Source organism: Psychroserpens burtonensis DSM 12212 (assembly GCF_000425305.1).
GTDB lineage: Bacteria > Bacteroidota > Bacteroidia > Flavobacteriales > Flavobacteriaceae > Psychroserpens > Psychroserpens burtonensis.
Genome location: NZ_KE384346.1, coordinates 11,193 through 60,737, shown reverse-complemented (window position 1 = coordinate 60,737; position 49,545 = coordinate 11,193). Strand labels below are relative to the sequence as shown.

The following is a 49,545-nucleotide window of genomic DNA, read 5'->3' as shown; positions in this document are numbered from 1 at the left end:
CCTTCGCCATTGTTGGTGTTTTCCACCAACAATTCATCTAAAACCAAAAAATCATCCTCTCCTACGTTCCAATAATACCATCATCATAAATCCTAAAACGATACGCTCGTCATCCTCATGATCTATAGGCTTCAATTTTGAAAGTTTAAATTTTCTTCCGAAGAAAGACGCTTCTTTTTTTAACTGACAAATAGCTTGATCATTTAAATCGGTTACGGTATAACTAGGATTAAATAAGTATCCTGTTAATCCACCAATTATAGGAAGTTGCCCTAATACAGAATCCAATACCTTTACCCAAGCATTATCTTCTCTAATATGATATTGTAGTTTTTGATGTTGATCAATAAGTTCATAATGTGCTTTCCAAACAGAAGCCCAACCCTTTCTCGCAATTTTCCCAATCTCTTTACCTTGCGCATCTTTAAAACTATAAGCAGCAGAAAAATCTATCCATTTATCGGCACGAATATTATGAGTAAGACGAGTCCTATTCTCATTATCATAGATATTAATATCTTCTTTAAGCTTAAACATTTTTTGCCTAACATAGGCTACGGTTCTACCATTCGCATCTTTAGCTGAAAAATCGTTGGATAATGTAGTAACATGAAATGTAAAACTTATCGGAAAATTTAGGTCCTTCATAGGTTTGATTTATATATTTTTAATTCTTAACAGCATTAAATTTGTTTACGATCTGTGTCAAGTAGTCTTCTTTTTATTGAATAATAAAGCATAAAATTTCTGTAACATAGCCACCACTAAAAGCGCTATGAATCCAGCAGCGAGTCCCAAAACAAAATCTCTAATAACAGAGGGTATCTCCTCTAAAAAATGATGTAAGAACTCTAAATTATGCGTAAAAATACCACCTGCGACCAACAGCAATGCAATGGTTCCAATGACCGATAAACTCTTGATGATTTTAGGCAAGGCTTGAACCAAGAAATTTCCAATATAATAGGTCACATTCTTTTGACCTTTACTCAATTTCACCAAACGGAAGCCAAGGTCATCCATTCTCACAATGAGAGCGACAATTCCATAAACACCTATGGTAGCAATAACGGCAACGAAAGACACTACCAAAATTTGAAATAGTAAATCTTCCCCTACAACCGTTCCCAAAGCAATAATTACAATTTCTACGGAAAGTATAAAATCGGTTACTATGGCTGATTTGATTTTCGTCTTTTCTAATTGTAGAAGCCCTTCTTTTGAAAGTTCCCCTTTGTTTTCGACCGTAACATGCTGCTTATGCGGGACCAGATATTCATAAATTTTCTCAGCACCTTCATAAGCTAAATAAATACCACCAAGAACCAAGATAACAATTACTGCCCAAGGTAAAAAAGCGCTCAATAAAAACGCAATTGGCAATATGATAAGCTTGTTCAGCATTGAACCTTTCGTAATTGCCCAAAGTACAGGGATTTCTCTAGAAGCAACAAAACCAGAAGCTTTTTCGGCATTAACAGCTAAGTCATCACCTAAAATTCCCGCGGTTTTTTTAGTCGTAATTTTACTCATTGCAGCGACATCATCCATGAGCGCCCCAATATCATCTAACAGTGCAAAAAATCCTGATGCCATTATTAAGTGTATAAAATGTTTTTTAAAGAGTTTTAGCTGTCATATTCTCAAATACAGACAGCAGGATGTACAATGCTATAATAAGAGGAATTGCCATAAAATGAAAAACCACGAGTAGTACTGCTGTTAAAATGACAAGTGTATATCTCATTGTATTATTAGCTAAACTATAATCCTTAAATTTTAAAGCAAATAATTTAATCTTAGCATTTAGCAAATAACAGCTCACCAAAGTAAACGCAATTAAAAACCATTGGTTTAAGATTAAATCAGTTGCAAAACTGCTATTTTGAAATTCTATTATTAGAGGTAAGGATAACACCAACAAAGCATTAGCTGGTGTTGGAAGACCTTTAAAATAGGTTTGCTGATCTTCGTCAATATTAAATTTTGCCAAACGATAAGCCGATGCTAATGTGATAAATAAACCAATAAGCGCATACCAGGACACCTCAATTGACCACGTTGCATTTGTAGACCAGTCGTTGAGTATCTCTATTTCCGGAGCATTAATACTTGTAGCAATTAATTTAAACATCACGATTCCTGGCACTAAGCCACTAGTTACCATATCGGCTAAAGAATCTAGCTGAACACCTAACGGACTTTGGACATTAAGTTTTCTGGCTAATAATCCGTCAAAAAAATCAAAGAAAATACCTAGAAACACAAATATTGCAGTGGCAATAAAATTATTGTGAACTGCAAAGATGACTGCGATACTTCCGCAGAACAAATTAAGGAGTGTTATAAAGTTCGGAATGTAGTTTTTTATAGACATACATGAGATTTGTGTAAAAATAGCAAACTATTTACGACTAAACCATGTATTGATTGAATTTACAGAAGCAAAAAATGACGCTTTTTTATTTATGTGAATTAGGAAAATTAAGCATAGCGGGAGTTCTATCTGTTTTTATAAAAAAAACCTGTTGTGACTATAGATTTAATTGATAACAAGTTTCATAGAAAAGCAGCACAATATCTGGCGTTATTTACAGTTTAATAGGTGGAAAATATTGTGCATCTTTGTAAAAAATTTTTGCTGTTGAAAAAGTACCTATTCATTGTTACGACATTGATACCGTTTTTATGCGCTTCTCAAACCAAATATTCTAATGAATTTTTGAATATTGGTGTTGATGCCGCTGCTCTTGGGATGAGTAATAGTGTGGTGTCTCACACTGCTGATGTCAACTCTGGCTATTGGAATCCTGCTGGACTTGTAAATTTAGAAGACAGCCAGTTAGCGCTTTTACATTCCAGTTATTTTGCTAACATTGCCAACTACAATTATATCGCTTTTGCCAAACCTTTAGATGATAAAAGTGCTATGGCCTTATCCCTTATTAGATTTGGTGTTGACGATATTTTAGACACGACACAATTAATAGACGATCAGGGAAATATTAACTATGATCGTGTGAGTTTATTCTCTACAGCAGATTATGCACTAACATTCTCATACGCTAGATTATTACCATTAGACGGTTTGAGTTATGGTGTTAATGCCAAGGTTGTGAGACGTATTATTGGTGATTTTGCCAATTCTTGGGGTTTTGGATTGGATGTAGGGATTCAATTTCAAAGTAAAAACGATTGGAAATTTGGTATCATGGCCAGAGATATTACAACCACATTTAATGCCTGGTCTTTTAATGACGATAAATTAGCAGATATTCAAAATGCAATTGAAGGTCAAAATCAAACAGTACCAGAAAGCACAGAACTTACCATCCCTAAACTACAGTTAGGAATGTCCAAAAAATTCATAATTCGTTATGATTATTCAGTATTAGCATCCTTTGATTTAAATGTGAGGTTTGAGCAAAATAACGATGTGATTTCGTCCTCTTTTGCCAGTTTTAATCCTGCATTAGGGTTTGAATTTGGGTATACTGATTTGGTGTTTTTAAGAGCAGGAGCTGGTAATTTTCAAAATGAATTACAAATAGATAATTCTGAAAATCTAACGTTTCAACCGAGTCTAGGATTAGGTTTTAAATACAGAGGCATTCAAATAGATTATGCGTTTACAGATATTGGAGATCAAAGTGCCGCCTTATACTCTAATGTCTTTTCATTGAAACTCGATTTTAGTATCTTTAGATAGTGAATCACAATCGATACCGATTCCAACATAAAACAACACCATTTTTTCATGCGTTTTTCTAAATTCAAATTGGTATTATTGGCCTTAGCATCGGGAGTCCTATTGGCTTTGGGCTGGCCTACCTACGGTTTCCCTTTATTATTATTTTTTGCATTTGTACCACTACTATTGGCTGAGCGTCAATTGCGACTGTCTGAGGTAAAACGCAAGGGACTTAAAATATTCGGACTTTCCTATCTCACATTTGTCATCTGGAATGCAATCACCACAAGTTGGTTGCGGTTTGCCGATCTCTTTGGTGCCAGTTTTGCTGTTTTTGTAAATGCTGCTTTAATGGCACTTATCGTTCTAATCTATCACAAATATGCCAAGCGTCAATCGACAAACAGAGCGTTATTATTTTTGGTAGTCCTTTGGATAAGTTTTGAAAAATTACATTTAGGATGGGAGTTTTCTTGGCCATGGCTTAATCTCGGTAATGGGTTTTCAGAATATATGAGTTGGATTCAGTGGTATGAATACACAGGGACTTTTGGAGGTACACTTTGGATTTGGATATTAAATGCACTTATTTTTAAGGGTATTTTATCCTATCAAGATGACCAATCAAAGCGGGTTTTAAAATCTGTTTTGCTGAAATGTGCCGGACTCATAATTGTACCTATTCTTATTTCCTTTGTAATATATAGTTCCTATACACAAGAAGGCGAAACGGTTAATGTCATTGCTTTACAACCTAATATTGATCCGTATTCGGAAAAATATAACATGACTAATTTAAATTTTGCAGAGTTATTTTTTGAGTTATCAGACTCCAAAATTACAGATGCTACAGATTTTGTCATTGCTCCTGAAACGTTTCTAGCAGAAAGCACACCACTTAGTACGTTTGATAATTCATTGTTAAAGAGCAAGTTTGACCGGTATGTCAAAGCACATCCCAATGTGAATCTCTTAACTGGTATTTCATTTTATGACATGTTCACAGACAAGAGCAAAATAAAGAAAGAAACAAATACCTACAAATTCACAGCAAATACTTGGTATGACGACTACAACGCTGCTCTTTTAATTAATAGTTCAAATTCTGTACAGCAATACAACAAATCAAAACTAGTGGTTGGTATAGAAAACTTCCCATATCAAGACATACTAAAACCGATTGTTGGTGACGCCCTTATTGATCTTGGTGGTACAGTTGCCATGAAAACAACACAAGATTACAGAGGTGTTTTTACCTCATCCAACTCAAAATTTAAGGTAGCTCCTATCATTTGCTATGAATCTGTCTATGGGGAGTTTGTATCAGGTTATGTTAGAAATGAGGCTAACTTTTTAGCCATAATAACCAATGATGCTTGGTGGAATGAAACCCAAGGCCATAAACAACATTTAAGTTACGCCAAACTAAGAGCTGTTGAAACACGTCGTGATATTGTACGAAGTGCGAATACGGGTATTTCTGCAATTATAAATGCTAAAGGTGAGATTACGAGTCGCCTTGCTTACGGAGAAAAAGGCGCATTATCCGGACAAATAAGAACCAACGATACAATTACATTCTATGTCATGGCTGGTGATTATATAGCCAGAATTAGCATCTTTATTCTTGTATTTGTTGGATTGATTGGATTCTTCCGAAGAAAAAAAGAGACGTCTTAGGGGGCGAATATTTATAAAGGCTATCAGAGAGCATTTCACAAAAGAGCACAGTATGTCGCAGATAAAACCTATAATTATCAAGACGTCAACTTTAAATTAAACCCTGAGAAACAGGATTAGAAACTAGAGTAAGAATAAGAGTACTATCATTTGTCTAGCGCTAGCAAAACACATAAGCGTAAAGGCCACAGTAAGCACTAAAAACTGCCACTCAGACTTCGACTGTAAACTGAAGACTACATTTACTGTCCTCTATAATACAAAATAGTACTTAGCGTCTTCACAACAATATTGATATCTAAAAACACACTCCTGTGCTTGATATAATACAAATCATACTGAAGCTTGGTTAAGCTATCGTCAACAGATGATCCATAGCGTGTATTTACTTGTGCCCAACCCGTAAGTCCTGGTTTTACAATATGCCTTGTTTCGTAAAATGGGATAATCCTAGAGAGCTCGTTGACAAAAAACGAACGTTCTGGACGTGGTCCAATAATACTCATATCACCTTTTAAAACGTTAACAAATTGAGGGACTTCATCAAGCCGTGATCGCCTAAGAAACACTCCAAACTTAGTGATTCTTGAGTCGTTCTTTTCTGCCCATTTAGCACCAGCGGCTTCGGCATTCACGATCATACTTCGCAATTTCACTATTTGAAAGAGCTTTCCATTTTGGCCTACGCGTTCTTGAAAATAAAATAGAGGCCCTTTATTTGCAATTAAATTTCCCAAGAGAATAAATGGCAATAACAAAACGCCTATAAATAAGCCTATAACAGAAAACAAAATATCAAAAACTCTATGAAAAAAGAGATATAAGGTGTTTTGATTACTTCTACTAAACGGGAAATATTTATAGAAATCTTTACCTACAAATTGAACGGGTACACGATAGGTTATTTCCTCAAAGACCTGCGTGTATTCTCGTATCGCAAATCCTTGATCTAATAATAAAATAAGATCGTGATACACCTCTGGTGTAATCGTCTCAGAATTGTAACTCGCTACTAATATTTCAGAAATTTTTTCTTCCTTAATCACCTGCAGTAAATCTACAGACTTAAATTCCTTTAAACCTTTGAATTTTATTGGTGATTCAGATTTTGGTTCAGAATTAATAAAGCCTACAATTTTATAGTTAGGGTCACTCTGGTTAAGCGGCTTAATGATATTCTCAATATTTGAAATCTCACCTACAAGCAGCACTTTTTTATAAAACCTAGGTGCAGAAACAAACACGATATAAGCCCAGCGCCAAATAAAAATCATCCCAATGATTCCGAGATAAAAATAGATAATTTGAAGACGTCGTTCAGGAAGAAATGGCGTCAATACTGGCGTTAACAGATAAAACAATACAGATGTTGAAGCGGTTAACACGATGTTCCTAAAAGTAACATCTAATTTACTCGATTTTTGAAGATCGTATATTTCAAAAACAGTCCCAAAGACGGTGATATAGATTCCTAGAACTATAAGGTAGCCAATATTATTTTTATTGACTGTGAGGTAGTCAAAATCGATACAGATTTGTAAAATATATAAACCAAGAATCACGACAAAAAGATCTACAAGACGCAATAATATTTTACGTTCGGAGATCTCAAAATGGATACTTTTTTTCTGACTCATTATTTTTTAAAAGGGCTTTTGTAAATATAAGAAGTTAAGTTAGAATTCATCATTTTCTTGCTCCAAGATATCTATCCATTGTTTTTTAATGTGTTTCCAATCCAACTGTTCTGCTTTTAGTCTTGCGTTTCTAATGATTTCCTCTCTTTTTAAACGATCGCTCATCACTCCTTGTATCGCGTTTACCATGTCGAGTACATTATCTGGATTCACTAAAATACCCTCCCTTTGATTTGTAATTAAATAGGGCATACCGCCTACATTTGTAGACACTACTGGCAAACCAAGTGCCATAGCCTCAATAACACTCACAGGCATATTATCAAAGTTGGTGGTATTGATAAATATATTATAGTCTTTTGAAAGATGGATCCACTCTGTTTTTGTGAGCTTTCCTGTAATCTTAACAGCAACATGTAGTTCATTCGCTAAATCAATAACAGCTTTTAGACTGCCATCACTATCGGGTCCAACCATACACAATTCTGCCTCTGGAAACCTGTCTTGCAAAGATTTTAACACGCTAATGGCTAATGTAGGGTTGTATATTTTTGAAAATGAACGCACCCAGAGTAATTTTGGTATCTCAAATGTCTTTTTAGAAATAGGATAGTTGACCATTTCTATGGCATTAGGGATATAAACGATAGGGCGATACCCTTTTTGTTCAAAGGCTTCTTTAATATATAATGAGGGTGCAATACAACAAATCGCATTATTAAAAAGAGTATCACTTTTGCTGGGATGAGATTGCAGTCTTTTTGGTAAATCCCCTCCATGAAGTATTGGCATGTACGGTAATTTATAGCGTCTACAAATGAGACCGATAACCCAAGCATAGTAAAAATTTTGAGTGCTATAGGTATCTATTAAAACGACATCAACTTTTTTAGAATACCACAGACAGGACGTGATCATATCTAATAACCGAAGCAGTTTATTAGCCTTTGAAGACGCATAATAAACAACATGGCCTTCACTCTCTAACAGTGGTCCCAGAATTTGAATTCCAGAAACGTTAGACTTGCTGTTCTTTAAGTTGTTTCCTATGTATAGGATTTTTTTCATTAACGACGTTTAAAAGTGCCAATGCGTATATAAAAGCTGGTGCTGCGATGCGCATGGATGAATGATTAATAGTGGCAAACCAGAAAGCGAGGAAGGCAAAGAAAAAATAATTTTTTCTATTTATTGATCTCATATCTAAAGGTTTAAATACTAAAATTAATAAAATTATAACGCCAAAGATACCGTGTTCTGCTAAAGTTCTACTAATTTCATTATGTGATGTCACCCCTTGACCGTCAATCTCTATGCGTCTATCTTTTGCACGACTCGACCCAATACCAAAGAAAGGATTTGTAATAAAACCATCTATTTCTTGAAGAAATAGAGTTTTACGACCTGTGGTGAGGTCATTTTTCTCTATTCCTTTGGAATTTTGATTAGCGTAACGTTTGTCTGTAAGGCCACTACTTTGGCTGGAGCTTACAAACCAAGCTAATACCAATGCCGTAACAAAGAGTCCGAAAACACCTATAACCTGATTTTTAACTTTAGACTTTGCTTGAATATAATAAAAAAACAAAAAGATAAGAATACAAAGAATACCCGTGATTACGCCACCTCTACTCAAAGTAACGACAGTACGATAAGACACGAAAATCAACAACACCGTATTTAATAAACGAATCCCAAAAGTTTTTGAGTTTATAAATAATCGAATACCGAGAAGAAACATCCCCAGTCCTAAAACAGTCGCAACTTGATTCGAGCCAAAGCCACCTGCCGCCTCTCTATTGGAAGCAGTACTTGTCAAAACATCTCGCAAATCGGGCGCATAAAAGTACACATAGGCAGTATGAGATAGAATGGGAAGAAGCATAAACATTAATATCTGCGACATTTGCTTAAACGTTACTTTCTTATCATAACAAAATAAAGCAGCTAAACCCAAACATACAGGACCACTTAAAACAAAAGCGATATTTGTTCTAAAATTAGCATCAAAGCTTAAGGTGGTTGAGGCAACAAATATCGAAGGCACTAACAATAACAAATACAAAAAATACGGATATCCCTTACCTGAAATACCTTTATAAAACATACCTATTAATATAAACAGAATTACCAAGTACTTTCCCGCTTCATAAGAAATAGCACCTCCTGTCGTTCTAAAAAAAACCTCTGCACCTACAAAATAAGCACAGGCCTTTAAAACTTCAAACGTTTTTTGAGAATCATTCACTAAGAGAATGCGATATAAAAAATAAACTAAGGCTGCTGCAAAATAGATTTTTGCCAAGCTCTCATTTAAATAAATCAAAAGTCCAATAGCAATGTGAAAGCCGATAGCTGTAACATATGTAATATTGGTTTTCACTTGTTGTAATATTATTTTAGAAATTAATGCTAAATTTTATAAGATGTCTTAAATTTAAAAGCGCTGCTGTAAACTATAAATTTCAGTAATCTTCAACTAAAGATCTCTTTATAATTATTTAATGGAAAGCGATAATGATAGCTTTTTCCAAGAAGAAATATCACAAAATGAGTCACAAATACGGGAATATGAGGTCGTGTGCGTTTTAAAAAAGCGTCATAAGTCTTGTTGGAGTAATTGCAAATTAAAAATGCAATGGTATCGTGATGTAAATAATTTTTAGTGATATTCTTTTCATCTACAGCTTTGGCATCATTAAAGCTCTTAAAATAAATGCCGCCTTGTTCTGGAAAAAAGGCATAAAGCTCTAATACCGATAATGGTGCCTCTTTATTTTTGTTATAAAAAAACAAACTGTAAGACACATCAATTAAAATCCACTTATTTAAAGACTTAGAAAAAAACTCGTTGAAGGAGTGCCCTCCATAAGTTGTGCTAAATGGTGCACGTGTATTTCCCCATTCACGTACTTGTATGTTATTAATCACACAAAAATTATTAAAGATTTGAGCGATATCACTACAAACACCACCTTTACCATCGAGCATTATTCTTAAAGCTTCTTCAGAAGGCTCACTTAATCCAGGCCCACCTTTAATATTGTTTTGTAACCAAATACTTAACTGTTTGACCACATCAAGATCATTTTTTGGTGTACCATCCTTAAAAATCATGGCATTGACTTCTTTGAAATAATCAGGAATGTCATTAATCTTATTTTTGACATTGTAAGATTGCTCTTCAATATTCTCGATACTAGAATTTTTAGATAATAGTTTAAAACGCGCTTTATATAAAAACGGATGCCGCTTAAAAAACCAAGAAATCCTATTTAAAATCATTTGTAATTTATAAATTAATAGCAGAATGCTAAATGTAATTTTTTTTTTTTGTTGCACCTAATATTCTCAGTTATCTAATACTATTTTGCTCTAAAATCAAAAATATTGACATTATTTATATCATTAGTAATTGCTTAATAATTCGTATTTAAGTCTGTCATTATAATGAGTGTATGTAAACTTTAAAAATTGATCCTCTCGAGAATGGATCATATTCAAATAACTTTCTGTTGATAAATTCAATAGTTTTCTTATTTGAGTAACTAGGTTTTCTAAGGTTATGGGATACAACAGAAAGCCATTGACGTCCTCACTTATATACTGTGCAATTGACGAAAGATTAGACACTATTGGTAAACACCCATAATTCATGGCTTCAGAGATGACTTTAGGAAATCCCTCTGATGCAGATGGCAACACAATAGCATGAGATTGCTTATAAATAGCATGAACCTCTGTTCTAGACAAAAATCCATGGAAAATAAAATGTAACTCACTGCGCTTAGTTTTATTCAGGTAGTGTTCCAAGTCATTCCCATCTCCAACAATATGGATCGCTTTAAGTTTAGAGGCTTCCGCAGTAGTTAAAGACAATAGCGCTTCAATAAAAAGGTCTAGCCCTTTTTCACGCTCTAATCGTCCCACAAAACACAGACTGATGTCTTGACCCTCTAAAGACTTATGCTTTCTAGTTTCCTGCCCCTTTTTAAGTTCTTCGGAAGTTAAACACGGGTTCTCAAAGCTGAGACATTGAGGCGGTTGATCCTCCCAAAACCCATTAATAGTCACTTTACGTTTTTGGTTTTTTAATAGCCAACGTTGAAAACTATAGGCTAAAGGCGCATTGTCCTGTTTCCAGTTACCTGCATACTTAAACCAGCCTTTTTTAGAACTAAAAAGCAACAGATAAGGCATCACGAACACACCAATGCCTGTTGGTGCTCTAAACTGAAAGTAATCGGTCTTATTAATTTCAGAATTAATTATTTTTAACACGGTAGGTGCGCGCCAAACAATGGCTAATTTATCTTTAATCCCTTGACCTCCTAAAGCTGGCAGCGCCACAAACCGAATCCTATTTGACGTATATGGCATAGCGCTTAGAGGCGCTGCAGTATCATGCAACATAGCGACATGAACAATATGATCAAAAACCGCTAGCAAGTGATTGATTTCGGTGACTGTAGACCCCAAACCTACAAAGGTACCGTCTTGAGTTTTATAATGCTCTGTATGTGAAATTATGGTTAAGGTACTCATTCCAAAAGCGCTAAATATTGGTTGATAATTAGTGTCCAATCATGTTGTTGTGCCCATTTTTTTGCCTCCATACGATAGGTTGCTTTATGAGACAAGATCGTAACAAGAGCGGTCTCAAAATCTTTAGTAGAATTCCCATTGATCAAGAGACCAGAATGCCCATCAGATATGGCATCTTCAATCCCGCAACCCTTCGCCCCTATGGCAGGAATACCTAAAGCATTAGCCTCTAAAATAGCAATCCCAAAACCTTCAACATCTCCAGTTACACTCTCTGAACTCAGCATGACAAAGAGGTCTGTCGCCCCAAGCATTTGCTTTAGAATAGCAGCACTAACACTCCCATGAAATGTGACGTATGACCCCACATGTAAAGCTTCCGCCTCTTTGATAAAGTATTCCGCTTCGGTTGGAATCCCCACACAGTGATAATGAAGTTCAGGGAACCGTTTCACAAGCTCAGGCAAGCGCTTTATCACGTTAAGTTGTCCTTTCCTAGAACTTACACGACCAACAGTGATCAAGCTAGGTTGCCCTTTTAAAGGCTGTTGTGCTATATTAGCTGACCATTGGTCTACATCAATACCATTGGGGATCACGACCACCTTTTTATTTAAGTGAGCCACAAGGCCTTTTGTATAATTTGATACGGCCACAATCGTATTGAATTTCTGTAATGCCAAGTCTATTGATTTCCGAAGAAAAAAAGATTTCAAGTTCACTTCTGTTCCATGAATAATAGCCATAGTCTTCGCCGCTTTACGAACATTTAAAAAGCCAATATTCCAAAGTGAGAATTTACCAGTCGCTATAATGTGAGAGGCTGTCCTGCACCGCTTCCTAGTCGTTAGGATACGCTGGAGATACATAAAAGAACGCCGCCTAGTGCGTTTAATTCTTGTGACTAGAAATGGAAGTGCTGTATCAAAATCACGTTCTTCATCTCCTGTAATTGAGCGCTGATCGGCAATGACCTCAACCCGATAATGTCGCTTAGATAAATATAATGCTAAATTATAAGCATGATTGCCGATACCTCCAGGTTGGGGCGGAAACTCTGAGGTTATGATAAGAATATCTGTAGTTTCTAGAGTCACGTTAACTGTTCTATCAATGGTCCTAATTTTATTTTTTTACTCGCAAGGTGCCATGATTTAAAAACTTGATAAATCACCAAAGGCAGAATCAATACACTAACGAGAACACCAAGCAAAAGCATAGGTTTATTCTTTTTAAACTGATAAGGCAAAATAGATAGAGGGATCATACGTAATAGGGCTAATTTGGATGCTTTGCTTCCAAAATAGCGTCTAAAAAAATACAAGACGCTTGGGATTGGTCGAGGCGCAAAAAAGTTAGATGGTCTAAAAGCATCCCAACTTCCCATGTCTCGTAAGCCACCTTCTCCTGCCTTAACATCAATGCAAGAAGCTTTGGGGTTTGATATGCTTTTAATATCTGCCAAATACAAACGCAATCCAAATTCGCCATCACCCATGCGTTGCTTTTCAAATTGTCTATCAAAAAGTCCTATTGTTTTACATATATCTCGGTAAAACATAGCATTTCCGGTAGCAAATTGTGAGGCTACAGCGAAAAAAGAGCGCTCTTTAGGCAATGGTTGTCCTTCTGGATAGAAAACACCTGCAGATACTTGAACTTTAAAGTAATCTAAACATTTTAAATGCTCAGAAAGCCAATTGGACTGGATACGTACGTCATCTTCAGACAAGGCGATAATTTCTCCTTTAGCATGTCTAATCGCAGTGTTTCTTGCCAACCATAAAGCCTTTTCCTCTTGTTTTATGAGTCGAATATCCAATTCGAAATCATTATAAAACAGTCCATTAAATGGATCTGATTGATCCACCACAATCACTTCAAAATTTTTGTAATCTTGTTGTTCCAAATCTTTAAGGACATCTTGCAAATAAGTATATCTATTCAATGTTGGAATGACGATACTTACTTTAGGACTATCGGTAATCAATGCTGATTTAAAATTCCTATAGTCATCGTCATATATAGAAACACCCTTAATTAGGACTCTATTAACAGGTCTTGTTTTATACCAACCGCTAAGTTCTATGAATGGATTTTTTAACGAAAATAAGCGCAGCAGCAGCACATAAAACACCCATGTTTGATTAAAATATTTTCTTATAAAATGGTAATTATCCTTAATAGAAACACCTTCAAAATCAGAGTAGGTACTCACGTCACCAACGTAACCGTTTTGAATGGCTTGCCATGAGAGATCGTATTGTTTAGCGAGATGAGATTCAAAATCGCTATCGCCATCCAATTGCTCTATAACCGCATTTGGCAAGCTTTCAACCATAGGAAACACAGACCGCCCAGTTTTGGTATACAACTGAAAGTAATGCGTAGGTTGAAGATATTTTAAAAAATCGAAAGGCATTTTATGGGTTTAGCTCTACTATTAAGATCGTATTAAATTTATTTTTGGTCTAAAATTACAGATTTCACCTTGTTATAAATGATGTCTTTTTCAAACGTTTTATTATAAAGAGCTTCAAAATAGTCTGATGAAAACCCTTTATTGTCTAAATATGGCTGTAATTTATTGATTAATTCTTGAACCGAGTGTGGATCAAAACTAAAATCCTCAATAAAAAATGTCTGAGTGTCAATAAAATCGAGTGCGCCAAAAGATTTTGAAACTAAAACTGGCGTCCCTAAAGCCATGGCTTCTATAAAAACCAAGCCAAAAGCCTCATGAAAACTAGGCAATACAACCACATCCATCGCATTATAAAAAGTAGTCATCTCATCAACATTTAACAAGCCTAAAAAAACAACCTCGTCCTCTAAATGCAAAGCGCTAACCAATTGTTGCAATTGAACGCGATAAGGCCCTTGTCCTGCAATGAATAATCGTATGGGTAGACTACACGTTTGTTTTATTTGGTATACCGCTTCAATGACGAGCTTATGATTTTTATCTGCCACCAACCGCCCTGGACAACCAATAGTAAGTCCAGTAGCTATGGTTTCTATCTCTAAGGTTTGTGAATTTGAGTGATGGTTATGAATAGTCGTCCAAAAAGGTATCGCACAAATTCGGTCTTTAGGGACTTTATAAACGGTATGCATCTCTGTTTGCAACTGTTTCGAATTTGCAATGACCAGATTGGCTCTGTTTAAATAAAAAGTCTTATTTATTTTCTTTAAAAAACTCGGTTTAGTATGACCAAAAGCGGTGTGAAACCAAGCGATATTATGTGCCACGCCTAATAAACGACCAAACAAAATAGCAGGATTAATATAACTAAAGTTTGAAATGATGACATCTGGGCGAATCGTTCTAATAATTTTAAAAATAGAATAATAATTGGTTAAAAAACCACCACGCTTTTCTCCATAAACTTGTACACCATGTTGTTCAAAATAAGCTGTATTATGTTTTAAATAAAAATTGAATACTTCAAAATCATCAGCATGCAAACGCCTTGACAATTCCTGAAAAAACTGTGACAGTAAGCCTTTATTGTGGGTGTATAAGATTAAGATTTTCAATGCCATATTATTTTATTTTTTAATAAGTAATAAAAGCATTTTTATGATATCGCTCATGGAAAAATTATTCGCATATAGGGCTTTAAAATATTGAGAAGGCTTTTTATAAGTGAATGCATCGATAATTTTATTTTTTAAATCTACCACATCCAACGGACTAAAAGTCATATGAGACACATCCTCTTTAATATAATCCAAGGCTCCAAAACGATTGGACACTAAAGTATTACAACCAGATGCTAGCGCTTCTATTAGAACTAATCCAAAAGCCTCGTTAAGGCTGGGCAAAACAATCAAATCCATTTTAAAATAAAAATCTGCCATCTCCTCTTTTGACAATGTTCCTAAATGGAGTATTTGATCTTTATAAGCTTCATAAAGTACATGATTAAAAAGAAAATTATTTTGTACAGCACCAACAAAAACTACGACATAATTATCGTTTTTTAATGCATCCAAAACCTCTAGTAATACCTTTTGGTTTTTATCTGGATGCAAGCGACCAGGACAACCGATATATACTTTACCGTCTATCTTATCTAAATTGATTTCCTTTTTAATTGTGGAAGATACTGCTGTTGTAAAAGGGAAGTTATGTACTTTGATAGACTTTTGACGATAATCTGTTATGACTTCATTCTTCAATTCTATGGAGTTGGTAATGATATCAGAAGCTAGATTTAAAAATTTGGATTTAATATAAACGTTGTACCACTTAAAATCCATTTGCTTTTTAAGCGTATGAAACCATACCATATTATGTTTTACACCTAATAGCTTGCCAAATAGTAAAGCTGGATTCACATAACTAAAATTGGATAGAATAACGTCTGGTTTTTCTTGTCTAACAATACGATATACATTAGTATAATTTGTGAAATAACCTTTCTTTTTTTTTACGATGACTTTGACATCATCTATAAGCCTTTCGCTGACTGTTGATTTAAAAGAAAAGCTAACCACCTCATGACCATCTTCGAATAGTTTTACTGACAACTCGTGAAAGAAACTAGAAAGATACCCACGATTATATGTATGAAATAGGAGAATTTTCAAGAGCTTAATGTTTACTGTTTCTATCACTAGGAAAATATTCCTTCCAGACCTGTTCTAGTTTCAAAAAACTACAAAGAGTTTGGTCAGTAAAATTATTTCTCGTTTTCATTGCTAAAAAATTAGATTTACTTTTAAAAAACTTTAAATCTTATTATTCTTTTCTTGTTCAAATGCTGTCTGATATTAAATCTAAACTAAACTTTTGTAAACTTCAACATAATTTGTTGTGTATCAGAATTCTTTTTAGTGTCATGCCCCAATTCTAACATACTCCCCATAACAAGGACTTCCATACCATTTTTAGCAGCCAAGTTATTATAGAATTCTTGGCTTCTAAAAACCACGGGGAATTCTACCCAATTGCCATCCTCAAAATCGTCCATGTTTACATTGGCATAGAATGCCCCATTTTTCGCCAATGATTTAGCTACAAATTGAAAACAACTTGCTGCGATGTCATCTTCCAAATGGAATAAAACAGAAAATGCAAACATAACGTTGAACTGCGCGTCAAGGTCTACTTCTGAAAAATGATCGAATGAAATTAAATTTGGTTTTTTATCTTCTAGTTTGGCTGCTTTTATCTCTTTCCTGCCTTCGTCTAAAACTTGATCCCTTACATCCATACCATAATAATTACCTTTATTGAGATATTGAATCATTGGGATGCCGCCTCTAAGCGTTCCGCAGCCAATATCCATAAGCGTATCCGTTTTTTGTAATCCTTGATCTAAAAGAAATTGAAATTGAAATTCGCGTGTATATTTCCATACATTAGGAGCTCCAACAAGGGCGTGTCTAATTTCTTGTTTAGACTTTACGATTTTCTTTAAGGTTGTTCTAACCAAAAAAAGTGTTTTATTGAACATCTTGTATATATTTTAAATAATTGCTATTTGACAAATGATAACAATATACATCGTTTTATTTTTATTTATAAGCCTCCACCACCAAATAAAAAGCTGAATTATATATTGCATGATAATAGAAGAAGCAGGTATTCCTGTTTTTATATAAAAAAAGTGCTTTAACTATTAACTGCCATAAAAATTAATAAACTCCTCCCGTTGCTTAGAAACGTTAAAATCTTTTTGCACCCGATTGATTGCGGTCTTTTTTAAACCTATTTTTTGATGGCTTGGTAAATATAATAGTTTTTCAATAGTCCTTGCTAACACCTCAGGTTTTCTCTTTGGGATCACAAAACCCGTGATCCCATCCATGACATTTTCTGCTAAACCTTCAGCATTACTAACGACGCATAACAAGCCCATAGCTTGCGCTTCCAGTACCGCATTACAAAAGCCTTCTTGAATACTGTACTGCACATAAACATCACTGGCAATCATATACTCTTTTACAGCTTTAGGTGTCTGTTTACCGACAAAACGAACCTCGGCACTAATCCCTAATTGATGGGCTGCGAATAGCAAGCGCTCTAGCTCGTCTCCTGTCCCAATAACGGTATATTCAAAAGCGACTCCTCGTCTTTTCAAAACCGCCATAGCTTCTAGCGTATACTCTAATCCTTTTTTCCAATGTAAACGAGCCACCGTTAGAATTCGCAATGTACTTGACGTCGTCTGTGAATGACCTGCCTTAAAAAGCGAGGTATCAATGGCTGGTGTGATTACATGTATTTGTGTGCCATCGACGCCTTTTGCGATTAAGTCTGCTTTCATCTCTAGTGATAGCACATGGTAAGTCACTGCTTTTTTAAATAATAGACTATAGTAATTTTCTCTGTTTAAAGGCGACAAATACAGATCAAAACCCCTAAAACTCACAGCCATTTTTGCACGCATTGCTTTCGCCAAATTTTCTTTTCCAACCGCTACAGTACCAAATCCAAAATGGAGCCAATCCAACTTTTTAGACATAATAAACTGTTGAGAAAGGAGGTTTTTAAAACAAGTAGCCCATCTTTTACCATCACTCCTATCCAATTCAAATAGCGTTTTACTTCGGAAAGGAGCGCTGAACACTAGTTGTAACAGGGCTTTAAAAACTGAGACACTTTTTGAAAAAATACGCCCATTAAATGGAGGAGAAACAAACACTTCACAAGGTAAAACTTCCTCTTTTTTTGGAGGATAGAATACAAATAGAAGCACCTCAAAACCATTGGCCTGCAAGCCCTTAATTTTACTCCTAAAAAATGTTTCAGAGTAACCAGGAACAGATAATAAGACCAACCCTATTCGTTGCATATGATGTATAATTTTATAACTAGTATCAGGCTATTTGAATGTATGAGGTTTACTCTTTATAGTAAAATAGTCCTGTACAAATGTCTTATTTTTATTTTTAATTTAAAACCTCCTGATACAAACGTATCATTCTGGAAGTCATTTGATTCTCGGTATGCTGATCTGCAATTGTATTTTGAGCAGATTTCAAAATCTCTAATTTACGTTCTAATGAAAGCGTGGCAATCTGCGTTACTGCGTTTGCTATGGCTTCCGATTGGCGAACAGGAACTAAAAACCCATTTTGAGAATCTGTAATAACTTCAGCCATACCACCACAATTGGCACTCAACACTAAAGTTCCTAATGCCATCGCTTCTAAAACTACATTAGCGATCCCTTCTTCAACACTTGGCAACAGCAGGATATCTGCATTTTGCATCATTTCTTTTACCGTTTCAAAAGGCTGTTGTTTACTTAAGCAAACCTCGTCTTGTAAGTTTAAATCGTGAACCTGATATATTAACTCGATAGCATTGCTGCCACCTATAATGGTGTATTTAAAAGAAAAACCAGCCTGCTTTAATATATGGCAAGCGTCTAAAGCATAGGTATAGCCTTTTTTCCAATGTGGCCGACCTACTGAAATGATCTGTAATGGAGTGCTTGTTCCTAATTCTAAATCCAGAACGTCCTTATCTGCTTTAATAGCAGCGTCAACTTGACTTTCAAATTCAGGTAAACCACTATAAATGACTTTAATCCGATCTGCAGGTGCACCGTATTTAGAGGCCTCTTTAGCAATTGCATGAGAGACCGCATGAAAACCATCTACTTGAGGAAAGTGTTGGCGATACATGGCTGCCAGTTCTAAATTAGCAATGGGCGAGTAATTAATATGAGCCCCTCGCAAACTCAGCACGAGTTTCATTCCAAACTCCTGAACCCACATCCAATCTCCTAAACCTTTTGCCCATTGCACATGAAACACATCCGGTTTATGCCACAATACAGGATAGCACTTTACTTTATCCAGTAGTCCATTTTTAGATTGGGTTTTTAATATTTTATCGAGGTGTTGTTTTTCTTTATGCTTAAATAGTAGCAATAAAAAACTGTAGGTTATCAGGTGTAATGCTTTGTCTAGTTTGTTGTTTTTATAGGCAAAAACTGAAATTGATTTGCTATAAGACACCTTTTTTTTACGGTATCCAAAAAGATATAGGTCACACCCTTTAGTAGACAAACCTGCGATCAGCCTTTCTATAAAAGTGGTACTCGGTATATCGCCAGAATAAATAGCTATTTTCAATGCTTTCTTCAAAAAAATGAGGTTAAAGCTTTAAAGTTAATAATCTTTTGGAGGTACAAAACATATTCAACAATTTTGATTCAGGTCTTCGACTAATTTATATTTAAAAAACAAAGATAGTGTTAACAGCATACTGACCGCATGGGAGTAAAAAACACGGTCTGTTTCTTTAAATAGGGTATAAAATTCTTTTCTAATAGTTATATTAACAAATTCATCTCCCTCAAAATCGTTAAACAACCAATGCTGTAATGCGGTATCATTATTTTTACCAATAAACTGTAATTCCCAATTACGTTGCACATAAGGTCTAGAAGCTGTTAAGCGCTGTAACTTACTTATAATACGGTAGGGTAAATTATATGGTATTTTATTAAACCGATAATTGTACAAATTAAAAGGGCGCTGTGCTTGCCAAGTCAATTTCGCTAAGGCTGGCATGCGCAATTTAATATAGGCTATTTGTATTTGTCGTCCTGCTAAATACTGCTCTGGAACACCACAAATAAAGTCACACATGCGTGCATCGTAATATGGGAGTGTAATGGGGCGTACGGCTTGAAAAACAGATAAATTAATACTGGTCCAACGCGGAGCCCAATACAAACTTTTAAATGCTCTTATTTGCGCATTTGCACTATTTGGTATATTGATATCAACTAATAAATTGGTAATACGCTTCTTAAAATAAGTAATAAAATCACCAGAGAAACCTTGAGACTCCCAAATACTTTCAGCTAAAAGCAGTCCATCTTTTTTTAATATTTTTTTTAACAGAAGGGCGACTTGTTCTTCTGTAGAACAATCTTCTGCTACCCCCATATCATCGAAAAGAACATCTCCCCAATGTCCTAAAGAAAACACATCTCCTAGAGACGCATACTGATCTTTAAATGCCATTTGCCGAGGGTGGGTAAATTCGGAATAGCAGTTATTTATTTCAGACAAAGACTTTATAACAGTCCACAAATACCCCTCAGGAACTTTAAAGTCTTGAAATGGAAAATCACAAGTTGCTGCGATACGCCTGCTATACTTGGTCTCATCATGTCCTCCTGTAAAGGCATAACTATAAGATTGTACAGGAATATTTAGATGCTTTAAGGCGACAGCTTGCGTTCTGCTGTCTAAACCACCGGATAGTGGGAGAATAACGTTTTTACCAGCTGTTTGTTCTTTGATAATTGTTTCAAACACATCGGCAAATTCGGCTACTATTTGTTTTAAAGGTCGCTCTTTAGGGGTATAGTGCCATTTAAAATAGGTCTTTTCAGAACGTATTGTTGTCCTTTTATCATCCAATTCGTAATGCCTTCCGGGCTTTAAAACCTCTAACCCTTTATAATAAGTATCGCCATCTAAAAAGAAACCCGCAGCTACGAATACGCAAATAGCCTCATAGTCTAAGTCTTGAGGCGTACCAACAAACTGTTGTTCTTGCGGAATAATATCTGTTGTAATCTTCATGTTATCGTTCCTGCTTTACAAGGTTTAAATATAAGTCTTCATGCCTCTTAATAAAAGTCTCTATTGAAAAATGTTTTACACAATAACGACGCAACTTCGCTCCTAATTTTTGTTGTTCATCTCCAGACATCGCATATATCATTTCTATTTTAGTCGCTAAAGCATTTGCGTCAAACAAAGAAAATAGCAACTCCGGAAAATCTTGAAGCACATAAGCAATTCCTGGAATATTAGAACCTAATACGGGTAATTGCATCGCCATGGCTTCCACTAAAGCCATTGGCATTCCTTCTTGTTTACTTGGTATGATGTATAAATCTGCTTCTGCTAATAAAGGTCTTACATCTAAATGCTTTCCTAAAAAAGAAACCCGTGTATCGAGATCTAAGTCTATGACCAATTGTTTGAGGGTCTGCACGTAATCATTTTGACGATCTCCAACGATATCTAATTGTACAGGCAAATGCTTAAGCAGGTGCATGGCTTGCAAAAGCAACTCTATATTTTTAACTGCCACCAAATTAGCCACAGTGATTAACTTAAACGTAGCATTCGTTTTAGCGACCTTAGCTATCTCCTTGTTATAATAAGTGGTATCTAAGCCAAAGGGAATGAGTTCTTGTTGTTTTTTATTCGGAAAAAAGGCTTTCATTTGCGTATTTACAGTGATCACGAATGCACTTAAATAACTTCTAATTTTCCAATGTATAGTGCCCCAACTCATGGCTTTTTTTGTGTATACGAAGGGTATTCTTGCGCGTTGACAAGCTAATGCTTCGCTCCAATCACTGCTGTAATGCCAGGAGTGCACAAGATCAACACTTTGAGCTTTTAAAAAATATTTAAAGGGCTGTACCCGTTTGAACACCGTATAATAAGGCCGTAATGGGACTGTAAATGGAATTATATGGATGGGTAAACCTAATGCCTTTATCTCCTTAAAAAAAAGACCTCTCCCATGATTACATACCACAGACACTTTAAAACGCTTTGGATCTAATTGATTAGCCAAATCATAAACCACCTTACCACTTCCTGCTGTATTAAAATTTGGAATGGTATAAAGTATGTGTAGTCTTCTAGGCATTTTAATAACATTTTAATCGCAATGTGTCACTATAAAAACTATGTTTTCAGGAACCCTATATCTGCTGTGGTTTAAATAAATATCTATTAATTCTTAAAAATTGTTTCCCAGATAGTACATTCAATTTATAGAGTTGTAAAGCTACACAAGCAATACTATAGTCTTTAAAACAAATATACTTTTTTTCATAAAACAAGGTTAAGTTTCGCTGTACCAAGTCTGTGTGTGTTTTACTTCCTGAACGCTCTAAATAACGTACACACAAAAAATAGTACCCCGAAACTAATGACACTTGGTATTTACTTAGCGCATCTGTTTGTAACAGTTTAGAAATAAATACATATACGGCATCACAAACGGGTAACACGAAATTTTTACGAAGGCGCATAGGTTTGGTCTGATAATAAAAATCTATTGGATTATTTACAACCGAATAGTCCGTGCTATTTTGTAGTGCTCTAATACTTAATTCAACATCTTGTAATCTCATTAATGATGGATTGAATTGTCCTATTTTTTTAAAAAAAGAACGATTCCATAAAATACATGACGTTTGCCATAAAAACTTTGCTGCCAAAAAATTGTTTAAATAATTTTCTTGAGTATGTATTTTTATAATTTTTTCTCCTTTCTCGTTTAAAATACTATAATTTATAAAAACTGCAAAATCATTAAATACTATCTGTCTATTGTGAACAAAATCATTACCGATGAAATCATCCGCATCTAAAAAAACCAACGTATCACTTTTAGCGATGTCAGCACCAAGATTTCTACAAACAGAGGCATTTGTTTTTTCTGTATTTAAGTACAGTTGCACTTTCTCACTCTGCAAGTTATCAATCCAATGCTTTACTTTTTTTTGTATTTCAAAATCAGACGTGTCATCTACAATTACCCAATCCCAAGAGGCTAGAGTTTGCGCTTGCAAACAGGTATAAATTCGCTGTAAACCCTCTAAATCATTATAATGTGGTGTAATAAAACTTAAACCCATAAGCAATTGGTTATTGTATAGAAAAGTCTTTACCCAAAAACTTTATTTATTAGTCTCCAAATATAAAAGGTTTATTGATTGTAACAAGAAATTTAAAAAAAATCCCTAACGGTAATGCATCTCATTTATCATTATAAGTTTGAAAGAGGTATAGAGGATCAATGCCTAACAACGCTCCTACTCCAGTTATAATCAGGATGGTTTCCTTTAAAATAGATTCGTCGTGTACATAATTCATTTCAACTATAATTAATCATAAAATATAGTTCAAATAAATATTAAACTTATATTTGAAATTCAATAGTTTTCATATTAAAACTATGAGCAATCAAATTAATTAGTTGACACCATTTTTTTGTTTTGGTACTATTGAAAATCGCCATAAACTAAAATTTGAAACCGGAGACTATAAAATAAATAGCGTGTTACACAAAACTAAAAACAAAGCGGAAACACTTCTTGGTTTTATAGTAAATAGAAGCCAATTAATATGCTGGAACTTGGCACTGCTCATGTTACAACCCGCTATTATTCGAATTTGATACTTTAGACATTATAAGCGTAAAATGCTTCTTTGCAAATTTAAAATAAGTAGCAGATCTCTTAAAAACGTCTTCGAATGAATATTAAATACACAGTCTTGGTTTGTTCCTTAGACTCACAATTGGATTTATAACTCAATAATAAAATATAAAATGAATAGTACTGATGATTTCTATTTAAAACGATGGAGTAAAAACGAGGACTGGACTAAAGTAGGACCCTCTAAACAGATTAGGCTCAATATACTGATCGACTTACTTGACCAGTATAAAATAAATAAAGACAGTAAAATCATTGATTTTGGATGTGGCTCTGGATGGATATTATACTATCTAAATAAATTAAATTTTAAAAATTTATACGGTTATGATGTCACACCAAGCACATTAGCACTAGTCGTCGAAAAGTTTCCTTTTATTACTAAAATATTTGGTTTGAATAACGAAACAGCCAATGATATCCCTACAATGTATTTTGATTTTTGCGTTTCTAGCGAAGTCTATGAACACGTTGAGCATCAGGAAAAAGAAAAATACTTACTAGAATTAAATGCAATAATGAAAATGAATAGTTATGTGTATTTAACCACCCCAAATGGTAATTACAAAAACAAGTATTTGAATGCACATAATCAACAACCAGTTGAAGATTGGGATGATCCAAAAAGAGTCGCTTATTTATTAGATAGAGCGGGATTTAAAATTTTAGAAAAAAGCTCTTTTCACATTAGACCAAAGTTTAGTTTTTTACACAAACTAATATTTGGGTACAAATCTTCTAAAGTTTTAGAACTAATTGGGCTTAAAACTCATCTTGAAAAATACTTTGAAAAAAGAATGTTAGGCCTCTGTACCTACTTCTTTTGTGAAAAGATTAATTAGTATAAACCGTTTCGTACATTTTTTTATACCTATCAATTTCTTTATCATAGTTTGAAATTAATACATTTTTACTTCTTCTTATACTCTCTTGCATTTCTGTGTTAAGTAATAATTCGTTTAACTTCAAAAACAAGTCTTGAGGATTAGCCATTTCAGCTAAAAGACCATCTACATTCTCTTGAAATATTTCAGGTATACCTCCAGCATCAGTAGTCACCGTAGGTACTCTATGTTTCAATGCTCTTAATAGAGTATTTGGTATACCTTCACTTAAGGAGCTTTGAAGATAAACAGTAGTTAAACTCAATAGCTCGTCTATTTCTTCTGATTTTAAATGCCCATGAAAAACAATAGTATCCTGCAAGTTATATTTTGCGATCCAATAATTAAGTTCATCTTTTTGGTCATTAGTGTAACTGCCACAAATATGATATGAAAAAGAAACACCACTAGATTTTAACAAATAAATAGCCTCCAATGCTATTTTATAACCTTTAGTCCAATGAAGACGACCAATTGTTAAAATCATGGGTCTATCATTTTCAACCTTATTAAGTTTTACAATGCTATCCGTTTCTACGCTTCTTCGAATAACAAAATAATTAATACCGATGGGGTTGAGAACTTTTAAATTTATTTTTAAATGATTGGAGACCAAATGCACATTTTTAATGGACTCTACGACTTTGATAACAAAGTTAGTCTCTTTTTTAGACCGTTTAGGCCTTACCAACAAATCCCCTCCCCGAAAGGAAACAATAGCTTTAATATTACAAACACTTAAAAAATTCAATAATGAAGGCTGTAACAACTGTATGTGATGGATATGAACAACATTAGGATTAATATCAATTAAAACAGAAAATCTACCAAAATAAAAAATAGCTTTTTTAAAATTAAAGCTTGTACTCCGTTTATATTTTCTGAAGGTTTTATAGCGAATTAAACCTCTTAACAAATACAAAAACCAATTAAATCTTTGATGAGCAACACTATACGTCTCAAATTCATTAGCTTGTTTTCTATTTGTAAAGGTAATTATAGCACATTTTACCCCAGAGAGTTCAAGTCTACTAATTAGCTTAGAATTATACAACTGACTTTCATTAGGAAAATCCACAAAAACATGTGCTATTTTCATTGTCTTTAAAAAATTATTTTGTTTAGATTATACGTTCAAGTCATCTAATTAAAAACACTTTAGAGAAATCTCAAGAAAGTGAAACCATTAAGATAAGTAGATCGATTAGAACACAAACTACACTCATAATCAAAATTAGATACCATTGACTAGAACGTTTCTGTATTATTAATACACTCCGATAAAATGAATTGTTCTTCAGATTAAGTTGTAAATATAAAATAATCAATGGCAAAATAAATGTATTATCAAATTAAAACATTTAATTATCCAGCTATGTTTTACATGGCGTATACCCTTTATATGAACAGTTTATTGAAGATACTGCTACTAATGAATTAAAGTATGGCATAATAAAGAACTTTTCCCTGTAGCTTGTTTAATACCTGAACGTAATTTCATCAATTTATCCCCTTATAAAAACAACACAGGTTTAGATGATAGGAATGTATCTTTTGACTATTCTCATTTAAATAATACGGGCAAAAGCACCTTCAGTGCCCAATAGACAAAGCGTCTTAGAAAGGCTAACTAAAACTAAGTGATCGTATTATAAATAGACAACAGTGCATCGGTGAGCACTTTATTATCATAATTTTTAACTACAAAATTTCGACCATTTTCACCGAACTCCGCTTTCTTATTTGGGTTTAAAATAAGCTGCACTAGCGCGCTAACAAAACCATCTATATCATTTTCTGCAATAACAAACCCACTCTTATTGGGCACTACCCCATACTTAATACCACCAACATCACTTACAATTACAGGAAGGCTCATTGCTTGTGCTTCTTGCACGACCAAGCCTTGCGTTTCTGCTCGACCCGTTTGCAGATCATATCGTCCTGGTAGGATAAAAACATCAGATTCTTGAAACCTTAACTTTATAGCCTCCTGTGACAATTTACCGTAAAACAAGACGTGCGCTTCTAGTTTATAACTTAGCACATCTTTATGTAATTGCTCGTTCATGGGGCCAGCTCCAATGAGATGCAAGCGTACAGTATTGCATCCTGACTCTACTAATTGTTTTATAATTTTAATCGCTAAATCCGGCCCTTTAAAAGGAATTAATCGTCCGCAAAAAACCACATCGAAATAGGCTGTATTTACTTTTTCTTGTTCCTTTTTAAAATAAGAAGTATCTAATCCTACTGGTAAAATATAACTCGGTTTATTGTGCGCATTAACTTGTTTTAATAACTGCTCTAAATAGGGCGTATTGACCGTAAAAGCATCTGCTTCTCTAAACAAATCACTGTATTGCTCTGCATACAACGGGAGCATATCGGGTGATAAATCATAACCATGAAAAGTATTAATAAGCTTTACTGACTTTGGTAGAACGCCTATTGCTTTTAATTGTGCTACACGATTTCCGTTCATACCAAAATGTGCATGTATTAACTCCCATTTATAAGGCACTAAAAACCACTGTGCCTCAAAAAAAAGACTTAGAGTATAGGCCTTCTTTCCGTATTTAAAACAATTAAGGGTTTTAAATAATACAGGCCATTTAATGCTATAAAAATGTTTGAATAGCCACTTGATAAATAAAACGAAACGGTGTACTTTAGATGCAGGAGGTTTAATAAAGTAATTTACATTTTCTAATAAATGATGCTTTTTTAGACTGTCGTGTATTAGTGTGTTTTCTAATTGCACATAGGCATATAATTGAACGGTATAACCAGCGTCTAACAAACCATTTATTTGATTCACAATAAAGGTTTCTGATACTGTAGGAAAGTATTTTACAATAAAGGCGATATGTTTATTCGACATTTAAGTAGATTTTTACTTTTTCTTATAAATATAGAAGTCAGCCATTGATGTTTGACTAGGATTAGAACTTTCAAATGGATATCTGTTCTTAATATATGTAATCTGCTCCCATTCATCGGAAACATTGTTATCAATCCATTTAGTAAACTTTCTACAACGAACATGTTTTGATATGTATCCGTGATAATTACTGGAGTAAATTATAACATAATTATTAGACATCCTGAATAGTTGTTGCATATAGGAATTATAAACCTCATTCTCGGTTAAATGAAAAATCACATCTAACGACAGTACCAAATCTGAAGATTTAGGATAATCCATTAAATCCTCTGTCAAATAAAATGATTTATTTACATCTTTCTCAAAGATAGATTTACATAGTTCAATCGCTGTTTCAGAAACATCATAACCGATATAACTTTGATAGTTAGCAAGCCTCAATTGATTACCATCGCCACACCCTAATTCAATTACTGACTGTATGTTATTTTCTTTTACAAAATTATTTAAAATATGAGCTTTAAATTCTGCTAATCTGCCATAACTACCAGATCCCGAATTACTATTATTTAGATATCTTTTCTCCCAATATTTTTCTGATACCACAAAGTCAGGTTCATATAAGTTTAAAGAAAACAATAGTTTTTTTATTTTATTTTTCAAATCACTCATTATTAATCAAAATTATTTTTATTAGTTGTTTGAGCCCATGACCTCACTGATTTTAAGTTTTCAAGATAAATTGAAGCGTAAAATACCTTATACTTGAAATATCTAAAATAATCTTTAGCGGCTTCCTTTTTATCGAAATCTCCAAACTTTAAATTAATAACATTTTTAATAAGTATAGAAGGCATTCCAGTTAAAACTGACCGGTATAAGCTATATTTAGTTTTTGGTTTTCCGCTTAAAACATCTCTGTATGGCCAAAGAATAAAATTAGAATACGATAGTTCCTTACGTAATTCAGACACATACGCCTTATACAATCTTCCTTTCGTCATAAAATGCTTAAAATACAAACGCTCATCATACCAAATTTTATATCCTAATAGGCGTAAGGCATAACAATATTCTGTATCTCCACCAGAGCTTAAACTATCCCCTTTTCTACAGCTTAACAGATGGTTAAAGCCTAAGGCTTTTAATTGCAACCAATGCGATTTGCGCAACACCATACCTGCCCCATACAAACAGCCTTTTTTATGTGTAATATCACCACTACGTTTGCCTTGTTTTACAACAACATAATATTTGGTGTATTTATCAAACCACTCAGGTTTTTTAGACTCAAAAACTCCATCGCACCAACCACCTAAAGCCCCAATACTAGCGTTTTCAGTCATTATAGCATAGGCAGTTTGCACATAAATATCGCATAACCAGTTATCGTCATCACAAACCAAAATATACTCGTATTGTGCTTGATCATAGCCCAAATCTTGTGCATATGATTTCCCTGGAATTGGTTGCACAAAAGAACGATAGCTTATAAGTGATGATTCATTTAGTTGCCACCAATGATCTGCGAACTCTTTTGTACCATCTGTGGATGCATTATCTACAAAAATAATTTCACAAGGAACAGTGATTTTCTGAGCCGCTAAATGCTTAAACGTTTCCTCAAGTCTATTTTTACCATTATACGTGCATAGTACAATTGAAACCCCTTTAATCATGCTGTATTTTTTTTAAAGCTACTCTCGTGTTGTAATAAAAGTAAATGTGTTTTAAGAATAACTTTTTAACTTCTATTTTATTTTTTATAAACATGGCTTTATTAGTTTCTAGTTGTTTTAGTTCCTTATTTTGAGTATAGATATAAATAATAGATTGTTGTACTTTTTTAAGGATAGATTTAAGTGTTACTGGGTTATTCTTAAAAGTATCTGAATACATACCCAACACAAAATTAGACCAATACATAGAGGTTCTTAGTTTTACTAAATAGTCCCACTGCATTCTGGCTTTAGGCATATAATGGTAAAAAAATAAGGATTCATGAAACATTACTGGTACATCCATTAATTTTAAACCATAAATTAGTTCAACATCGCCTCCACTCGATAATTGCTTACCTTTTCTATCTGTAAGAATATTTTTAAAACCTTTTTGTTTTAATCGTTTGATGGTATCTCCCCGTAATGCTAATCCTGCGCCATATATATATTGGTTCGCTTTAGTTAATAACCCTGTGTTTGGAACCGGTTTACCCACTGCAAAATTACCCGAAAAAACATCAAACCATTCTGGTTTATCGGCTTCAAATACAGCCGAACTCCAACCGCCTAATGCGCCAAGTTGTGGATTGTCTTTAAAGGTATTAAACACGGTTTCTACATAATCGTACTGTAACCAATTATCGTCATCACAAAACAGAAAAATATCATATTTAGAAACAGACATGCCTTTCTCTCGTGCCAATGATAAACCAGGATTAGCTTCATCTACAAGCTTCAGAACCACTGGCGCTCCTAATGTTGCCCAGATAGACTGTGCAGCTTCCACAGTGCGATCTGTAGAATTATTATTGACTAAAACAATTTCCCATGCTAAAGCACTGTTTACTTTTTGAGCTGCCAGATACTTTAAAGTTTCAGGCAATCTTTTTGCACTATTATAACAGCAAAGTATCACACTTACACCATTTATATTTTTGTCCATCGGTCTTTAAAATTTTCAATTTGAGTTGGATTATAAAACGTGTTTATATATTGTGAATTATAAATAGTCTCTACTTTAGTTAAAGGAAGATGAAAAAGCGTTTTAATCTTTTTATTAAGCAGTCCAGACGCTCTAGATGACGTTATGTTTTCTTTATGTAACACATATTCATCTGTGCCAATAAACACATTCATTGCTTCATTATACACCGCATTCAACTGTTCTAATTGCATCACTAGGATTGGTGTATTATTTGAACTGTAAGTTTGATAGCCTTTATCTTTATCAAATTTTGAATTAAAAACGTTTAGACCCGTAAACTCCAAAAAATCGGTTTCAAACCAATTCGCAGCATATAAAAAATCATTAGAATTCAAATAACCCAGAATCTGTTCTGGTGTTACTTCAGTAATATCATCAACATCAAAAACATGTTGCCAAGCTTGAAAAATCCCAGATATATCTCTTGCTATTGGATCTCTCGTCAATGTGATGATTTTTACATTCCAACGTTTTTTATTAAAAAGTGCAAACAACTTGTCTGCCGTTTTAAGGTTGTTCTTAAAAATTGTATGATCGTTTTTAAATTTGTGCAACCAAGTATCCCCTAAAAAATGAACATGATGAATTTCTTTATATGGGAATTTTTGTTTTAGGGAATAATATACCGAAGAAGACCCTACTTTACTCATCGTATACACTAAAATCAAGTCACGATCTGTACCTAAACGGGTATAGTATTGTTTTTTTAAAAAGTGATAAACATGTTTAATTCTTGTTAAGAATAGTTTTTTTCCTTGCATATATAGCTTAAGTGCAATTTATTTATGTTACAAACATAAACCATTAGTGCTAAAATATTGGTGAAATTTTAAAACAAATTCATAACGTAAAGAGGCCATAACACCTTTTAAAGGATAAAAAAATGGGCATTTTTATATAATTCTAACCTGCTAGTCAATTCATTATTTAATCGAGGTTTTCAATAACAGTAACAAAGTCATCTATGGGATTCTCAGTCACTAATGAATTGAGGTGGTCTCGAGAAACAATTCCTAAAGATTCCCAATTCTCTCGGTTAGACCAAGCACGCTCCAAAGCAGCATCTAAGGCTCTAGAAGTAAAACTATGCGCTATAAATCCAGTTTTACCATCAACTACAAGACGCTCAGCGTCACCTACCGCAGTACTAATCACCATACGCCCAAAAGACATAGCCTCTAACATTGCCAAGGATTGCCCTTCCATACGAGAAGGCAAAATACAGCCCATATTATGCGCCCAAATTTTGATTTTATCTACTTCATATCCCATAAACAGCACCTTTTCTTCCAATCCATATCTCGTGACCAGTCTCTCTAACTGTTTCCTGTTTACACCTCCTCCATAAAGCTGCAGCTGTATGGGCCGAGATTTCCATTTCTCTTGTCCTAGTACTGTCAATAGTAAATCTTGGCCCTTGTGAAACGTTTTTAAATTGGCAACACAAGCTAAGGTATACTTATCTCTTGTACCCGAATACGGCAAATACGCTTGATTATGTATAAAAGGATTATTGACATATTTCACGCGCTGTAACGTAACGCCAAGCATACGTTGGGTAAGCTCTGCATTATCTCCATTTAAAAAACAAACCAGTTTAGCTCCTTCATAGCTTCTCAGTAAAGCTTCTAATGTACCATCGGTCACCATTCTTAAATCTGTAGCCAATTGCACTAAAAGCACATAAGGCACACTTTTGTCTTGTAAAACTTTGGTATAGCTTGGCAAGCTACGGTTCATGCTATCACATAAAGAAATTACAGCCAAATCATAACGCTTCAATTCTGGTACGTTTTGAAAAGGACTAGCACTATAGACATCCTTAGAATTCAATAATTTATTAGCAATGCGTTTTATTAACCTATTTTTATGTTTTGATGATCTAAAATACAAATGCACGCCCGCTTCCACCAAAGAATTCCATGCCTGTGGACGTCGATCCCATTGTTTTACCAATGCATCAACAGTATGGGTATTGGATAAAACTTTGGCCGCCTCACTCCATAAAATCTCACTGCCTCCCCAAGAAGCGCCATCGTTATCTGATATAAATAGTAGTTTTTTAAAACCATTTGCTTGAGTCATATTACTCTTGAAATCAACAAAATTATTATCATAGATATTGTTTCGATTTATAATTATAATATTTCGACAACATTTTATAATAAAATCCTGAAATATGATAATTGTATTGCTTGTTAAATTTTGATATTTTTAAAGCCGAATTTTTCTTTTTTGTATATAAAACTGGACGATATTGGGAATCAAACAATAGATCTTTAGCTATTTTTCTTGTAAATTTTAAATGTTGATAAAAAGCTTTTCTAAATTCTTTTTTGTTTTTATATAGCTTACCATGAATCCCATTGGCGTGTATTCTATAAAATCCCATTTCACCAGATAATACCATGGCCTTACTATTTGATTCCTTTAGTACCATTAGTACAATGGCCAAATCTCCAAAAGGAGATTTAATAAACCATTTCGGTAATTCATGACCAATTACATTTTTTTTAAACATAATAGAACAAGAAGCCGTTAGGTTATTTATAATATAATCTTCAATACTATAGATTCTATTTTCTTTACAATCTGGTAATAGTTTTTTACTGCCATCAAATGTATTGTATTCAATTACATTATGAAAACAAATAGCGAAATCTTGGTTTTCCTCCAAAAAATCCACTTGTTTTTGTAATTTTAATGCATCAGTCCAGTAATCATCCCCATCTAATAATGCAATATATTTACCTTGACAGTTATCTATAATATTTTTAAAATTATAGAGTCTTCCTAATCGCCGCCTATCTTTCCAATATTCACCTCCAATCGGGCGGTCTAAAATATTAAAATAGACATTTTCTGTGCATTCGTACGATTTAATGATGTCTAAGGTATTATCGGTAGAAAAATCATCACCCACAACTATCTCAACTTTAAAGCTAGTTTTTTGCCTTAGAATGCTCTCAACTGCCTCTCGAATATAGGGTTCATTATTATAAACCATCAACCTGACACTTACTAATGGTTTTTGGACTTTAGACATTTTTTATTATTTTATAAAACAGTTGTCCTTGTAAAAACATTTCTTCTATGCCGTAGGCACTAAAAGAAACAAACTTAAAACTAGGAAATGATTGCTACGTATCTTTCAGTAAGTCCCATTCTCGTTGAAAACCCTAAGTATTAGTCTCCATATAATTAGAAACTACAGATGTCAAAACGGTAATATTATTTCTATTATTATAATCACCAAACATCTTTACCATTAAATCATTATCAACAACCATAGTAGTTTTTGAAACATTTTGAAATTGATTTTAAAGACTTTTCAGATTTTAAAGCAGTCCATATAATTTTTCGTTTTTTTAAATTATCTAATTGAGCTTCTAAATTGTAATAACCAATCACTTTACCCCTCAACAGTTTTGCTTGTTACAATTTTCGCTTTGAAAATATGTAATCTAATAACAATACTTTATTTTTATTTGAACCCTCATTAACCATTATAATTTCTATAGTATTTTGATTAGAAAAATTAAGTGCAGAGGCTAATGCCTCTTTAACAAAATCTACTATGTTATAACATAGAATAACGATACTTAATTTTGGTTCATTAATTATATCTCACTATCTGTGACGAATATACATATTATAGATTTTCCGTAGCAATCGATTCTTCGGAAAGATTAACTTCAAATGAAAATTTGTTTTTTTGAGAGATAATGCTTTTAAAGTTTACTCTAAAGATGAAACTTGATTATAACATTGTAATCTAACACTCAGTATTATAATCAAATAATTTTAAAGATTTTTTTGCAATTTCATTAAATTCTTCAATTTCAGTTAAAGATAATTTTTTTTTATATATCCCAATATTTGAGGGGTCTAAAGGACTCAAAGTCTTTAATTTCCATGCAATAGTTTCTTCAGGCTCTATTTTTCTAAGAGCATTAGAAATATAAAACTCCTTCATCTCAGTCTCAAATGTCAAACCAAGTTTATTTAAAATTTCATTCAAAGTTTTTTCAGAATTTAAAACTAAATCTTCGTACCTAATATATATGTAGTTTTTATAATTGTGAAAGAAATCAAATATACTTAGATTCGCTTTATTCCAATCGTTTGCAATTTCAGATATAGAATAAGGTAAAGTTGGCTTATACTTATAAGCTTTTGAAATTCCATTAATTTCACGATAAGAATTTGCGACATCTCTACCATCTCTGACCAAATGAATAATGTAGCTATCTGGAATGATTGTAATTATATCTTCTAAGTGATTTATATAATAATTATTTTTATCTCCTAAAAACTGTGGTTCTTTATCGTCTAATTTCGCATAAGCTAAATAAACACATTGCACTAATTCAATATAATTCTTTGGTTGATTTCTAGATATTACTTCAAATAATGACAAATTAGAAATATTCCAAGTTTCAAATTTCTTAGAAGCTTGTACATCACTAATGAAGTTATCAATATCTATTTTATTTATATTTATAACATTCCAAGAATTATACTTTTGAGCCAGCCATAATAAAAAACCGCACTCTGGTGGAACAGTAATATTAGAATGGTTATTTAACATTAATCGCAATAGGCTAGTTCCTGACCTTGGATTTCCTAAAATAAAAAACTGCTTTTTATTCATAAATTATTTTCAATAACTTTTACGATCGTTTCAATCTCATTTCTTTCTAAACCGAAATACAAGGGTAAACAAAGAATACGTTTACTTATCGATTCAGAAATTGGCATTTCCTGAACTTTGACATAATCTAAAGTATTTAGGGAAGGATAAAAATAACGTCTTGGGAAGACACCGTTTTGAGCTAAGGCGTCTTTTACTTTGAGTAATTGCTTTTCGTTTTTAAAAATTAAAGGGTAATAACAATAATTCCATTTTGTACCCTCTCTAATTTTAAGAAAATTAACTTCTAAATGATTTAAAAGTAGGTCATAATAATTTACTACAGATTTCCTGCTTTCAAATATCTCTTCACTGTAAGGCAACACAGCTAAACCCATTGCTGCTTGTAATTCACTCATTTTAGCATTTATACCTATTCCCATAAATATATCTGGACCATTGTGACCAAAATTGTGATGATAATATAAATCAGTATGAAGTTTTGAGGATTTTGCAACAAAAGCGCCTCCCTCTCCTGTATGAAATATTTTAGTTGCATGAAAACTCAAAGTACTTACATCACCATAATTTAAAATAGATTGACCATTGTATTCGACACCAAAACAATGAGCAGCATCATAAATAACTTTCAAATTATGTTTTTGAGCTATTTTATTTATAAAATCAACATTACAAGGATTACCAAATACGTGGGTAGCTAATATAGCGCAAGTATTTGAAGTTATGGCTTCTTCGATCTTTTGCTCGTCGATTGTTAAGTAATCTGGATCTATATCTACAAAAATAGGTTCACACCCTTCCCAAACAATACTTGAAGTTGTTGCGACATAACTAAAAGGTGTGGTTATTATTTCTCCTTTCAATTTCAAACCTTTAATAGCTATTTGAATTGGGATAGTACCATTAGTCGTTAAAGTCAAATTTTCTATACCCAGTTTTTGTTTCAGTTTAGCCTCTAATTCCTTAACTAAAACACCTCTATTCGTTATCCAACTTGATTCCCATGCTCTTTTAAGAATTTCTTGATATTCTTTTTGAGGAGGCAAAAAAGTTTTAGTAACATGTATCATTTAAATTAGATTTTAACTCTAGGTTTTGCGAAACAAATTGTTTCTTCAGAATGTATAGTGTAATGCCCAATAAATATTTCATAATCTAAATTTAAACTTAGTATCCATTTAGGTATTTTTGCGAAATCATGAATACTATGGTAGATAGCAATTGCTAACTTCGGTCTAAATTTCATTATAGTTTCTACTGCTCCCTCCAATGCTATGGGTTCAGCTCCTTCAATATCCATTTTGATAAAATCAACTTTATCTAAATTTCTTAATTTCACAAAATCATCAATAGAAACAGTTTTGGCAGTTCCTGTTTGTTCTTCGAAAGGTTCAAATTCTACTTTACTTCCTGGCCCATTATCTTTAAAATAAATGTCTTGATCTGACTTATTAGATATGGGGTGTTCAACTAGATCAATAATAGATTTTAAATCAGGATTAAAATTAGTATTGATATTGAACAACTTGATATTATCAGGTATAAATTCAAATGAATATACCTTACCCTCTAAACCGACCTTATCAGAAAAATAGAGAGCAGTATCTCCCCAACAACCCCCTAAATCAAGAACTACATCATTTTTTTCAGCTTCCACTAAAACTTGACCATTTAGTTTATAAGCATATTGTTCTATAATAAAATCAACAGCAACACGAGATTCTGAGAAATAAAGATTAATATTAAAATCTATCTTACGTAAATTAAATTTATGCAACATAAAATGCATGAATTTTGGATCATAGGAATCACTATAGTCAACTAAAGACTTAGCCGTTTCTATGGCTTGCCAATAAGCTTTATTATTTCTTGGCAACTTGACTTTTTTATACCCTAGAACTCGATAAGCCAATAAACTTAACACAAGCTCTTTATCCGTTTCTCCAATGTTATCCCAAATATATTCAAACTCTTCAATATAAGGATCAATCAACTCGTCAGCTTTTAAAATATAGCTTTGACGCTCAGGATAATAGTTTAAAATATGTTTTGCTAGTCTTTTTATTTTTTTCTTTAAATTCTCCCCAACATTATCATTGCCCATATAATCTCCAAAACGATATTGGTCAAAGTTATCAATACCAAAATTATTAGATAATGATTTAGCAATTTCTATATATAATGAATTCTTAAATTTGGTCATAGCAACATTTCTCTATTTGGATGAAGAATTTATTAATTTAGAATTAAGCAAAAATGGTGTCCACATCTGTTTTTCATGCTCCACTTTTAAAGTTATTGCTTTGTGTAATTTGTAATGCACATTAAATGCCGCATCTTCAGAAACATTTAATGTGATATTATAAATTCCTTTTGACAAGTAAATATGCTCTAATGATACTAAATATTCAATTGTTGTGTCCTTTTTAATAGCATCAAAACTTTGATTATCTGGATATATTTCGGCAATAGCTCTCTGTTCTTTATCATAAACAGCTAAAGAAATATAAGGTTTTCTTGTAAGATTATAGTTTTCTATTTTAAGATTTAGTTGAATACTCGAACCCCATTTAATATTGTAACAACTGTCAATACATTCAACATTAAGAACAGAAGCATTATTCAAACTAACTGAATTATCAGTAAAAACTACATTTGCCTTTTCATCTGTCAAAAATTTATTGTAGTAGTAATCAATTCCCTTTGATACATTTTCACCTTGAAACTTAGCCTCACCTTTTTCCATCAATATGATATGGTTGCAAATACGAGAAATCATCGGCATATTATGGCTTACAAATATCACAGCGGTATGTGGTAAAATGGCATCAATAGTTTTAAAACACTTTAAAATAAACCCTAAATCACCCACAGCCAATACTTCATCAATAATTAATACATCAGGTTCCATTTGAGCAGCTACCGCAAAACCCAAACGTACTTTCATCCCTGAGCTATAGTGTTGCACAGGCATATCTATAAATTCTTCGAGCTCAGCAAATTCAATAATAGTTTCTAATTTATCATCAATCTCTTTCCGGCTGAAGCCTAAAATAGCCCCGTTATTATAAATATTTTCACGACCGCTTAAAATAGGGTTGAAACCGGCACCCAATTCTATAAGCGCTCCTACACGTCCTTTTATAGTTACTTTGCCTTCATCTGGATTAATAAGACCATTAAGTATTTTTAACAACGTACTTTTACCTGCCCCGTTATGCCCTATTAAACCTAAACATTGACCTCTACGTAATTCAAAATTAATATCCTTTACTGCCCAAAACTCTTTAGAGCGCAACTTACGTTCTTGCGTTGATCCTGTTACGCCACTCACCAAATCCTTAACGCCATACCAGAGGCTTGTTTTAAGATTTTTACAAAATTTCTTGCTTAAGCCTTCCACTTTAACAAGAACTTCTTTATCCGTTACTATACGCTTGCTTTTTAGCATTTAATTTATAATCGTTTTTGTTTGTGATCTGTACTTTCTTCTGTTATACCTAAAAACTAATATTCCTATGCACTTAAGCGCTCTACAATAATGGGGATTGAAATACGATAGATAATCAACCCTAAAAATAATAAAGGGATACATCCAACCAAAACTATTAAAAAATAATTGATATACTCTGGTGTAAAACCAACTACCAAATCACGAGCAGTTACTACGATAGGTGTAATAGGATTCCAAATCATAATTGTTCTCATAATACCAGTTTTAGGTATAGCATAGACCACAGGTGTAACATACATTAAGAATTGCATTCCAAAAGTAATAATTTTACCAATATCTTTATAAAGGAGACCCATAGGTGTTAAAAACAACCCCAAAGTAGTTCCAAAAACAATAGCTCCTAGCATGGCTATTGGAAACAATAATAAACTCCATTGAAACCCAACGCCATAAAAGAAAACAAATAAGACTAAAAGAACAATTTTTATAGAACTATCAAATAATAACTTATAAACACCCGAAAGTAACAAAGCCTCTTTTGGAAAATTAATTTTAGTGAGTATCCCTTTTGCCGCTTGGGTACTTTGCATTGGAGAATTAATAGATGAGACAATAATAGACCAAATTAAAGTTCCCGAAAAAGCATATACTGGATACGGAATACCCGTATCCGATAATCTAATCGTACCGCTACTGTTTAAAAAAACCCATACAGCAGCTGTGGTTAACGGCATTATAAAAGCCCAAACAATACCTAAATACGATTGCCGATACATGGCTTTAATATCACGTTCTGCCAATTGTTTCGCCAAAAAACGTGATTGGTACATATCACCTAAACTCGCTTTTAATAACGCACCAAACTTAATAGTACGCTCTTTTTGGTAAATTCGAGTCTCTAGAGCCATGGTTTATTACTGGTATTAAGAAAAAAAATCTAATTTTAATAGGGCTAATATACTAATTCCAAAGATAAACCAAAACAAAGGCAATAAGCTAAATAACTCATAAACATATAGTTTTGTGCAACGAAAACATACTTAATATTTTACTTCAACATAGTTTAATAAGCGAGCTATGTGAAGTGAAGTTAATTGGATATAAAACTATTATAAAGTGCTCAAAATCCATGCAAATTCAAATATTAGACATCAAAATTATCCCAAGTAATTTTCAAACCCTCCCTCACAGTAAACTGAGGTTCGTATCCCAATAGCGACTTGGCCTTATCAATATTTGCTAAAGAATCTCTAACATCGCCTTGTCGATTAGGCCCATAAATGGGATCCACTTTAGAGTTGGCAGCAGCCTTAAGAGACTCCCACAAATAGTTAATCGTAATCCGTTCTCCACAGGCCACATTGAAGACTTGGTTCTTCGCTTCTTTTGAAGCAAAAAAGCCTTTCACATTGGCTTGAACCACATTATCAATATAGGTGAAATCTCTGGTTTGCTCGCCATCCCCATTAATGTTTGGCGATTCCTCATCTTTAAGCGATTGCATAAATAATGGAATCACTGCGGCATACGCACCATCAGGGCTTTGTTTAGGGCCAAACACATTAAAATAACGCAAACCGATCACATCGGTATCATAGGTGATCCCAAACACATTAGCATACAACTCATTCACCAATTTTGTCACTGCATACGGCGATAAGGGGTTACCAATAGTATCTTCTACTTTGGGTAAGGTAGGACTATCACCATAAGTTGAACTTGATGCGGCATAAATCATACGCTTCACCGTCGTTGAATCTTTAAGCGCCACCATCATATTTAAAAACCCCGAAATATTCACTGCATTCGTCAGTGCAGGGTCATTTATAGAGCGTGGAACAGACCCTAAAGCGGCTTGATGCGACACATAATCCATCCCGTTCATAGCGTCTTTACAGGTTTCTAAATCTCTAATATCGCCTTCCATAAGCTCAAAAGCGGGATTGGCATGAAACTCCGTTAAATTGTACCGGTGTCCATTAGAAAAATCATCTAAAACCCGTACTTTTTTAGCCTTATACTTTAAGAGGTATTCAACAAGGTTAGAGCCTATAAAACCGCCCCCTCCTGTTATTAAAAATGATAACTGACTTAAATCCTGATGGTGATAGTTGTTCTCGTACATTATAATCTCGCGTCTACGGTGTCTTTTGGCAATAATGATTTTACATCAAAAATAACACCTATGTCTGATTTCAATTTTTGTAAATCTATTTTTAAAAATTCGTTGTGTGATACCGCTAATACAATAGCATCATAATCTGTTTTTAATTGAGAGGCGCTATCTAATAAGTCAAAACCATATTCATGAGTGACCTCTTCTTTGGATGCCCATGGATCAAAAACATCCACATTAATATTATAAGATTCAAACTCTTCAATGATATCAATAACTCTTGAATTTCTAATATCTGGACAGTTTTCTTTAAATGTAATTCCTAAAACAAGCACATTAGAATCTTTAATTCTAGCGCCTTTTTTAATCATCATCTTTACTGTTTCTTGTGCCACGTAACTTCCCATACTATCATTCATCTTGCGACCTGCCAATATGATTTCTGGGTTATACCCAGATTCTATGGCTTTTTGAGCTAAATAATAAGGATCCACACCAATACAATGTCCGCCCACTAATCCTGGAGAAAAGTTGATGAAGTTCCATTTAGTCCCTGCGGCTTCCAATACTGCTTTTGTATCGATATCTAACAGTCTAAAGATCTTTGATAATTCATTGACAAACGCAATGTTAATATCGCGTTGTGAGTTCTCAATAACTTTTGCGGCCTCAGCCACCTTAATTGATGGTGCCGAGTGTGTTCCTGCAGTGATAATTGATTTATACAAATCATCAACTACTTTGGCAATCTCAGGAGTAGACCCTGAGGTCACTTTCAATATTTTAGTGACGGTATGTGTTTTATCGCCGGGATTGATACGTTCTGGAGAATAGCCTGCAAAGAAATCATCGTTGAATGTCAATCCCGAAAGCTCTGCCAAAATAGGCACACAAATATCTTCAGTAGCACCAGGATAGACTGTCGATTCATAGATGACAATATCTCCTTTTTTAAGCACTTTCCCAACACTTTCACTCGCTTTAATTAAGGGTGTAAAGACAGGTCTTTTAAGGGCATCTGTTGGTGTTGGCACTGTAACAATATAAATATTAGAATCTGCGATATGGCTTGTGTCCTTAGTGATGAACAATCCCGTTTTAGCATTTGGATCTGTGGTCAACACCGACTTTAAATGATCGTCTTCAACTTCTAAGGTTTTATCGATACCATTATTAAGCTCATCGATGCGTTTTTCATTGATATCAAATCCAATGACCCTATATTTTTTAGCAAACTCTACCGCTAATGGCAATCCTACATATCCTAAACCTAGGATGGTTATTTTTTTACTGGTATTCATGTTCAGTTCCGTATAGATTTAGTAATAAAATACAAATCTAAAGAAAAACTCCAATTTTGAACATACTTTTTATTGATTTCAATCTTATCAACCCAAATAATCGTTCTGTTGTATGTTTCTGGATCTGCCTGTTGCGACAATAAAGCTTCTTCGTTTTTATATTTCAATGTTGCTGGCCCAGTAATTCCTGGCTTAACCTTTAAAATCATCCTATCTTCTCCTTGCAACTGGTCTGCAAAACCTTTCACATCTGGTCGTGGCCCAACAAAGCTCATGTTCCCGATAAGCACATTAAAAAGCTGAGGGAGTTCATCTATTTTAGAGACTCTTAGAAATTGTCCTAATCGCGTCGCACTTACCTTAAGGTGTCCTAATTGATGCGTTCCTGCTTTAAGTGTTCTCAGTTTAAATATTTTAAAAACTTGACCATATTGTCCAATCCTGTCTTGAGAAAAGAGTCCAAACTGCTGGGTATCGATGCTGGCTACCAGCACAAGAACGAGAATGGGAAAGAGCACCACAGGCAACACCAAGCAACTCAACACCACGTCAAAACCTCTTTTAAGCACCAGCTGGGAGTTCGTGATCACCTTATAGTCTTTTAAGAAGTCTCTTAAAACGTGCCCAAACTGTTTTACCACCATCTTGCTCATGGTAGGCATTACCATAAACGCCATAGCCATAGCCATAGCCGTATCCATAGCCATAACCATAGTTATGATTGGTTTTGTGTTTATAGAAATTCATTACAAAACTGATGTTCTTCACTTCTCCTGCTCTGTGTTTGGCGTTAATCAAGGCTAACATTCCCTTTTTAGTATAATCTAAACGTACAATAAAAATGGTCGCATCTGCATATTGGGTAAGCTCGAGTGCATCTGTCACCAAACCTAAAGGCGGTGTATCTAAGACAATCATATCATAATCCTGCCGCAACTGCGCGATCAACATATGCAACTGATCGCTCATCAATAATTCTGAAGGATTGGGAGGCACAGGGCCAGAGGATACCACATCTAAATTATCAATATGGGAGCTATACTTCACCTCATCAAAGGTGGATTCTCCAATTAAATAATTGACAATACCTTTATTATTAGTAATGTTAAAATCCCCAAATATTTTTGGTTTTCGCAAATCTAAACCCAAGAGTATGGTCTTTTTACCGGATAAGGCATAGACCGTTGCCATGTTTATAGAACAAAAGGTTTTTCCTTCTCCACTTACCGAAGACGTGATCATTAGCGTCTTACCTCCGGGTTTAGCTTGCCTTTTATATAAAAACTGAAGACTGGAACGGATGGATCTAAAAGACTCTGCCACGGCAGACTTAGGCTTTTCAAAAACAACTAAATTATTCTTGTAATTGTATTTACCAATGAGTCCTAAAATAGGAATCTTAGACAATTGCTCCACTTCATCAGACCCATGAATGGTATTATCTAACAAAAACAAAGCAAAAATCAAGAACATGGGTATAAAAAAGCCCAACATCAAAGCCATCATATAATTAAGGGACTTATTAGGCCCAATGCGACCACCTCCAATATCCTTGGCTTCATCGATCACGTTGATATCTGATATATTGGCAGCTTTGACAATGGCTGCCTCACTGCGTTTTACCATATAAATATCATAGGCTTCTTGACTGATGTCTAACTTGCGTTGAATTTTGAGATACTCTTGTTGGTCTTCTGGCAAACCACTGAGTTTTGCTTCTAAATTGGCAATATTTCTACTGATGGTGGTCAACTGGATCCCAATCGTCTTTGTTGTGGCACTTATGGTTTCTAAAAGCACATTTTTTTCGGCATCAATACGTCGGTCTAACTCTTTAAATAAACCAGAGCCTTCTTTTGTGGTGTACTCTAAATTTTGACGCTCTGCTGCTAAGGTGACGATTTTTGAAACACTGGATAAAATATTACCTTCTTGAATACCTACCGATGTTGGTGCCGCAATCTCTGTATAATTTGTTTTTGTATTGAGGTAGTTTTCTAAATTATCTAAATACGATAATTTAGCGTTCTCTTGCTCCTTGGTGACATCATAGCCTCGCAATTGTTCTGAAATTTGAATAATTTCTTCGGAAACATCAAACACCTTATTTTCTCTTCTAAAGGCATTCATTTCATCTGAAAAATCTTTAAGATTCGTATTGACCGCTGCAAGACTAGAATCAATAAACTTGATGGTATTTGTGGCATATAAATTTTTGCGTTCTAACTCAGACCGACTCAATATGGCTGAGGTCGCATTTAAGTAAGCTACGATTTTAGCTTTGTTAGTTCCTGCGAGTTGCAACCGCAATATTGAGGACGCCGCTTGAGGCGCTGGGCCTATTATAATAGAATTTTGATACCGATTAACTATGGCATCAAAATTTAAAAAGTTAATATAGTATTCCGACTGTGGCTTGAGAGTGGCTGCAGGTTTAAAGACTAAGCGACCATTAAGAAAAGGAAGCTCAATAAGTGCTCCACTTTTGAAGGTCTTTTTAAAAACGCCAGTAGCGACAGTAACTTGTTTCACCGTTTGATTAGCATAGGTTTGCGCCGCTCGTCGATCGCCTTCAAACTCAGTAAACACTTCAAATTCAGTTGCATTTAAAATCCGAATCCCTATAGGATAACCTAAGACCTGAGGTTTAGACTTATCAAGTCTAAAATCAAAGGGGGCATTTTTATAGATGTCTTCCTTTCTATATGTACCTTCCACTAAATACTCCATATAAGATTGGAGAGAATCGACGACTTTCTCATTGTGCGTTCGTGTTCTAATCGCAGTAATGATCTTACCCACCTTACCAGACACGCCTCCCCAATTAAAAGAGATGCTCGTATTGGCCGTGAAAAAAGGGTTTTGCTCACTCTCTACAGAGATCAACGAATCTAGTTTGTAGACATTTTGCTTGCGCACATTAATATAATAAGCGACGGCAAGCGAGAATACTATAGATAGTAAAACAAATTTCCAAAGGTTTAGAATTTTAAATAAATACCCTCTAAAATCAAAACTGACTCTTCCCGTTTCTGAACCATCTGCGTCATGTTCTTCATTATAAGCCATAAATTACCTATTTATTAATAAGATGGTTGTGGTGATAAGCCCTAACACCGTGATGATTGTTTGTAAACTTTCTCTTCCATTTACGCCTACTCCCCAAGTTTTCTGTTTCACAGGCTTTACATAGATAATGTCATTGGGTTGGATGTAATAATAAGGAGAATTCAATACCTCAATATCTGTTAAATCTAACACATGTATTTGCTGACCTTGCGGATATTGCCTTATAATTTGAACTTCTTTTTTGTTTCCTGTTAATGGTATTTCGCCTGCGTTAGCAACCGCTTCAAAAATAGTAACCCGGTCTTTAAAAATGATTTGTGTCCCAGGAGATCCAACCTCTCCACTGGCCGTATAACTCAAACCCGCTAATTTAACCGTGACAAAAATATTGGCTGTAGCTTTAAACTGCTCGTCTAAAAGCTGCTGTTCAATCAACTGTTCAATCTCTTCGGTAGTGTACCCGAGCACATTAATCTTACCCAGCGTAGGGATTCTAATATTACCATGCACATCAATAGTAAAGCCATCAAAATAGGCGCGCTCAGCGCCACTTGCAGATAAATTCTCTTCTCCTGCTGGATTTAAAATACCCACAGACTCCTGGTCTAAAGCCTTCACGCGTACATTCAAAATATCATTAATTTGAACACGATAGGGTTTTTGTTGTTCTACCATGACCTGAGTCGAATCGGTCGCTGTATTTTTATTTTGAAGATAAACAATATCTTTATGTGGAATACAAGAGGTTGATAAGACACACAGTAAGACTCCTGTAAGCAATAATAATTTATTCATTTTAATAGTGCTTGTTGCTTCACAAATATACCTCATCACTATTAATATCAAAACAATTACTCGTTTTTTTGACTAATATCACTTTCTTTGTAAAAAAAAAAACTTTGAACTATATAACGGTAGAAAATATATCAAAATCTTATGGCGAATTAGAGCTCTTCTCAGACCTCTCCTTTAGCATCCATAAAGATGATAAAATAGCTTTTGTAGCTAAAAATGGAAGCGGAAAAACCTCCATCCTAAACATATTGTCTGGTGCAGACGTTCCAGACACTGGTCAAGTTGTCATGCGAAACGGTTTACGGGTCTCCTTTTTATCACAAGACCCTCAGTTTGATCCAAAATTAACGATTAACGATACGATTTTTAATTCTGAATCTCCACAACTCAAAATCATCGAGAATTACGATAAAGCACTACAAAATCCAGAAGATGCAGAAGCCTACCAAAAAGCTTTTGAGCAAATGGAAATCCATAACGCTTGGGAATTTGAACTCCAATTTAAACAAATTTTATCCAAACTTAATCTCGTTAATTTAGATCAAAAAATTAGTACGATGTCTGGCGGACAAATAAAACGTCTCGCCTTAGCACAAGCCTTAATTAGCAATCCAGATTTATTGGTGCTCGATGAGCCTACCAACCATTTGGATTTAGAAATGATAGAATGGCTAGAGCAATATTTTGCAAAAGCACAGTTTACCTTATTTATGGTCACTCACGACCGTTACTTCCTAGAACGTGTTTGTAATGAAATCATAGAGTTAGATCATGGGAAGATGTATACCTATAAAGGAAATTACACCTACTATCTAGAAAACAAAGAAACACGTGTTGCCCAAGAGCAAATCGAAACTGGTAAAGCCAAACAACTCTTCAAAAAAGAGCTCGAATGGATGCGTCGCCAACCCAAAGCAAGAACGACAAAATCGAAGTCGCGTATCGATGATTTCTCAGATATCAAAAAACGTGCACACCTGCGCAGAAGTGACCATAATATTGAATTAGAAATCAATATGGAGCGCTTAGGAAGTAAGATTGTTGAATTTCATAAAGTGTCAAAATCATTTGACGACCTCGTCATACTAGAGGACTTTGAATATGTATTTAAACGTGGTGAACGCATCGGTATTATTGGTAAAAATGGTACCGGGAAATCTACGTTCTTAAATATGTTGACCGATAGTCTGGCGCCCGATGCTGGAAAAATCATTATAGGAGAAACCGTAAAATTTGGGTATTATACTCAAGGGGGTATCAAAGTCAAACAAGGACAAAAAGTCATTGACGTCATCAAAGAATTTGGGGAATTTATCCCATTAACAAAAGGACGTCAAATTAGTGCAAAACAACTGTTAGAGCGTTTTCTTTTCGATGGAAAAAAACAGCATGATTTTGTAGAAAAATTAAGTGGTGGTGAACAAAAACGATTGTACCTATGTACGGTTTTGATTCAGAATCCTAATTTCTTAATCCTCGATGAGCCCACCAATGATTTAGATATTGTCACCTTAAATATTCTTGAAGACTTCTTGCTTGATTTCCCAGGATGCCTGCTTGTTGTTTCTCACGATAGATATTTTATGGATAAAATTGTCGATCACTTATTCGTATTTCGAGGTGATGGTGAAGTCCAAGATTTTCCTGGTAATTATTCTGATTTTCGCGACTATGAAGCGTCTAGTCCTCCTGTAGAAAAAGCGGATACAACAACCACTATATCTTCGGAAAAGAAACAAGACCAGAACAAAGCAGAGAAGTTAACTTACAACGAACAGAAAGAATATAAAAATCTAGAAAGTAAGATACGATCGTTAGAACTCGACAAGAAATCTATGGAAGAGAAATTCTTAGATGCCAGTTTATCTCAAGATCAAATCACCGAATTATCTCAAAAACTTCAAAAAATCATTACGACTATTGAAACAAAAGAAACGCGTTGGTTTGAGTTGGCAGATAGGCTTGGATTGTAACTAATTTTAAGGTGTTGAGGTGTTGTAAAAAATTGCTGTTGCTATGATTTTGGTTTTAAATACGCTGAAATTGTTGAGCTGCTTATTATGGCCTTGTGAAAACGATTGAATGTTACGCTCGTAAACTCATAACTTTTAACTTTTAACTTTAAAGGTGTTTCAAATCATCCAATACATAAAATTCTTATTGAAGTCCACCAACCAACATGGTGTGCATTCGCCCTTTGTTTATGATCTAGTGACGACATGCTTTTATGACCGCACACCACATGCAGCCTATCGAAAACTTAAGACCTACAGAACACAACTATTAAACAATAAAACCACTATTGCAATAAGCGATTTTGGTTCCGGCTCAAGAGTGTTTACATCTAATGAGCGCCCCATTAGCGCGATTGCAAAAAACTCGGGCACGCCTTTAAAACGCGCCCAGTTATTATATCGCATTGTTACTTATTTTAAACCAGAACACACCTTAGAATTAGGCACATCTTTAGGCATTGCAACGCAAGCAATAGCCTTAGGCCATCCTAAAAACAAGATTATCTCTCTTGAAGGTTGTCCTGCAATTTCAAAGTTTACTACAGCGCAACTTTCCGAAGCAGATATTGACAATGCAAACCTTATAACAGGTGCGTTTGAGACCAGCCTTCCGAAGTTAAAAGAAGCGTCCTACGACTTTATATTTTTTGATGGAAATCACAATAAAGCAGCAACACTCCACTATTTTGAGGTATTACTTGATAAAATGCACAATGACTCCGTATTCATTTTTGATGACATTCACTGGTCAAAAGACATGCTGGATGCTTGGGAACAGATCAAACGACACCCAAAAGTGACCGTAACGATTGATACCTTCTTTTGGGGATTTGTATTTTTTAGAAAAGAACAAGCCAAAGAAAATTTCACGATTAGAGTGTAACATCAGGAACGATTTAACGTCCTATTATAAATTGGAATCTGTAACTTGCGATGCGGCAATTTAGTGTTTCAAAATTGAGACCTTTTTAACTTTAAATACTTATAACTAATACACTATGAGCAACGTTATTGAAATTAGAGATATCATTCGTGATTTTCAACTGGGTCAAGAAACCGTTCACGTTTTAAAGGGCATCAATTTAGATATTGAACTAGGGGATTATGTCGCTATTATGGGACCTTCAGGTTCTGGTAAATCTACGCTCATGAATCTTTTGGGTTGCTTGGACACACCAACTGCGGGAGCTTATGTGCTCAATGGTAAGGATGTGAGTAAAATGAGTGATGACGATTTAGCCGAAATTAGAAATACCGAAATTGGCTTCGTATTTCAAACCTTCAACCTCTTACCACGAACCACTGCGCTAGACAACGTGGCTCTGCCCATGGTATATGCAGGAAAATCCAAAGCAGAACGCAACGAACGTGCCAAACAAGTCTTGACAGATGTTGGTCTTTCAGATCGTATGGACCACAAACCAAATCAACTCTCTGGTGGGCAACGTCAGCGTGTTGCTATTGGTCGCGCTTTAGTAAACAAACCCTCGATTATTTTGGCAGATGAACCAACCGGAAATCTTGATTCTAAAACAGGTGATGAAATTATGGCACTTTTTGATGACATCCACAAAGCAGGAAATACCGTCATTATGGTAACGCATGAAGAAGAGGTGGCTGCACATGCACGTCGCGTGATTAGACTACGTGATGGCGTAGTTGAGACAGATACTTTAAATTATTAGTTAAAATTAAAATTGAAGCATCTATCTGATTACCATAAGCTAACACTCAATTAATTTAGAATACAGAGTAAGCGCTAGGCTTGAATTTAAGACTTGGATGTACTCTTGTAAAACAACTCCTCTTAATTCAAAACTAGTTTTGAATTGTTCTCCTCTTTGAATAAAGAGGAGCGCTCACTAACTCAAATATATGGCT

At 34.3% G+C, this 49,545-nt stretch carries 43 protein-coding genes; 6 read left to right on the top strand and 37 right to left on the bottom strand.

Going from position 1 to position 49,545, the window contains the following annotated elements; translation table 11 throughout:
* Positions 1-51: 51 nt before the first annotated feature.
* The 3 genes from H593_RS0115735 to H593_RS0115725 are packed head-to-tail and all read right to left on the bottom strand — an operon-like array spanning position 52 to position 2,377.
* Complete coding sequence (locus H593_RS0115735) at positions 52-648, bottom strand: LURP-one-related family protein (RefSeq protein ID WP_028873295.1); 597 nt, start codon at positions 646-648, stop codon at positions 52-54.
* Between the two features lie 57 nt (positions 649-705).
* Complete coding sequence (locus tag H593_RS0115730; RefSeq protein WP_028873294.1) at positions 706-1,596, bottom strand: DUF808 domain-containing protein; 891 nt, start codon at positions 1,594-1,596, stop codon at positions 706-708.
* 22 nt (positions 1,597-1,618) lie between these two features.
* A complete protein-coding gene (locus H593_RS0115725) occupies positions 1,619-2,377 on the bottom strand; it encodes a CDP-alcohol phosphatidyltransferase family protein (RefSeq protein ID WP_028873293.1) in 759 nt (252 codons plus the stop codon).
* A 267-nt stretch (positions 2,378-2,644) separates the two neighbouring features.
* On the opposite strand from H593_RS0115725, the gene H593_RS0115720 reads away from it, so the two are divergent.
* Together H593_RS0115720 and lnt are read left to right on the top strand one after the other, a co-directional pair.
* On the top strand, positions 2,645-3,709 hold the full coding sequence (locus H593_RS0115720; RefSeq protein WP_028873292.1) for a putative type IX sorting system protein PorV2: 1,065 nt from the start codon (positions 2,645-2,647) through the stop codon (positions 3,707-3,709).
* 48 nt (positions 3,710-3,757) lie between these two features.
* Positions 3,758-5,371: an apolipoprotein N-acyltransferase gene (gene lnt / locus H593_RS0115715; protein WP_028873291.1), complete on the top strand. Its 1,614-nt coding sequence runs from the start codon at positions 3,758-3,760 to the stop codon at positions 5,369-5,371.
* 242 nt (positions 5,372-5,613) lie between these two features.
* Here the strand turns inward: lnt and H593_RS0115710 are convergent, their stop codons facing one another.
* The 15 genes from H593_RS0115710 to H593_RS0115640 all read right to left on the bottom strand — a co-directional run bounded on the left by H593_RS0115710 (position 5,614) and on the right by H593_RS0115640 (position 23,201).
* Positions 5,614-7,008: a sugar transferase gene (locus H593_RS0115710; protein WP_028873290.1), complete on the bottom strand. Its 1,395-nt coding sequence runs from the start codon at positions 7,006-7,008 to the stop codon at positions 5,614-5,616.
* A 39-nt stretch (positions 7,009-7,047) separates the two neighbouring features.
* Positions 7,048-8,076 (bottom strand): glycosyltransferase family 4 protein, encoded by a 1,029-nt coding sequence (locus H593_RS0115705; protein WP_028873289.1) that lies wholly within the window; start codon positions 8,074-8,076, stop codon positions 7,048-7,050.
* Positions 8,027-9,391 carry an O-antigen ligase family protein gene (locus H593_RS0115700; RefSeq protein WP_245585069.1) on the bottom strand — a complete coding sequence of 455 codons (1,365 nt, stop codon included), beginning with the start codon at positions 9,389-9,391 and terminating at the stop codon, positions 8,027-8,029. Before H593_RS0115700 ends, H593_RS0115705 begins: the two co-directional genes overlap by 50 nt.
* 92 nt (positions 9,392-9,483) lie before the next feature.
* Positions 9,484-10,293: a transglutaminase domain-containing protein gene (locus H593_RS19520; protein WP_051229780.1), complete on the bottom strand. Its 810-nt coding sequence runs from the start codon at positions 10,291-10,293 to the stop codon at positions 9,484-9,486.
* 123 nt (positions 10,294-10,416) lie between these two features.
* Entirely contained in the window at positions 10,417-11,553 is a 1,137-nt protein-coding gene (locus H593_RS0115690; RefSeq protein ID WP_037052715.1) for a glycosyltransferase, read from the bottom strand.
* Positions 11,550-12,650 (bottom strand): glycosyltransferase family 4 protein, encoded by a 1,101-nt coding sequence (locus H593_RS0115685; protein ID WP_028873287.1) that lies wholly within the window; start codon positions 12,648-12,650, stop codon positions 11,550-11,552. Before H593_RS0115685 ends, H593_RS0115690 begins: the two co-directional genes overlap by 4 nt.
* Positions 12,647-13,975 (bottom strand): glycosyltransferase family 2 protein, encoded by a 1,329-nt coding sequence (locus H593_RS0115680; RefSeq protein ID WP_028873286.1) that lies wholly within the window; start codon positions 13,973-13,975, stop codon positions 12,647-12,649. Before H593_RS0115680 ends, H593_RS0115685 begins: the two co-directional genes overlap by 4 nt.
* A 38-nt stretch (positions 13,976-14,013) precedes the next feature.
* Positions 14,014-15,099 carry a glycosyltransferase family 4 protein gene (locus H593_RS0115675; protein WP_084142354.1) on the bottom strand — a complete coding sequence of 362 codons (1,086 nt, stop codon included), beginning with the start codon at positions 15,097-15,099 and terminating at the stop codon, positions 14,014-14,016.
* 6 nt (positions 15,100-15,105) lie between these two features.
* Positions 15,106-16,149, bottom strand: a complete 1,044-nt coding sequence (locus H593_RS0115670) for a glycosyltransferase family 4 protein (protein WP_157588906.1) — start codon at positions 16,147-16,149, stop codon at positions 15,106-15,108.
* A gap of 194 nt (positions 16,150-16,343) precedes the next feature.
* Positions 16,344-17,018 carry a class I SAM-dependent methyltransferase gene (locus tag H593_RS20230; protein WP_028873283.1) on the bottom strand — a complete coding sequence of 225 codons (675 nt, stop codon included), beginning with the start codon at positions 17,016-17,018 and terminating at the stop codon, positions 16,344-16,346.
* A 165-nt stretch (positions 17,019-17,183) separates the two neighbouring features.
* The gene (locus H593_RS0115660) at positions 17,184-18,359 is read right to left on the bottom strand and encodes a glycosyltransferase family 4 protein (protein ID WP_028873282.1); all 1,176 of its coding nucleotides are present in this window, start codon (positions 18,357-18,359) and stop codon (positions 17,184-17,186) included.
* A gap of 97 nt (positions 18,360-18,456) precedes the next feature.
* Positions 18,457-19,662, bottom strand: a complete 1,206-nt coding sequence (locus H593_RS20225) for a glycosyltransferase family 4 protein (protein ID WP_028873281.1) — start codon at positions 19,660-19,662, stop codon at positions 18,457-18,459.
* A 54-nt stretch (positions 19,663-19,716) separates the two neighbouring features.
* Positions 19,717-21,117 carry an asparagine synthase-related protein gene (locus H593_RS0115650; RefSeq protein ID WP_028873280.1) on the bottom strand — a complete coding sequence of 467 codons (1,401 nt, stop codon included), beginning with the start codon at positions 21,115-21,117 and terminating at the stop codon, positions 19,717-19,719.
* 1 nt (position 21,118) lies between these two features.
* Positions 21,119-22,204: a glycosyltransferase gene (locus H593_RS0115645; protein ID WP_028873279.1), complete on the bottom strand. Its 1,086-nt coding sequence runs from the start codon at positions 22,202-22,204 to the stop codon at positions 21,119-21,121.
* Between the two features lie 55 nt (positions 22,205-22,259).
* On the bottom strand, positions 22,260-23,201 hold the full coding sequence (locus H593_RS0115640; protein WP_028873278.1) for a glycosyltransferase family 2 protein: 942 nt from the start codon (positions 23,199-23,201) through the stop codon (positions 22,260-22,262).
* Between the two features lie 695 nt (positions 23,202-23,896).
* On the opposite strand from H593_RS0115640, the gene H593_RS0115630 reads away from it, so the two are divergent.
* Positions 23,897-24,625: a class I SAM-dependent methyltransferase gene (locus H593_RS0115630; RefSeq protein WP_028873277.1), complete on the top strand. Its 729-nt coding sequence runs from the start codon at positions 23,897-23,899 to the stop codon at positions 24,623-24,625.
* On the opposite strand, the gene H593_RS0115625 is transcribed toward H593_RS0115630, so the two are convergent.
* The 19 genes from H593_RS0115625 to H593_RS0115530 form a co-directional block, all read right to left on the bottom strand.
* A complete protein-coding gene (locus H593_RS0115625) occupies positions 24,618-25,766 on the bottom strand; it encodes a glycosyltransferase family 4 protein (protein WP_028873276.1) in 1,149 nt (382 codons plus the stop codon). The two genes, H593_RS0115630 and H593_RS0115625, sit on opposite strands and share 8 nt — an antisense overlap.
* A gap of 537 nt (positions 25,767-26,303) precedes the next feature.
* Positions 26,304-27,551 (bottom strand): glycosyltransferase family 4 protein, encoded by a 1,248-nt coding sequence (locus tag H593_RS0115620; protein ID WP_028873275.1) that lies wholly within the window; start codon positions 27,549-27,551, stop codon positions 26,304-26,306.
* 12 nt (positions 27,552-27,563) lie between these two features.
* The gene (locus H593_RS0115615) at positions 27,564-28,226 is read right to left on the bottom strand and encodes a class I SAM-dependent methyltransferase (RefSeq protein WP_051229779.1); all 663 of its coding nucleotides are present in this window, start codon (positions 28,224-28,226) and stop codon (positions 27,564-27,566) included.
* A 2-nt stretch (positions 28,227-28,228) separates the two neighbouring features.
* Positions 28,229-29,233, bottom strand: a complete 1,005-nt coding sequence (locus H593_RS0115610; RefSeq protein WP_028873273.1) for a glycosyltransferase — start codon at positions 29,231-29,233, stop codon at positions 28,229-28,231.
* Positions 29,226-30,218 (bottom strand): glycosyltransferase, encoded by a 993-nt coding sequence (locus H593_RS0115605; protein ID WP_028873272.1) that lies wholly within the window; start codon positions 30,216-30,218, stop codon positions 29,226-29,228. Before H593_RS0115605 ends, H593_RS0115610 begins: the two co-directional genes overlap by 8 nt.
* A complete protein-coding gene (locus tag H593_RS0115600; protein ID WP_028873271.1) occupies positions 30,203-31,021 on the bottom strand; it encodes a putative capsular polysaccharide synthesis family protein in 819 nt (272 codons plus the stop codon). Before H593_RS0115600 ends, H593_RS0115605 begins: the two co-directional genes overlap by 16 nt.
* 166 nt (positions 31,022-31,187) lie before the next feature.
* Positions 31,188-32,345 carry a glycosyltransferase family 4 protein gene (locus H593_RS0115595; protein WP_028873270.1) on the bottom strand — a complete coding sequence of 386 codons (1,158 nt, stop codon included), beginning with the start codon at positions 32,343-32,345 and terminating at the stop codon, positions 31,188-31,190.
* Positions 32,346-32,373: 28 nt separating this feature from the next.
* On the bottom strand, positions 32,374-33,306 hold the full coding sequence (locus H593_RS20220) for a glycosyltransferase family 2 protein (RefSeq protein ID WP_051229778.1): 933 nt from the start codon (positions 33,304-33,306) through the stop codon (positions 32,374-32,376).
* A gap of 389 nt (positions 33,307-33,695) precedes the next feature.
* Positions 33,696-33,854 (bottom strand): hypothetical protein, encoded by a 159-nt coding sequence (locus H593_RS21620; protein ID WP_425414366.1) that lies wholly within the window; start codon positions 33,852-33,854, stop codon positions 33,696-33,698.
* Between the two features lie 181 nt (positions 33,855-34,035).
* Positions 34,036-34,914: a sulfotransferase family protein gene (locus H593_RS0115575; RefSeq protein WP_028873269.1), complete on the bottom strand. Its 879-nt coding sequence runs from the start codon at positions 34,912-34,914 to the stop codon at positions 34,036-34,038.
* Positions 34,911-35,984 (bottom strand): DegT/DnrJ/EryC1/StrS family aminotransferase, encoded by a 1,074-nt coding sequence (locus tag H593_RS0115570; RefSeq protein WP_028873268.1) that lies wholly within the window; start codon positions 35,982-35,984, stop codon positions 34,911-34,913. The genes H593_RS0115575 and H593_RS0115570 overlap by 4 nt, the downstream gene beginning before the upstream one ends.
* Positions 35,985-35,989: 5 nt before the next feature.
* Positions 35,990-37,117, bottom strand: a complete 1,128-nt coding sequence (locus tag H593_RS19500; RefSeq protein WP_051229777.1) for an FkbM family methyltransferase — start codon at positions 37,115-37,117, stop codon at positions 35,990-35,992.
* Positions 37,118-37,129: 12 nt separating this feature from the next.
* On the bottom strand, positions 37,130-38,365 hold the full coding sequence (locus H593_RS0115560) for an ABC transporter ATP-binding protein (RefSeq protein ID WP_028873267.1): 1,236 nt from the start codon (positions 38,363-38,365) through the stop codon (positions 37,130-37,132).
* 65 nt (positions 38,366-38,430) lie between these two features.
* Positions 38,431-39,276 carry an ABC transporter permease gene (locus H593_RS0115555; RefSeq protein WP_028873266.1) on the bottom strand — a complete coding sequence of 282 codons (846 nt, stop codon included), beginning with the start codon at positions 39,274-39,276 and terminating at the stop codon, positions 38,431-38,433.
* Positions 39,277-39,512: 236 nt separating this feature from the next.
* On the bottom strand, positions 39,513-40,493 hold the full coding sequence (locus tag H593_RS0115550; RefSeq protein WP_028873265.1) for an SDR family oxidoreductase: 981 nt from the start codon (positions 40,491-40,493) through the stop codon (positions 39,513-39,515).
* The gene (locus tag H593_RS0115545; RefSeq protein ID WP_028873264.1) at positions 40,493-41,785 is read right to left on the bottom strand and encodes a nucleotide sugar dehydrogenase; all 1,293 of its coding nucleotides are present in this window, start codon (positions 41,783-41,785) and stop codon (positions 40,493-40,495) included. Before H593_RS0115545 ends, H593_RS0115550 begins: the two co-directional genes overlap by 1 nt.
* A 2-nt stretch (positions 41,786-41,787) precedes the next feature.
* Positions 41,788-42,375 carry a sugar transferase gene (locus H593_RS0115540; RefSeq protein ID WP_245585068.1) on the bottom strand — a complete coding sequence of 196 codons (588 nt, stop codon included), beginning with the start codon at positions 42,373-42,375 and terminating at the stop codon, positions 41,788-41,790.
* A 1-nt stretch (position 42,376) separates the two neighbouring features.
* On the bottom strand, positions 42,377-44,854 hold the full coding sequence (locus tag H593_RS0115535; RefSeq protein WP_028873262.1) for an exopolysaccharide transport family protein: 2,478 nt from the start codon (positions 44,852-44,854) through the stop codon (positions 42,377-42,379).
* Positions 44,855-44,857: 3 nt separating this feature from the next.
* Complete coding sequence (locus H593_RS0115530) at positions 44,858-45,649, bottom strand: polysaccharide biosynthesis/export family protein (protein WP_028873261.1); 792 nt, start codon at positions 45,647-45,649, stop codon at positions 44,858-44,860.
* Positions 45,650-45,753: 104 nt separating this feature from the next.
* On the opposite strand from H593_RS0115530, the gene H593_RS0115525 reads away from it, so the two are divergent.
* From H593_RS0115525 to H593_RS0115515, 3 genes are all read left to right on the top strand, one after another.
* Positions 45,754-47,622, top strand: a complete 1,869-nt coding sequence (locus H593_RS0115525) for an ABC-F family ATP-binding cassette domain-containing protein (RefSeq protein WP_028873260.1) — start codon at positions 45,754-45,756, stop codon at positions 47,620-47,622.
* A 187-nt stretch (positions 47,623-47,809) separates the two neighbouring features.
* Complete coding sequence (locus tag H593_RS0115520) at positions 47,810-48,547, top strand: O-methyltransferase (protein ID WP_245585067.1); 738 nt, start codon at positions 47,810-47,812, stop codon at positions 48,545-48,547.
* Between the two features lie 115 nt (positions 48,548-48,662).
* The gene (locus tag H593_RS0115515) at positions 48,663-49,349 is read left to right on the top strand and encodes an ABC transporter ATP-binding protein (RefSeq protein WP_028873258.1); all 687 of its coding nucleotides are present in this window, start codon (positions 48,663-48,665) and stop codon (positions 49,347-49,349) included.
* Positions 49,350-49,545: the final 196 nt, after the last annotated feature.

What these genes read in the sequence shown, in the direction of transcription:
- H593_RS0115600 (WP_028873271.1), bottom strand. Translation starts at nt 31,021, where the DNA reads ATGCAAGGAAAAAAACTATTCTTAACAAGAATTAAACATGTTTATCAC.
- H593_RS0115705 (WP_028873289.1), bottom strand. Translation starts at nt 8,076, where the DNA reads ATGAAAAAAATCCTATACATAGGAAACAACTTAAAGAACAGCAAGTCT.
- H593_RS0115650 (WP_028873280.1), bottom strand. Translation starts at nt 21,117, where the DNA reads ATGAAGATTACAACAGATATTATTCCGCAAGAACAACAGTTTGTTGGT.
- H593_RS0115640 (WP_028873278.1), bottom strand. Translation starts at nt 23,201, where the DNA reads ATGGGTTTAAGTTTTATTACACCACATTATAATGATTTAGAGGGTTTA.
- H593_RS0115680 (WP_028873286.1), bottom strand. Translation starts at nt 13,975, where the DNA reads ATGCCTTTCGATTTTTTAAAATATCTTCAACCTACGCATTACTTTCAG.
- lnt (WP_028873291.1), top strand. Translation starts at nt 3,758, where the DNA reads ATGCGTTTTTCTAAATTCAAATTGGTATTATTGGCCTTAGCATCGGGA.
- H593_RS0115735 (WP_028873295.1), bottom strand. Translation starts at nt 648, where the DNA reads ATGAAGGACCTAAATTTTCCGATAAGTTTTACATTTCATGTTACTACA.
- H593_RS0115515 (WP_028873258.1), top strand. Translation starts at nt 48,663, where the DNA reads ATGAGCAACGTTATTGAAATTAGAGATATCATTCGTGATTTTCAACTG.
- H593_RS0115545 (WP_028873264.1), bottom strand. Translation starts at nt 41,785, where the DNA reads ATGAATACCAGTAAAAAAATAACCATCCTAGGTTTAGGATATGTAGGA.
- H593_RS20230 (WP_028873283.1), bottom strand. Translation starts at nt 17,018, where the DNA reads ATGTTCAATAAAACACTTTTTTTGGTTAGAACAACCTTAAAGAAAATC.
- H593_RS0115610 (WP_028873273.1), bottom strand. Translation starts at nt 29,233, where the DNA reads ATGATTAAAGGGGTTTCAATTGTACTATGCACGTATAATGGTAAAAAT.
- H593_RS0115535 (WP_028873262.1), bottom strand. Translation starts at nt 44,854, where the DNA reads ATGGCTTATAATGAAGAACATGACGCAGATGGTTCAGAAACGGGAAGA.
- H593_RS0115560 (WP_028873267.1), bottom strand. Translation starts at nt 38,365, where the DNA reads ATGCTAAAAAGCAAGCGTATAGTAACGGATAAAGAAGTTCTTGTTAAA.
- H593_RS0115660 (WP_028873282.1), bottom strand. Translation starts at nt 18,359, where the DNA reads ATGCAACGAATAGGGTTGGTCTTATTATCTGTTCCTGGTTACTCTGAA.
- H593_RS0115555 (WP_028873266.1), bottom strand. Translation starts at nt 39,276, where the DNA reads ATGGCTCTAGAGACTCGAATTTACCAAAAAGAGCGTACTATTAAGTTT.
- H593_RS0115615 (WP_051229779.1), bottom strand. Translation starts at nt 28,226, where the DNA reads ATGAGTGATTTGAAAAATAAAATAAAAAAACTATTGTTTTCTTTAAAC.
- H593_RS0115550 (WP_028873265.1), bottom strand. Translation starts at nt 40,493, where the DNA reads ATGTACGAGAACAACTATCACCATCAGGATTTAAGTCAGTTATCATTT.
- H593_RS19500 (WP_051229777.1), bottom strand. Translation starts at nt 37,117, where the DNA reads ATGACCAAATTTAAGAATTCATTATATATAGAAATTGCTAAATCATTA.
- H593_RS19520 (WP_051229780.1), bottom strand. Translation starts at nt 10,293, where the DNA reads ATGATTTTAAATAGGATTTCTTGGTTTTTTAAGCGGCATCCGTTTTTA.
- H593_RS0115595 (WP_028873270.1), bottom strand. Translation starts at nt 32,345, where the DNA reads ATGACTCAAGCAAATGGTTTTAAAAAACTACTATTTATATCAGATAAC.
- H593_RS20220 (WP_051229778.1), bottom strand. Translation starts at nt 33,306, where the DNA reads ATGTCTAAAGTCCAAAAACCATTAGTAAGTGTCAGGTTGATGGTTTAT.
- H593_RS0115630 (WP_028873277.1), top strand. Translation starts at nt 23,897, where the DNA reads ATGAATAGTACTGATGATTTCTATTTAAAACGATGGAGTAAAAACGAG.
- H593_RS0115710 (WP_028873290.1), bottom strand. Translation starts at nt 7,008, where the DNA reads ATGAGTCAGAAAAAAAGTATCCATTTTGAGATCTCCGAACGTAAAATA.
- H593_RS0115570 (WP_028873268.1), bottom strand. Translation starts at nt 35,984, where the DNA reads ATGATACATGTTACTAAAACTTTTTTGCCTCCTCAAAAAGAATATCAA.
- H593_RS0115725 (WP_028873293.1), bottom strand. Translation starts at nt 2,377, where the DNA reads ATGTCTATAAAAAACTACATTCCGAACTTTATAACACTCCTTAATTTG.
- H593_RS0115690 (WP_037052715.1), bottom strand. Translation starts at nt 11,553, where the DNA reads ATGAGTACCTTAACCATAATTTCACATACAGAGCATTATAAAACTCAA.
- H593_RS0115530 (WP_028873261.1), bottom strand. Translation starts at nt 45,649, where the DNA reads ATGAATAAATTATTATTGCTTACAGGAGTCTTACTGTGTGTCTTATCA.
- H593_RS0115620 (WP_028873275.1), bottom strand. Translation starts at nt 27,551, where the DNA reads ATGTCGAATAAACATATCGCCTTTATTGTAAAATACTTTCCTACAGTA.
- H593_RS0115645 (WP_028873279.1), bottom strand. Translation starts at nt 22,204, where the DNA reads ATGCCTAGAAGACTACACATACTTTATACCATTCCAAATTTTAATACA.
- H593_RS0115605 (WP_028873272.1), bottom strand. Translation starts at nt 30,218, where the DNA reads ATGGACAAAAATATAAATGGTGTAAGTGTGATACTTTGCTGTTATAAT.
- H593_RS0115625 (WP_028873276.1), bottom strand. Translation starts at nt 25,766, where the DNA reads ATGAAAATAGCACATGTTTTTGTGGATTTTCCTAATGAAAGTCAGTTG.
- H593_RS0115575 (WP_028873269.1), bottom strand. Translation starts at nt 34,914, where the DNA reads ATGAATAAAAAGCAGTTTTTTATTTTAGGAAATCCAAGGTCAGGAACT.
- H593_RS0115675 (WP_084142354.1), bottom strand. Translation starts at nt 15,099, where the DNA reads ATGGCATTGAAAATCTTAATCTTATACACCCACAATAAAGGCTTACTG.
- H593_RS0115730 (WP_028873294.1), bottom strand. Translation starts at nt 1,596, where the DNA reads ATGGCATCAGGATTTTTTGCACTGTTAGATGATATTGGGGCGCTCATG.